Genomic DNA, 55,557 nt, shown 5'->3' on the forward strand with positions numbered 1-55,557 from the left:
CCGCGCGGTCGAGCCAGAACAGATTGAGCCCGGCTTCGGCCACGGTCAGGGTCGGGCTCTGAATGCCGAGGCGGACGTTTTCCAGATAACTGTCGACGTCCTTGTGCGCCAGTTGCAGGTTGGCGCTGAGCTGATGGCTCTGGTCGCGCCACAACACGCGGTCGGCGCGCAGGCTGAGCTGATCGGTGATGCCAGTGCTGTGGAAAGTCAGCGTGCTGAGCTTGAACGGCGCGCGATATTCGGCGTGGCTGGCGAAGGTGCTGAACGTCCAGTAGCCGTAGGGGATCGCGTAATAGAGGCTGGCGTTGCGGCTGTAGCGCTCGCCCTGATTGAGGGTGTCGCTGGCACTAAGACTCAACAGGTCGTTGAGTTCGAGCGGACTGTCGAGGGTCAGGCTCAGCGTGTCGCGATCACGGCCGGTGCTGGCGCTGCCGAGGTTGTCGAAACCGGCACCAAGGGCCCAGCGTGACTGCCCGGAAGTACGTGAACGCAGGATGATTTTTGACGCACCGGGCTGGCTGCCGGGGGCGATGTCGGCGGTCAGATCGAGCGAGCGCAGACGGTTCAATTGATCCAGCCCCTGTTCGAGATCCCGCAGGTTCAGCGGCTTGCCGAGCATGCCGGGGAATGCACCGCCGAGGGACACCGGAAGGCTCTGGTCGGCCAGCTCGATGGACTCGATGTAGCCTTCGTCGACCAGAATATCCAGCGACTGCCCCGCCGCCGGCGCGCTGCTCAGGTACGGCCGGCTGGCGATATAGCTCTTCTCCACGTACAGCGCGGTAATGGTCGCCAGCAAATGGTTGATCTGGCCGACGCCCATGCACGGCGCCAGCAGCGGTTTGATGCGGGCGTTGAGCTTGTCTTTATCGATCAGCGTGACGCCGCCGATGCGCGTACCGCTCAAGGGCCAGCAGCGTTCGTCGGGGTTGATCGATTCAGGAATGGCCGGGGTGGCAGGCGTAGGACCGAACGCGCCGCGCTCCAGTTGTCGCTTGCGCTGTTCGAGTTGCAGTTGTTGCAAGTCGCGCTGTTGCTGTTGCTGCTGGCGCAGCACCTCCTGGCCAGGGACTGGAGCTTCGGCGGCGAGAACGCTGGGCGCGCACACGCTCAACAACAAGGCCGAAAACAGCGGGCGAGGCATGGAACGACTACGAGAAACAGCGTAAAGCGAATACGGCACTCAACATCCTTGCAATCAACTGGCTTAATGCCACCCCATCAATAGCGGTGATAGTCAGAGCCTTCCTACGCAAATGCAAGACGCTTCCTACAGCGCTTACATTTCTTAAACAAATGATCAGCTTTTTTAAACGCCCTCCATCTGACGACCGGCGATAAAAATCAATTGCCACAAAATATTACTCGCGTCATATTACGGACGTAATAACCACTCCGCTTTCCCAGGTATTACGTCATGACCAGCATGCCCACCGTAGAACCCGACCTCGCCGTTCCGGTCAGCACTCCCAAACCGCCCCTGCTCAAACGCTTGCTGCTGCCTACTGCCGGCATGGCCGCACTGGTATTCGCCGGGTTGTACGCCGTGCATTGGTGGGGCGCCGGGCGATTTCTCGAAGAGACCGATGATGCCTACATTGGCGGCGACGTCACGGTGATCGGGCCGAAAGTCGCCGGTTACATCGAGGAAGTGCTGGTCAGCGACAACCAGAAAGTAAAGGCCGGCGACGTGCTGATCCGCCTCGACGACCGCGACTACCGCGCCAATCTGGCCAAGGCCGAAGGCGCCGTTGCCGCCGAGGAAGCGCTGCTGGCCAACCTCGACGCCACCGAACAATTGCAACAAGCGGTGATCGGTCAGGCCCGTGCCGGCATTGATGCCGCCAGCGCCGAAACCGCCCGTTCGCGGGATGACAACGCACGCTACAAACGCCTGGTGACCACCAATGCAGTGTCGGTGGAAAGCGCACAACGGGCCGACGCCACCTTCAAGACCGCGCAAGCCTTGAGCGCCAAAGCCCAGGCCGAACTGCTGGCCGCGCAACGCCAGCTCACCGTGATCGAAACCCGGAAACAACAGGCCCGCGCCGCCCTTCAGCAAGCCCGGGCCGAGCGTGATCTGGCGCAACTCAACCTCGGCTACACCGAACTGCGCGCCCCGGTCGACGGCGTGATCGGCAACCGTCGCGCACGGGTCGGCGCTTATGCCCAGGCCGGTTCGCAACAGTTGTCGGTGGTACCGGCCAGCGGCCTTTGGGTCGATGCCAATTTCAAGGAAGATCAATTGGCGCGGATGAAACCCGGCCAGCGCGTGAGCATCCGCGCCGACGTGTTGTCCGGCCAGCAATTCCACGGCCGCCTCGACAGCCTCGCCCCGGCCACCGGTTCGCAGTTCAGCGTGTTGCCGCCGGAAAACGCCACCGGCAACTTCACCAAAATCGTCCAGCGAGTACCGGTGCGGATCCTGCTCGACCCGGCGGACGGCGTGCTCGGCCACCTGCGTCCGGGCCTGTCGGTGACGGCTGAAGTCGACACCCGCCCCCAACCTGAAAACACCGCCGTGGCCAGCGCGCCATGAGCACCGCCCTCACCGCCTCCGCGCAGCCATTCAATGCCGCCGAAATGGCGACGGCGACCAAGGTGTTCGCCTTCGCCACGATGTGCATCGGCATGTTCATCGCGCTGCTGGATATCCAGATCGTCTCGGCCTCGTTGCGCGACATCGGCGGCGGGCTATCCGCCGGCACCGATGAAACGGCGTGGGTGCAGACCAGTTACCTGATCGCCGAAATCATCGTGATTCCGCTGTCGGGCTGGCTGTCGCGTGTGTTCTCCACACGTTGGCTGTTCTGCGCATCAGCGGTCGGTTTCACCCTGGCCAGCCTGCTCTGCGGCATCGCCTGGAACATCCAGAGCATGATCGCCTTCCGCGCGTTGCAAGGGTTTCTCGGCGGATCGATGATTCCGCTCGTGTTCACAACGGCGTTCTTTTTCTTTACCGGCAAACAGCGAGTGATTGCCGCCGCAACCATCGGCGCCGTGGCTTCGCTGGCACCGACGCTGGGCCCGGTGATCGGTGGCTGGATCACCGACGTTTCGTCCTGGCACTGGCTGTTCTACATCAATCTGGTGCCGGGTATTTTCGTCGCCGTGGCCGTGCCGATGCTGGTGAAGATCGACCGGCCGGAACTCTCGTTGCTCAAGGGCGCGGACTATTTGAGCATGGCGTTTCTGGCGCTGTTTCTCGGCTGCCTGGAATACACCCTCGAAGAAGGCCCGCGCTGGAACTGGTTCAGTGACCAGACGATTCTGACCACCGCGTGGATCAGTGGCCTGGCCGGGCTGGCCTTCATCGGCCGCACGTTGCATGTGGCCAATCCGATCGTCGATCTGCGCGCGCTCAAGGATCGCAATTTCGCCCTCGGCTGCTTCTTTTCCTTCGTCACCGGGATTGGCCTGTTCGCGACGATTTACCTGACGCCGCTGTTTCTCGGCCGGGTGCGCGGCTACGGCGCGCTGGACATTGGTCTGGCGGTTTTCTCCACCGGGGTGTTCCAGATCATGGCGATTCCGCTGTACGCCTTTCTGGCCAATCGCGTCGATCTGCGCTGGATCATGATGGCGGGCCTGGCGTTGTTCGCGTTGTCGATGTGGGAATTCAGTCCGATCACCCACGACTGGGGCGCCGCAGAATTGATGCTGCCGCAAGCCCTGCGCGGGATTGCCCAGCAACTGGCGGTGCCGCCGGCAGTGACGTTGACGTTGGGTGGTCTGGCACCGGCGCGGCTGAAGCATGCGTCGGGCCTGTTCAACCTGATGCGCAACCTGGGCGGTGCAATCGGGATTGCCGCGTGCGCGACCATTCTCAACGACCGCACCAACCTGCACTTCACCCGGTTGGCGGAGCATCTGAACAGCAGCAACGAAGCGGTGAATCAATGGCTGGCCCAGGTCGGCGGCAACTTTGCCGCGCTGGGTCAGAGCGGCGACGTCGGCCTCACTGCCAGCCTGCGTCAGCTATGGCTGCTGACTTACCGTGAAGCGCAGACGCAAACCTACGGCGACACGTTCCTGATGATCATGGTGTGCTTCGGCATCGCCACGGCGATGGTGCCCTTGATGCGCAAGGTGCAACCACCGGCCGCGCCGAGTGCCGATGCACATTGATCGATCAGGCTTGCGGGGTCTTACGGAAGCCCACGGCCAGACGGTTCCAGCTGTTGATGGTGCTGATCGCGACGCTCAGATCGACCATTTCTTTGGGCGAGAACTGGGCGGCGACCACTTCGTAGTCTTCGTCCGGGGCGTGGGTCAGGCTCAACTGGGTCAGGGTTTCGGTCCACAGCAGCGCGGCGCGTTCACGTTCGCTGAAGAACGGCGCTTCACGCCATGCGGTCACGGCGAACAACCGGCGCGGGGTTTCGCCACCCTTGATCGCGTCGGCGGTGTGCATGTCGATGCAGAACGCGCAGCCGTTGATCTGCGAAGCACGCAGCTTGACCAGTTCGATCAGGGTCTTTTCCAACGGTAGTTTGGAGACAGCGGTTTCCAGGGCGATCATCGCTTTCAGGGCATCTGGGGACGCGGTGTAGAAATCGATACGAGGTTTCATGGCGACTCTCCGGGGCAAGTGAATGTGTGGCTACGGTAGTCCCGGGGTTGGGCCAGGCAAATAGCCAATCTCCCGGAAGTCGGGTAGGCCACTCGTTTGGCGTCGGAAAAGAAAGTGTGAAAGGGCAATTGCCAGCACTCGTTCTGCGCCACTAGAATGCGATCAATTCTTAATTGCACCCCAATCGCACTCTCGATTGCATCTCTGGCAACGGACGCCCGAAACGAGTATCTGCCCTTCATGTCGTCACTCGATCAGCCGTTGAATCAGCAAGTCCAGACACTCTACAGCGAACACCACGGGTGGCTGCAGGGCTGGCTGCAGCGCAAGTTGGGCAGTCGCTGCGATGCGGCCGACCTGGCGCACGACACGTTTTTGCGCCTGCTCACTCGCCAGGTGATCAAGCCGCTGGGCGGCGAGCCACGGGCGCTGCTGACGCACATCGCCAAAGGGCTGGTGATCGATCGCTGGCGGCGTCAGGACCTGGAGCGCGCGTACCTGGAAACCATTGCGCACCTGCCCGCCGCCGAAGTGCCGTCGCCGGAAACCCGCTACCTGATTCTCGAAACCCTGTGGCGCATCGAAGCACTGCTGCGCGAACTGCCCGAGCAGACTCGCGAGACCTTCCTGCTGTCGCAGATCGAAGGCCTGACCTACGCGCAGATCGCCACGCGCCTGAGTGTTTCGCTGATCACCGTCAAACGCCACATGCGTGCCGCGTTCATTGCCTGCCTGAGTGTCGCCTGATGAATTCGTCGATGATCAATCCGCAGATTCTCGGCGAAGCCGCCGACTGGCTGGTGCAACTGCATTCCGGCACCGCGACCCCGTCCGACCATCAGGCCATCGCCCAATGGCGCACCCGCAGCGCCGAGCACGCCATTGCCTGGCAGCGGGCCGAAGCGTTGTTGGGGGATTTGCGCAGCGTGCCGGCCAACGTCGCGATCCAGACCTTGAAACGCGCGTCCCGCAAGGAGGGTCTGAGCCGTCGCCAGACCCTCACCCGCCTCGGCTTGCTGTTGATGGCCGGGCCGCTGGGCATTGCCTCGCAGCATGTGCCGTGGGAGCAATGGACCGCCGACCAGCGCACCGCCGTCGGCGAGCAGAAGAACCTGCAATTGCCGGACGGCACGCAATTGCTGCTCAACACCGACAGCGCCGTGAACATCGCTTACAGCCCGGCCGAGCGCCGGGTGCTGCTGCTCAATGGCGAAGTGCTGATCAACACCGCCAGCGATGCTGCCGCCCGCCCGTTCATCGTCGAAACCCCACAAGGCCTCGCCCGTGCGCTCGGCACGCGGTTCTGCGTGCGTACCGAAGGTTCGCGCAGCCAGGTGTCGGTGCTCGAAGGCCAGGTTCAGATCACCCCGCAATTGCTCAAGCAGAATGCGATTCTCAAGGCCGGCGAGCGCCAGCGCTTCAAGCTCAACAGCTTCGACAGCGCCGAAACCTTCGACACCGCCAGCCTGGCCTGGGACAAGGGCATGCTGCTGGCCAGCAACATGCGGCTGGACGAATTGCTCGGCGAACTGAGCCGCTATCGTCGAGGCGTGCTGCGCTGCCATCCGGACGTCGCGGCGATGCGCGTGTCCGGGGCGTTTTCCCTGCGCGACACCGACGCCAGCCTGCGCCTGCTCAGCGACACGTTGCCGCTGAACATCAACAGCCTGACCCGCTATTGGCTGTCGGTGGAACCCCGTGTCTGAGCCCTCGGAAAATATTTTCAATATTCGCTGATACCTTTTCGCGTCTCGTCCGGTGAGTGGATAGACCTTTCAATTCCACGCCCCCGACAGGAACACCGAATGACCGCAATGCCATTGCCCCGCCCCGCCACGTTTGCGCTCAAAGCCCTGCACCTGAGCCTGGCTCTGGCCTTCAGCGCACTGCTGCCGACTGCCGCCCACGCCGCCGACAGCATCAGCGAAAGCACCAGCCGTACCGTCAACATCGGCCCCGGCCCGCTCAGCCATGTGCTGGCGCAGTTTGCGGTCAGCGTCGGCGTGCCGCTGTCGTTCGATCCGGCACAACTGGGCAATCGCCAGAGCCCCGGCCTGCAAGGCAGCTACACCGCGCAGAGCGGTTTTGCCCGGTTGCTGGAAGGCAGCGGTTTCGAGCTGATCAGCACCGGCCACAACGGCTACACCGTGGCCCCGAAAGTCGCGGCGGACGGCGCGCTGGAACTGGGCGCCACCAATGTCAGCGCCCTGCGCGACGACAGCGGCGCCACCTACGGCGGCGAACAGGTCGCCCGCCGCGCGCAGATCGGCATGCTCGGCAACCAGGAGGTCAACGACCTGCCCTTCAGCGTCACCAGTTACACCGCCAAGACCATGGCCGATCAGCAGGCGCAAACCGTCGGCGACGTGTTGCTCAACGATGCCTCGGTGCGCCAGTCCAACGGCTTCGGCAACTTCTCGCAGATGTTCATGATCCGCGGCCTGCCGCTGGCCTCCGATGACATTTCCTATAACGGTCTCTATGGCGTGCTGCCCCGGCAGATCATCGCCGTCGAAGCGCTGGATCGAGTGGAGCTTTTCAAGGGCCCGAACGCCTTCGTCAACGGCGTGACCCCGAGCGGCAGCGGCATCGGTGGCGGGATCAACCTGCAACCCAAACGCGCGATGGACACGCCAACGCGCAGCGTCACCCTCGACTACAGCGCCGACGGCCGGGTCGGCGGGCATCTGGATCTGGGCCAGCGCTTCGGCGAAGACAACCGCTTTGGCGCGCGGGTCAACCTGATGCAGCGCGAAGGCGACACCGCCGTCGATGAAGAAGACCAGCGCTCGTCGCTGTTCAGCGTCGGCCTGGACTATCGCGGCGATCGCCTGCGGGTCTCGACCGATTTCGGTTATCAGAAGCAGGTGATCAATCAGGGTCGCTCGGTGATCTATGTCGATTCGAGCCTGACCAAAGCCCCCAAGGTGCCGCACGCCAACGCCAGCTACGCCCAGAGTTGGAGCTACTCGCAACTCGAAGACACCTTCGGCATGGCCCGCGCCGAATACGACCTCAACGACAATTGGACCGCCTACGTGTCCGGCGGCGCCAAGCACACCCGCGAAAACGGCGTGTACTCGTCGCTGACCGTCACCGACCTCAACGGCAACGCCCGTGGCGGCATGCTCTATTCGCCACACGATGAAGACAGTAAAAGCGCAATGGCCGGGCTCAACGGCCGCTTCGACACCGGCCCCGTCACGCACCAGTTGAACCTCGGCTGGGCGGGCATCTGGGGCGAGCAACGCTCGGCGTTCGAAACCATCGGCGCGGCCGGGCGCTACAGCACCAACCTGTACAACGTCACCGACAAACCGCGCCCGACGCCGACCTCGTTTGCCAGCGACATCAACGACCCGCGCATCACCGGCAAGAACATCCTGCGCAGCGAGGCGATTTCCGACACCCTCGGTTTCGTCGATGACCGTATCCTGCTGACCCTCGGCGTGCGCCGCCAGGCACTGAAAGTCGACGGCTGGAGCACCGCCACCGGCGCCCGCACTTCCAGCTATGAAGAATCGATCACCACCCCGGTCTACGGCCTGGTGATCAAGCCGTGGGAACACGTGTCGTTCTACGCCAACCGCATCGAAGGCCTGGCCAAGGGCCCGACGCCGCCGACCACGGCAATCAACCGCGACGAAACCTTCGCCCCGGTGCGCAGCAAACAGATCGAAGCCGGCGTGCGCGTGGACATGGGCAGCTACGGCGCCAACCTCGGCGTCTATCGCATCGAGCAACCGTCGAGCTACACCCAGGACGGGATCTTCCGGGTCGACGGCCAGCAGACCAACAAAGGCGTGGAACTCAACATCTACGGCGAACCGCTCGACGGCCTGCGCCTGCTCAGCGGCGCGACCGTGATGAAGACTGAACTGGAAGGCAGCAGCAACGGCGTGAATGACGGCAACCGCGCCGTCGGGGTGCCGCGCTTCCAGTTCAACCTCGGTGCCGACTGGGACATTCCGGGGCTCGAAGGCGCGGCCCTCAGCGCGCGGATGTTGCGCACCGGCGGCCAGTACCTGAACGCGGCCAACACCCAGAGCATTCCGGCGTGGAACCGCTTCGACCTTGGCTCGCGCTACGCCTTCAAACTGGATGAAAAGCAGATCACCCTGCGGGCCAATCTGGAGAACGTCGCCAATGAAGCCTATTGGGCTTCGGCCAACGGCGGTTACCTGACCCAGGGCACGCCGCGGACGCTGAAGGTTTCGGCGACCGTGGACTTCTGACCGCTCGTCATCCGGCCGGCACCAAGCCTTGTGCGCGTCAGACCAATATCAGGTAGATCCCCTGACTGGAGACACACCATGATGACGCGCACATTGACCTCAATCCTGCTGGCCGCCACGCTGGCCGCCTCCACCGCAAGCTTTGCTGCAAACGACGGCGCCGATGCCACCGGCACCAAATCCGGCGCCACCAGCGGCTCGACCCAGCCACCGAACAGCACCCCGGGCGCGCCTTCGGGCGGCAGCAATTCCGATGGCATGGGCCAAGGCACCGGCACCAACGGCGGCGCCAGCGGTTCAGGCTCAGGGGCTGGCGGCGGGACCGGTTCGGCCGGCGGCGGTACGGGTGGAGCTGGCGGTGGCACCGGCAGCTGAACGAACAAGAGCAGGCCGTGGTAAGTGCCATGGCCTGTGGCTGAACCCGATTGTTTTTTTGTCAGCGATCCGAGCGCAGTAACTCGCCGACGCCGACGTCCATCGACAACACGGCCGCGCGATTGCGGCCGGCGTTCTTGGCCTGATACAGCGCCGCATCCGCGCGCTGGATGAACAGTTCCGGGCTGTCGTTGCCCAGCGGAATGAAGGAATAGCAGCCCAGGCTCACCGTGAGATAACCGGTCGGCGAACCGCTGTGGGTGATGTGCTTGTCCATGACACTGCGGCGGATCTGCCCGGCGATCGCCAGTGCGCCGTTGATGTCGGTGTCCGGCAGCAACACCGCGAACTCCTCGCCGCCATAGCGTACCGCCAGATCGGATTTGCGCTGGCAGCAGTTTTTCACCACCTGCGCGACCTGCGTCAGGCAATGGTCGCCGGCCACATGGCCGTAGGCGTCGTTGTAGCTTTTGAAAAAATCGATATCGAGCATGATCAGGCTGACCGGGCTCGACTGCCGCGCGCCCCGGGCAAACTCCACGTCCAGCGAACGCTCGAACAGGCGCCGGTTGGCCAGCCCGGTCAAACTGTCGTGGGTGGCGATCTGCTCCAGCGCCCGCTGGGCCTTGCGCAGATTTTTCTCGATCCGCTCGCCATCGCGCACCTGATGAATGAACACCCAGCCGAACAGCCCCACGCCGAGCATCACCAGCGCCACGATCACGCTGGACTGGAACGCCCGGTCATGCCAGCCCTGAAGAATCGTGTCCCGCGACGAAGAGGCGGCCACCACCAGCGGATAACTTTCCAGCTGCCGGTAACCGTAAAGGCGCGTCACGCCGTCGACCACCGAGTCGATCATCGCGGTGCCGGCGGAGGCATTGGGCAGCAGCGTCTGATAGATCTCGCCCTTGGCCAGCGAGGTGCCGATCAGGGACTCGTCGAACGGCCGGCGGGCGAGCAAGGTGCCGTCGGTCAGGCCGAGGAACATGGTGCCGTTGTCGTCCAGGCTGAAGCTTTTGAAGAACTTGTCGAAGTACGACATCTTGATCCCGGCCAGCAGCACGCCCTGGAAATTGCCGGCGCGGTCGTTGATCCGTTTCGAGATCGGGATGATCCACTCGCCGTTCTCGCGGCTGCGGATCGCCGGGCCGATATGCGCAACGGACGACACGTTCTGCTGGTGAAACCTGAAGTACTCGCGATCGGCCACGCCATTGCCACGCGGCAGATTCGGGAACGAGGTAATCACCCACTGCCCTTCGCGGTCGAACAGGAACATGCCGTGCAACTGCTCGAGTTGCTGCACCCGTCGCGCGAGGGTTTTCTGCAGGCGAGTCTTTTGCGCCGCGCCATAACCGTCTTCCTGAATCCAGTCGACCAGACTGGTCATCACCAGATCCGCCGCCAGAAAGGTGTCCTCGGCCTGCTGCGCCATGGCCCGGGTCAGGTTGGCCGAAGACATCTGCGCGTTCGCCAGATCCTGGCGCCGCGACTGTTCGATCTGCAAGTACAGCAAACCGAACAGGCACAGACACACGGCAACGATGAACAACACCGCCGCCTTGCGCAGGGGCAAACGCTTGAGGGTGCCGCCGGGGGCCTGATGCGGATCGTGAATGGGGATAGGCAAAAGCGTGTCCTGGGCAGGTACGACAGGGGCAAAGGCCCGAAACCCTTGTTCTTGTGAGCGTAGCCCACCGGGTTGTGTGGGGCAACCAAGTGCCCCCGCTACGATCCCGACCCTGTTGCTATCGGCGCGCAAGGCAATTGGATGACCTGCGACGCGAATTATTTTTGCCTGCCCGTTTTCCTCGCCTTCACTCCCGGCTCGACAACCGCCGCATCGCACTGTGCAGATGCGCCCGCGCACTTTCCGGATCGCCCTCGCGCATCTGCTCGTACGCCCGTTGCGCAACCGCGTGCGGCACCGGTTTGAGCTCCCGTTGCGTGGCCATCGCCAGCAGTTGCACCTGCGCGGCACGCTCCAGGTAATACAGATCGTCCCAGGCTTCGGCGATGGTCGGCGCCGCGACAATCACCCCGTGGTTCTTGAGAAACAGAATGTCGGCCTCGCCCATGACCCCGGCAATCCGGTCGCCCTCACGCGCGTCCAGCGCCAGCCCGTTGTAATGCTCGTCCACCGCCGTGCGCCCGTAAAATTTCAGCGCGGTTTGACTCAGCCACAACAGCGGCGGCCCCTCCAGCAGGCACAACGCCGTCGCGTTCGGCATGTGGGTGTGGAACGCGACCTTCACCCGAGGCAGCCGCTGGTGCAGCCGCGCATGAATATAGAAAGCAGTGGCCTCCGGTTGGCCCGCACCGTCCACCACGTTGCCATCGAAGTCGCAGACCAGCAGGTTGTGCGCCGTGACTTCGGAAAATGCATAGCCGTAGGGATTGACCAGAAACAGGTCAGCGTGCCCAGGCAACATCGCCGAAAAGTGATTGCAGATCCCCTCTTCCAATCCATGCAACGCCGCCAGTTGAAAGCACGCCGCAAGCTCTAGGCGAGCGGTGATGATGGCTTCGCTGTCGAGGTTCAACGGGGCGCAACGCGCAGCTCGGGCGCTGCCGGTCAGGGTATGGGCCATGGCGAAACTCCTTTATGACCAGCCAAGGGATGAGAACAACGGAAGGACTTCGTCCAGCGTGTTGAGAATCGCGTCGGGCCGATAGTCCGGCAGCAACTGACGACCGGTGCCACGGTCGATCCAGACGCAGCGAAAATGCATGTCGCGAGCCGCCGTGTGATCGAGCATCGGGCTGGCGCAGATGTGCACCACCTGATCGCGGCTGACGCCCAGTTGCTCATGAGCGTAGTCGAACAGCCGGGGCGCCGGTTTGTAGGCGCCGGCCTGTTGCGCGGTGATCACCCGGTCGATGTGGCCACCCAGTTGAGCGACGTTGCCGGCGATGATGTCGTCATCGGTATTGGAGACGATGCACAGCTTGAAACCCTTGGCCTTGAGCTGCGCGAGGGTGTCGACGACTTCGAGAAACGGCGGCATCTGCGGGATCGCGGCGGCCAGGCGTTGGCTGTCTTCGCTGGCACTCGCCAGGCCCAGTTCCTCCAGGGCCAATTGCAGGCCGAGGGTGCTCAGCTCACGAAACGAGCGGTGCGGCGGCGTCTGTTCCAGGCGATGTTCGTGGCGGTCGTAGACCTCGATCAGGCGCCCGGCGTCGACCCCGTGTTCACCTTTTTCGCTCAGGATCCGCTCGGCCACGGCGCGCAGGCCTTCGTCCCATTGAATCAAGGTGCCGTAGCAATCGAAGGTCAGCCATTGCGGGCGCGGTGTGTGGATCAACGTCATGGGGGCATTCCTCTGCAAGTGAGGGCTTCAGGTTATGAACTCGGGGTGATAGTGTGAAATTAAATAAATAGCCAACCGTCAGTTGCCAAACAAATATCGAGAGCGCCGCCATGCTGGATCTGGAACTGCTGAAAACCTTCGTCTGCGTGGTCGATGAAGGCAGCTTCACCCGCGCCGCCGAACGCGTCCATCGCACCCAATCCACGGTCAGCCAACAGGTGCGCAAACTCGAAGAACTGGTCGGCCACGCCCTGCTGTTGCGTGATCGCACCGGGCTGAACGTCAGCGTCACCGAGCACGGCGAACTGCTGATCCACTATGCCCGTCGCCTGCTGGCCTTGTCCGCCGAGGCCAGCGAAGCCCTGGCCAGCGATCTGGACCTGGAAATCCTGCGCATCGGCATGCCGGAAGACTTCGACGCCCGGCGCATGGCGCTGATCCTCGCCGGCTTCACCCGCAGCCACCCGCAAGCGCGGCTGGAAACCGTCAGCGGCATGAGCCTCGACCTGCGCCAACGCCTCGACAGCGGCGAAATCGACATCGCCCTGATCAAACGCGAACCCGACAGCGGCCCCGCCTGGGCGACCTGGCCGGAGCGACTGGTGTGGGTCAAGGGCGCGGAGTTCGACTCATCCAGCGGCGTGTTGCCTCTGGCGCTGTTTCCTCAAGGCTGCCTTTACCGACAACGGGCGATTCGCCTGCTCGACGTGGCGCAACGCCCCTGGCGTGTGGCCTTCGGCAGCCACAGCCTGACCGGCATTCAGGCGGCGGTGGCCTCAGGGCTTGGGGTTTCGGTGCTGCCGGCTTCGGCAGTGTTGCCGGAGCATCGGGTGTGCACGGACTTGCCGCCATTGCCGCCGACGGAGCTGGCACTGGTCAGTCGCGAGGGGGTGTTGAGTGGATTGCAGCGGGGGCTGGTGGAGTTTTTGCGGGGGGAATTGGGGGTGGATGCGGGGGGATTTGCTTGAGGTTGATCGCAAAAAAACAGGCGCCTTTTCAGGCGCCTGTTTTTATGATCGGTCAACGCGATGGCGGCACTCGAATATCCCCCGCCCGGCACTGGGTTTTCACGCCCTTGCCGCACGCGCCGAATTGCAGGTCCTTGCCCATGCACACGCGCACTTCCGACAGTTCCGGGCCGTTGCAGATCACGGCGATACCGTCTGACGGGATGCCCGGATTGCTCTTGCGGAACAGGTCGGCAATTTCCTGCGCTTCGAAGTAATAAGAGCTACTGAACGGTTGCAACTCTTCCGGGATGTTCACCGCGGCCACGGCTTTGTCCGCTTCGTCCAGATAACCCATAGCGCCGAGGCCGCTGCAGGTGCCGTGCTTGCTCCATTCGTGATCGAGCAGTTTTTTGGTCGGGAACAGCGTCAGACCTTTGGCCGTTTCGGCGGCCGACAGGTTGGTCAGCGGCGGGCAGGATTCCGGCCAGCCGCCCCTGGCGTATTGCGGCCACAGGCCATGCAGGACAAAACCGTAACCCTTGCCGGTGCATTGCGGATCGTCCTTATGGGTCAGGCAAAAGGTCGGCGACCAGGACAACGTCAGCAGGTAGTAATCGAACACCCCCGCCACCGACTCCGTCGGTGCCTTGTTGGCGTGTGACTGGCGCGCCGAACTCAGGCCGATGCTACCGACCGTCAGCGCAATCAGCGCCATAATTGTAAAAAGCTTTTTCATGTTCCCGTTCCTTGGGACGCGTGCGTCCGTGGTTTCTGTGGTCTGACCGTCATTTGGCCAGACGCTGATTGAGTCATGCCCGTGTTGCAAGCGCATGACGCAGGGCAAAACCTGCATTACTTTGAAAGGACTACCATGCTGTTGCATTCACCACAGGGAACCGACATGAGTAAAGCAGACGAACTCGCCGCGAAACTCAAACAAACCCGGCACACCCATGCTGACGAAATCACCTGCGCTGAACTTGAGATCGATTGCTGGCCGGCTCAGGTCTACGCCTTGTATCACCGCATCGAGGGCTGGTTGCAACCGGTCACCGAAGTCGGACTGAAGATTCGGCGAAATCCTACCCATGTTTGCGAAAGTTCACCGGATGGCGAGACCCACGACTACGCCATCGACCAATTGGTCATCGAAGCCAACCATCACAGCCTGACATTCGATCCCATCGCCCGTTTCACCGAGGACGGCTCGGGGCGCGTGCAGATCAACTTGCCGGGCAAAGAAACATCGCTTCTGCGCACCGTCGACGAACACGGCGAAAGCCACTGGTGGTTGCAGACCATCGAGACCGGGCAACAACTGGATGCGATTGCGTTGACGGAAAACAACCTGCTGTTGGTAGTCCAGGAAGGGCTCGGTCTGTAGGCCGAACCTGACAAAACTGTAATCCGCCCCTCAGCCAGCTGAAAGCTGCCACTGGTTAGCCTCCTCGTCATTGGTCAAACGGGGACTTCCAGCGCATGCCTTCCACCACGTCAAGACGTACCTTCGTCAAAGGCCTTGCCGCCAGCGGTCTGCTCGGCGGCCTCGGCCTGTGGCGCACGCCGGTCTGGGCCTTGAACAGCCCCGGCCAAGTGAACGAATTGAGCGGCACCGACTTCGAACTGTTCATCGGCGAAACCCCGGTCAACTTCACTGGCCAGCCCCGCACAGCACTGACCATTAATGGCAGTCTGCCCGGCCCGCTATTGCGCTGGCGCGAAGGCGACACCGTGACGTTGCGAGTGCGCAACCGACTCAAGGTCGACACCTCGATCCACTGGCACGGCATTCTGCTGCCGGCCAACATGGACGGCGTGCCGGGCCTGAGTTTCAAGGGCATCGAGCCGGGCGGCGTGTACGTCTACCAATTCAAGGTCCGCCAGCACGGCACCTACTGGTATCACAGCCACTCCGGGTTGCAGGAACAGGCCGGCGTCTACGGCCCGCTGGTGATCGATGCCCGGGAGCCGGAGCCGTTCCAGTACGACCGCGACTACGTGGTGATGCTCAGCGACTGGACCGACGAAGACCCGGCCAGCCTGATGAAGACCCTGAAAAAGCAGTCCGATTACTACAACTTCCACAAGCGCACAGTCGGCGATTTCATCCATGACGTCAGCGAAAAAGGCTGGGGCGCCACCGTCGCCGATCGCACGATGTGGGCCCAGATGAAGATGAATCCCACCGACATCGCCGATGTCAGCGGCGCCACGTACACCTTTCTGATGAATGGCCACGCACCCGATGACAACTGGACGGGACTGTTCCGGCCCGGTGAAAAGCTGCGTCTGCGGCTGATCAACGGCTCGGCCATGAGCTACTTCGACGTGCGCATCCCCGGCTTGAAAATGACCGTGGTCGCCGCCGACGGCCTGCACGTCAAGCCGATCAGCGTCGATGAGCTGCGCATCGCCGTGGCGGAAACCTATGACGTGATCGTCGAGCCCACCGCCGAGGCCTACACCCTGTTCGCCCAGGCCATGGACCGCACCGGCTACGCCCGAGGCACCCTCGCCGCCCGCGCCGGTTTGTCGGCCCCGGTGCCGGCACCGGACCCACGCCCGCTGGTGACCATGGACGACATGGGCATGGGCGGCATGGACCATGGCTCGATGGACATGAGCGATATGAGTGGCATGGACCACGCCGGCATGAACATGGGCCCGATGCAGTCGCACCCCGACAGCGAAAAGGACAACCCGCTGGTGGACATGCAAGCCATGACCACCGCCCCGAAACTCGACGACCCCGGCCTCGGCCTGCGCAACAACGGCCGCCGTGTGCTGACCTACGCCGACCTGCGCAGCACGTTCGAAGACCCGGACGGCCGCGACCCGGGCCGCACCATCGAGTTGCACCTCACCGGCCACATGGAGAAATTCGCCTGGTCGTTCAACGGCATCAAATTCTCCGACGCCGAGCCGCTGCGTCTGAAATACGGCGAGCGCATCCGCCTGATTTTGGTCAACGACACCATGATGACCCACCCCATTCACCTGCACGGTATGTGGAGCGATCTGGAGGACGAAAACGGCGACTTCAAGGTGCGCAAACACACCATCGACATGCCGCCCGGCACCCGCCGCACTTACCGCGTCACCGCCGATGCGCTCGGCCGTTGGGCCTATCACTGCCATCTCCTGTACCACATGGAAATGGGCATGTTCCGCGAAGTGCGGGTGGAAGAATGAGGACGCCGACCATGACTCGATTTGCCGCGTTTTCCTTGTCACTCCTGTCGATGTCCCAGACCTTCGCCGCCAGCGACATGCAGGGCATGGATCACAGCCAGATGGCTGACATGCAAGGCATGGATCACAGTCAAATGGGTGATATGCAAAGCATGGACGACGGCATGATGCAGCCCGCCGCGCCGACCGAAAGCCGCACGCCGATCCCGGCGCTGACCGACGCCGACCGCGCCGCCGTGTTCACCAGCCACGCCGGACACCAGGTTCACGACAGCGCCATCAACACTTACTTCCTCGCCGACAAACTCGAATGGCAGGATGCCGACGACGCCAGCACCCTGGCCTGGGATTTGTCCGGCTGGATCGGCGGCGACATCGATCGGCTGTGGCTGCGCTCCGAGGGCGAACGCAGCAACGGCAAAACCGAAGACGCGGAGATCCAGGCGCTGTGGGGCCACGCGATTTCGCCGTGGTGGGACGTGGTCAGCGGCGTGCGCCAGGATTTCAAGCCCGGCGCACCGCAAACCTGGGCCGCGTTCGGTCTGCAGGGCATGGCGCTGTACAACTTCGAAGCCGAAGCCACGGCGTTTCTCGGCGAAAACGGCCAGAGCGCGATGCGGCTCGAAGGCGACTACGACATCCTGTTGACCAACCGCCTGATCCTGCAGCCCACCGCCGAACTCAACGTCTACGGCAAAAACGACCCGCAACGCGGGATCGGCTCGGGCCTGTCGAACACTGAAGTCGGGTTGCGGTTGCGCTACGAAATCCGCCGCGAATTCGCGCCCTACATCGGCGTGACCTGGAATCGCTCTTACGGCAACACCGCCGATTACGCCCGGGAAGAAGGCGAGGATCGCAGCGAAGCGCGACTCGTCCTCGGCGTGCGGCTGTGGTTCTGAATCCCATCAAAAAACAATACCGAGGTCTTGCATGCGCACATTGAAAATCTCCCTCGTCCTCGCCAGCGGTTTGCTCCTGAGCACCCTGGCCCAGGCCCATCCGAAACTGCTGTCGTCGACCCCGGCCGAAGGTGCCGACGGCGCGGCACCCGGCAAGATCGAACTGCGTTTTTCGGAGGATCTGCTGACTCAGTTCTCCGGCGCCAAACTGGTGATGACCGAAATGCCCGGCATGGCCCACTCGCCCATGCCGATGAAGGCCAAAGTCAGCGCCGGCAGCGACCCGAAAACCATGCTCGTCACCCCGCTCTCGCCCTTGCCGGCCGGCACCTACAAGGTCGAATGGCGCGCGGTGTCGTCGGACACGCACCCGATCACCGGCAACGTCACGTTCAAAGTGAAGTGAGCGATGGCTGAACTGATCAACATCCTCCTGCGTCTGGCGTTGTATGTGGATTTGCTGATGTTGTTCGGGCTGGCGTTGTTCGGGCTGTACAGCGTTGACGCGGTGCTGCGGTTTCGACCGATGCTGCGCGGGATGGCGTTGATCGGGGCACTGCTCTCAGTAGCGGGACTGGTGCTGATGACCCGCGCCATGAGTGGCGAAACGGAATTCGCGGCGCTGTGGCCGCACCTGCAAATGATGGTGCTGGAAACCGACGTCGGGCTGGCGTGGACGCTGCGGATGATTGCGCTGATCGCCGTGATGATCTGGCCCGGATTGTGGCTGGCGTCGATGGCCGGCGCCATCGCCCTCGCCTCCCTGGCCTGGAGCGGACACGGCGCGATGGATAACGCGTGGCATCTGCTCAGCGACATCCTGCACCTGCTCGCGGCGGGGGCGTGGCTGGGCGCCATGCTCGCGTTGATCTTGATGGCGCGGCTCAATGCATTGCTCAGCGAGGCGCGCATTCGTTCGCTGGCGGATTCCGTCAAACGCTTCGAAAGCGTCGGCGCGGCGATTGTGCTGATCCTGTCGGTGACCGGCGTCGCGAATTACCTGTTCATCGTCGGCCCGGCACTGGGCGAAATCCTGCTTGGCACCTATGGGATTCTGCTGGCGATCAAGGTTGTGTTGTTCTGCGGCATGCTGGTGCTGGCCGCGTTGAACCGCTTCCACCTCGGGCCGTTGCTCGAGCAATCGTTGCGCGCCGGGCAGCATCAAGTGGCAGCAAACGCCCTGCGCCGCAGCTTGGCATTGGAGCTGGTGATTGCGCTGTTGATCGTGGGACTGGTGGCGTGGCTGGGCACGTTGAGCCCGGAACCGGGATGACACCCGGCAAACGCATTCACTACACTGGCCCGCACCTCCACTGCACAAGCCCGATCTCCATGACAATTCCAAAAAGCACGATGATCTTCTGCGGCCTGCTGGCCATGGCCGGCGCCGCTCAGGCACAAGAGTCGGCCTCGCACCTCGACACCGTTCAGCAACAAGGCCAGTTGCGCGTCTGTACCACCGGCGACTACAAGCCCTACACCTTCAAACGCCCGGACGGCGGATTCGAAGGCATCGACATCGCCATGGCGCAATCCCTGGCCGACAGCCTCGGCGTCAAGGTCGAATGGGTACAGACCACCTGGAAAACCCTGATGCCGGACATGCAGGCCGGCAAATGCGACATCGGTGTGGGCGGCATCTCGGTGACCCTCGAGCGCCAGAAAAAAGCCTTCTTCAGCAACACCCTCGACGTCGACGGCAAGATCCCGCTGGTGCGCTGCGCCGACCAGTCCAAATACCAGACCATCGACCAGATCAACCAGCCGAACGTGCGCCTGGTCGAACCGGCCGGCGGCACCAACGAAGCCTTCGTCCACGCCTTCCTGCCCAAGGCGCAACTGGCGTTGCATGACAACGTGACCATCTTCGAACAACTGCTCGACAACAAGGCCGACGTGATGATCACCGACGCCTCCGAAGCCCTCTACCAACAGAAACTCAAACCCGGCCTGTGCGCCGTCAACCCGAGCCAGTTCATGCAATACGGCGAAAAAGCCTACCTGCTGCCGCGCGACGACATCAGCTGGAAACTCTACGTCGACCAGTGGCTGCACCTGAGCAAAGTCACCGGCAAATACCAGAAAGTCCTGAGCGAATGGATCGCCGTACCCGCGGCCCAGTAAACCTCAGTCGTCATGCATCAGGCCGGAGCTGTACTGGTTGAAACTGTTACCGATATTGCTCCCGCCGAACTTCAACGTATTCATGTTCCGCGCCTGCGGCGACTGACAGTCGCTGGAGAAACAACTGGTGGTGGTCAAGCCACCGGAACCGGAGCAGGCGCTTAAAAGTGCGACAGTGGCGACGATCAACAGCGCTTTGAGTGGATTGTTCATGGTGTGTGGCGCTCGCGTGGGATCGGGATCTTGTGGATGGATCGTAGGCCGGTGCGGGTGGTGGGAAGATGAAATTTCAGGGTTCGACAGCGCCGGTTCAGCTTCACAAACGCTTCAGAAAATCGCCGATACTCGCGAGCACCGCATCGGGGTATTCACGATGCGGAACATGGCCGCAATCCGGGAGAATCTGCACACTGACTTCAGTACTGATCTGCGCCGCAATGCGTTGCGGTTGACCGATTGATCCGTACTCGTCCCGCTCGCCGTGCAACGTCAGCACCGGGCAGCGAACCTGACGCAACTGAGCGTCCAGATTCCAGTCGCCGAAAGCCTCCGAACACCAGTTATCGACCCACGCACGCAGTACCCAATCGGCCTTGTCGCCGTGATATTTCTGTAACCGCTGCATTTGATCGGGCAAGGCAAACTGACGCTCGGCCTCACGAATCCCGTCCCGCGTCGCCGTCTCGACGAACGCTTGCGCCGCTATGGTGACAACGCCTTGGCAGCGCTGCGCAAACGCCGCCGCGCATCCAATTGCCATGCCCCCACCGACGCTGTGGCCCAGCACGACAAACCGGTTCACATCAAAATATTCGCAGACAGTTTGAAAGCTGCCCTTCGCCTCGTCCTCGACAAAACTCGGCGGTAACAACCCCGGATAAGCGGCCGAACGCCCGAATCCCAAACGATCATAGGCAATCACCTGTCGCCCGGTTGCCTGCGCCAGACGCTCGGGAAAATCGCGCCATAACGTCACACAACCAAGCGAGTCGTGGAGCAGGATGATCGGCACAGCGTGCGTTGCTTCGGCGTCCCAGCTCTGGGCAAACAGCCGCCCTTGGGGTGTATCGATCCAGTGTTGCCGGGTGGAAACGTGCTGCATGGACAAGCTCCTCACAAGACTGCGCGATGTGCCGGTGATCGTATCCTTGCAGTGGCTCCCTTTCGATGTTCTAAAGGGCTATTCAATAGCCTGATCGGGCCACGGAGGATGAATGATCAACGTTGTGATTCTGGCGTATGACGGTTGCTGGGGCATGGGCGTGTTTTCGGCGACCGACTTTTTCCGGATCGTCGCCCTGCTCGAACAACACCTTGGCGTGGGCCAAAGCTACAGCATTCAAGTGTTGAGCGTGGATGGCGCCGATGTCAGCGCAGCGAGTGGGCATCTGATCCGACCGGACGGCGTACTGGCCGATGCGAAAAACTGCGACCTGATCGTGATTCCACCGATTGAAGGCATCCGCCTCGCGCAAGGCTTTGAGCCTGCCCCTGAGACCCTGAAATGGCTGACAGAACGCAAACGACAAGGCGCACGCGTCCTGGCGATGACCACCGGCGTTTGCTACGTCGCCGCAGCCGGGCTGCTTGAACACAGGCTCATCGCCGCGCACTGGGCGTTCACCCGCCAGTTGAAGCAACGCTATCCCGACCACGATTTCATCGCCCATCAATCCTTCCTGCATTCAGAGGGCATCTGGAGCACCGGCACCCTCGGCGGCGGCTTCGATGCCTTGCTGGAAATGCTCGCCCAGGATCGCGGCGACCACTTCGCCCAACTCTGCGCCACTCACCTGCTGGTCGCAGCCCCCGAACGCCTGAGCCCGATCCTGCCGGGGCACCGCAATCATCAGGACGCCGCGATATTCAAGGTTCAGGACTGGATCGAAACGCACCACGCAGAAGCAATCACCATAGCCGCCATGGGCCGCGAAGCCGGGTTGACCGAACGCACGCTCAAGCGCCGGTTCCAACTGGCGACCGGTCTTTCACCCAACGTTTATCTACAAAGAGTGCGGATCGACAAAGCGAAGAAACTGCTGCTGACCAGCGGCCTGTCGGTCAAGGCGATTGCCTATGAGGTGGGGTATGAGAACGTGAGTTTCTTTGTGCGGCTGTTTAAAAGTCATGTGGGTCAAACGCCTGCGCAGTGGCGCAAGGTTGCAGACTAAAAACCCCCTGCGCCCGAGCCGCAGAGGGTTGTAACCGACTACTTCGGCTCGATGTTATCCAACGCCTGATTCACCGCCAAAGATCCCAACATCACCAACTGCGCAATGCCGATGGCGGTTTTGCGGTGGGCGGGTTCCAGGGTGCCGGCGAAGTTGTTGAGCATTTCGGAGGCTGATCCCAAGGATTCGCTGGCGTTGGCGAGCAGGGATTCGGTGTCGTAGGCCGGGTTGGCGAAGTACATCGGATCGTGTTTGGTGTGACTGCCCATGATCCGCTGCTGCGGGGTGAGGTAGTGATCGAGGGCGCGCTCGGCGGCTTCGTTCAGGGTTCGTGAATCGGGGAATTTGTAGGGGGAGACTGGATCGGTTTCTGGTGGGTTGGGTGTTGGTTTGAACATGGAGTAACTCCCGACGGATAAGAGGTTAGGAGCCGCCACCTTCGCTACCAAACTAGGGTGGAGGCCATACGCAGGTTGGTAGACCGGCCGTCAGGAACCCCGGCGCATCCGAAGATGCCCTGCGCATGACCACCATAAAACGAAGGCTCTGAAAGCCTCCGCAAGACAGTAGTCTTGTGCTTCTGACGGAATCCGGGCTACCAAACCCGATCACTGTTTTTCAGTGACCCAGGAACGATAGAACCCCCGTGCTAGAGGCACAAGCCGGCGGATTCTGTCTTAGGTGTAGGGGGTGGCGCAAGGTTGTGTAGGGCCGAAGTAGTGTCAGAGAGCTTCGTTTAAACACACTCAAATTTTGCTGTTTAGATGAACGACCAACACCGGGCACGTCGCTGTCAGGCAACCACCCAAGCAACTCTGATACAGTCGGTGCTAATCCGTTGACAGGGAGTCAAACATGGCAAAGCCCGCTGCACGCATCACCGATCCCACCAGTTGCCCCATTCCCGGACACGGCCCCAAAGCCATTGCCTCCGGATCCCCCGACGTATTCTTCGACGGACTCGCCGCCGCCCGAAAAGACGACATCTGCACCTGCGGCAGCGCACTGGCCTCCGCCGTATCCAGCACTGTATTCATCAACGGCAAGAATGCCGCGCTGGTTGGCACAGTCGGTTCACATGGAGACGTCGTGATCGGAGGATCGGGAACGGTGATTATTGGTGACTCACATACGCCTGCGCCGTTTACGCCGCCGACGCCGATGATCATTCATCCTGGATGGATCAGCTTCACCATCCCCGGTTCTGAGTCTTACCTAGGCATGAGCTGCGTTGCTCACTTCGAAGATGGTTCTACCCAATCCGGAAATTTTGATATCACCAACACTGTGAAATTTCTCAACATCCGTGGAAAAGTCTGCCAAAAGCTAGAGTTCGGCTCTCAAGAAGAACCACCAACTGGCTCAATTTTCGACACGCTATTCAATGCATCATTGAAATAAGGATTGTTCATGACTGAGCCACTGCTCGTAACGGGAAGCTACGTTGTCCAGAAAGCTCACGAGCTTGAAAATTCGCCTTTGGATATGGCGATTGCGGGTATGGAGGGAGCCGCCACAAGATTTTCTTTAGATGCCATATCAGATGCAAAAGTACGCAGTAACTACATGAGCAACATCAAGCGCATGTCAGTGGAAACAAAAGCCGAAGTCGCTGCAGGAAGGCTGAGTGCCCAAGAAGGAGCAGCATTTTGCCAAGAGATGCGAAATAGAATCCTGGTCGAGCATCGAAAATTCACCTCGGCACAGGGTGTGGCTTTCGCTGAGCGGAAGAAAAGACTTCCTCCGACATTGCAAGATACGCTGGACAAATACGCATTAAAAACGGCAAACGTCGAATACAACAAACTGACGCCAGAACAAAAGAGCAAAGTCTATTACGAGATTCTGGACTCAGCGGGCCGTGATAACGCACCAGTAAGCAAGGGAACTCAAAAATTAAGAATAATGGGAAAGGTCGGCCTATTGGTCACTGCGACTTTCGCCGTATATGAAATCATGAACGCAGACAACAAAGTCAAGGAAACGGCCCGACAAGGCATCATCATCGGCGGCGGCGCCGCTGGCGGTGGACTCGCAGGCTTGGGTGTTTCCGCATTTTGCGGCCCAGGCGCACTTGCTTGCGCGGTGGCAATCGTTCTGGCGGGAAGTATTGTGGGAGGAATTGCTGGTAGCGCAGTAGCCGACACCTTTGATGAAGAACTGGAGGAATTTTCCAAATGGGAAGTTCTATGACAAAGCAGCAAAGAGCGGATGTGCGCTGGGCATTGTCCGATGCTTTTGTTGATAACGAGGTCGACTATGCTGCGATTGCGCGAAGGACAAGAGAATTCGATCGAGATGAAGTGAAGCGCATACTCTTTGAGGAGGTGGCACCTGTTTGCCACTCAAACCTTGGAAGCACACTTCCGACTATATGGCTTTGTTTCAACAGGCAGGAATTGGAAGATGACATTGAAAAAATGCTGGGAGCGAAAGAGAACAGCTGGCTCAAAAGAAAAGCTAACGCCTTATTGGTGACATGGCTGAAGAGCAGATACAAATACATCTGGACAGAAATAGAAAAGCAGTATCAAAACATAAGCTAATAACAAAGCGTCGCGACTGGAGCGATTGCATCACCCTTTTTTTCTTGAGCTATACTCGTAAGCGAACACACAACCAAGTAAAAGCATAATTACCTTAAGGACTGATACATGAAGGGAAAAACCATCGCAACTTTTCTTGCATGCTTGCTACTCGCCGGTTGTTCTGACCCAAAGCAAACCAAACTGCCTGCCGATATCAGTAAATGGTCAGAGGACAAAGGGCTAATGGAAGCTGTCGGCAAACTCGATGAAAATGATAGAAAACTGTTTGGTGGCTATGCTGCCCGGCAAGTGGTGACCAGCACATTTGGCGGTAGCAAAGTTGTTGCAGACTCAACACTGGGTGATGCTCTGAAAACACAACAGGCCTGGATCGAAGCCAAAGCTGCCGAAGCGGAAAAACAAAAAGCCTTGGCCGAGCAAGTAAAACAGCAACAGCTTGTGGCACTCAAAGAAATGAACGGAACGCTTACAGCGTCCCTTCTCAAACTTAAACTGAATCCCGCCGACTATAAAAACAAGCAATACAGTGAATATTTTTCAATTGAAATTGCTCTACACAACAATACAACTGAGGCCCTATCTGGCGTAAAGGGAACAGTCGTACTCAGCGACATGTTCGGCGACCCTATAAAAAGAATTGGCCTCACCAACGACATCCAAATCGACCCAGGTCAAACGTACATCTATAGCGGGACAATGGATTACAACCAGTTTCAGGCCGCCGACAAGAAGTTGGCTGCTTCCGACACTGAAAAAATGAAATTTGAATGGGTGCCGGATACTTACATCTTTACAAACGGCAAAAAGCAAACCATATCAAATTGAAATGGAAAGTAGGGTAGACAAATTTACAAAAAAACGAACAACCCGCTTCGTTACCAGCACAAATTAATCAACAGTACAAACCCATCCATTCCCACGCGACAGTACTACAACTTCGACCGCAAGCGAACGAGGAAACACTCATGAGCTCAGAGCTAATAGTAAAACCCGGTACTGGAATACTCTCAACGGACACAACAAAATTCGAGGCTTATCTTGCCCATCTCGGACTTCCAACCGACAACATAATTGCCGCTTTACCTCAACGACAAATAATCGAAAACAATCTTCCAAGCTTTATCGAATCGCTTCCATCCGAAGTGAAACGGGACGCACGATATTTATCAAAATTCGTGGCCGGAGCGGCAATTGGACTATTCGACGCCTCATTAAACTATGTCTGGAACGAAGTTGTTCTAAACCTAAGGGAAAAAGTAGTTCTATATGGACTCGATATGTTCTTCGACGCCGCCGTTGGTGGCGGACGACGGGAATTTTACTCAACAGAAGAAGATCTTTCTGGATTAAAAGACAACACCCTTATCAATACGTGTCGAAAACTTGAACTCATATCCGATATTGTTTACACAAAACTAAACCATATTCTAACCATGAGAAATGACATTGGAGCTTCACATCCAAATTCTTACTCGATAAATGCATTTGAACTGCTTGGATGGTTACAAACGTGCGTACAAGATATCCTTAACGACAAACCATCCGCTTCCGCAATACAGATCAAATCCTTCATCGAGAATCTTAAAAAGTCCACAACCGTACTCGACGACACAACTATTAAAAGCATGGAGAGACCTCTAAGCGAGCTTTCCCTTCAAAATACCGACAATCTTCTTAACAGTATATTTGGAATATACACCGCAGATACCACCGGCAATATCATAAGAAAAAATATCTCTCTCTTCGCCCCTCACATTTGGAACAAGAGCAGCGACAATGTCAAATACAAACTAGGCGTAACAATCGACGGATACAAAAACAATCTTCACAACGAAAAGCATATTTTAGGTATAGAATTTTTCAACATTTGCGATGGAAATAGATTCCAATCGTTAGACTCTAGAATAATTTCTTTGGATGGTTACGCCGACGAACTTCTCGAAGCAAGATATTCTTGGGATAACTTTTACAATGAGCCTCCACTCATGCGTAAAATTTTATCTTTTCTAAAAACAGAGGCAGACATCCCTATAGAAAGATCCCAGAAATTAATAAAAACAGTACTAATTTGCCGAATCGGGAAAGGCATTCCTTATAACTCGGGCGTTTCTCCAGCAGGAAAACCTCTTTACGATCAGTTTTTTGGGATGCTCGGAGATCAAAACATAATAAACGTACTAGTCGCTATGCACTCAAACGAAGTGCGCGTTAATCTTGACAACAAATTTTGTCAGACACATATGGTCAACGTACTGAAGCTCTTGAAAGCTAATGCGCGAAGCGAGCGCATTCAAGAAATTCTTGACTTTCTCATCGCCAACGAAAACATTCTTCATAAAATCCATTTAGACAAGCGCTACAAAGAACTAGCAAAAAACCACATGACATTTAGCTAAACCACATATGAAAGGATGGTTTTTACTATAAGCCATCCCTTCTCACCCAAAACAACCAACTTTTTCCTGAGCAAAAAAAATTTAAACCCCAACTAATATATATAGCGTTCGCCCCCCTGGAACCCAGAGCATTTACTCCCACCCCAAACACACATGCACACCAATAAACTTCTAAAAAATCCACTACTAGATAACTACTCGACGAAAAATAAATTCTCATTAAACTCCAAAAGCCTCGAAATCTTCTTCAGCCCTTTTATATTTCTCTATTACGGAAATTTTCGATTTATTTTTAGCTTTATTCAATCGCCTTTTAAACTCCAAGCCAGCAACTTGCTTACAGGCTATCATTCGCCCAACTCTCCCCATTGCACTATGATAAAGATGAGCCACCTCTTCGAATACCTTACCACTCTCCACTTGAACTTCAAACTCTCGCACTGCAGCTTTAATTCTGTTCCTCTCGGCTTTAACAACACCAGCAGAGCAACCAGATATACCTAATCCGGTAACAACTAGAGGCTCCTGCTTTTCACCGTATGTAATAGCCTGCCCTTTTTTAGAATATGCATTTTTGCTCTTTTCTGCTTAAATCCTTTTTGAGCAAGCATCCCCGTAACCTTCGATACAACTTCTGACCACTGCGCACTTAGCAACTGTTTTTTCGAAGAGATGGTTATATCATCTGCAAAGCGACTATAAGCTAACCCCTTGGTATGCATCCAATCAACAAGCCGCGGTTCGACATCCCAAAATACCAAATTAGCAATATAACTACTGGTACTTGCACCCTGAGGAACGTACCCATCCTTCGTAACGATTAGTGCAAGAACTTCTGATACCCCGCGCCCAAAACCAAAAAAACCTTCAAAAATCCATCTCACTTTATCAATGGTAATTGATGGAAAAAATTAGTTATATCTTGCAACGCGATGGACTTAGCAGACGCATGTTCCCGCGCATTTGAGAAAGGACTTCTTGGACTTTTATTATCCTTTATTCCGCCATGAAGATAGATAGGGTAATCAACAAACACAAACAACCTATCGACAAGTTTTCTTTGGATTTTTTTCAACGGCTCAAAAGCATCATAAGTAACCCTAACACTCTTGTCCTTTTTCTCTTGCAAAACTTCTCGATATAAAAAATTACACGAGACGGATAATTTTAACAGCGACTCCGGACTTTCACCGAGCATTAAACCAAGTGACTTAAGGCTATAAACAGGCTTCCTTTTATACTTTGCGACGATCATAAAAACCACCCATGAAAAAACCCGCATTATAAAAATGCGGGCTTCTATAAATTCGATGATGCGATTTGGTGCGTCATTATTTCAAGAACTCCATTACAACATCAATATAAACTGATGCTTTTTCATGGATAAGAGACCAATTTTCGTAACACCACTTAACCGAAATCTGAACTGCTGCACCCTTAATACTCTCAAGGATAAAGCCCTTTTTCTCAGGTTTCGTTGGTGCGCCTCCTTTTGGATTCTCTTTGCTATCTTTAGTGACGCGAACACCTTCATTATTTTGCACATTCTTCAACGGAGACCGCTGAAGGCTCTTCATTTTTTCATCGATATATCCTCACGGGCTGGATTGCCCCGCCGCGAAGCTTTCAGGCCGAAAGGAACATGAAGGTGTCCATACAAATCGCAGTTCTGGCTTATCAAACGAAGTTTTATAAGCCCGTCCGCCGCAATATTCGCCGTGTGATCTGAGTAATCGTTGATTCGGCCAACGGCCGGCTGCTTTTTCGTTAACGGATACAAACCTTCGCTAACGCTCAAAGTCGACAACGAGAAACCTCGTTACCGGGGCGTGCTCAACGCTCTGCACAGACAGTGAGATAAACCTATGGGTTTCATAGATGTAGCTCTGCAGAACTCGATCAGGGCGGACACACGGGTGGCGGAAAAAGCCTTGTAGAACCCAAAGCTGATTGGCTAACCAATCACAACTGCAAGCCTGATTTTTCTATCGATGTTTTTTAAAGAGCGCATTCGGATGGTACATCCGACCTGAAAAACGTTATAGCTCATTGCCAGTACGAAAGCAAACTTGACGCAATCGTTACCCTCAACCTCCACCTGATCGAAACAAAGCCAGACACTTCTAAGCAGCCTTGCCCAATCTGATAAACTCCCCCACCTCCCAGCCACACCGATTCCGTACCCCCAATGCCCCCAATCACCGCCACACCTGCCCCACTCTCCCGCCGTTTCTCTGTCGCGCCGATGATGGATTGGTCGTAGCCCCTCGTCTGCACCCCGGCCAGCTTGGTCACGCCCTTAAAAAGACAATGCTTTGTAGCAATTTCTAAGCATTGAGCAACTACCGCCCACAAAGGGCACTACCGGTACTATGCTTTTCCTTTTGCGAAAGGAGTCGATGCTGTGGCTGACGAATATTCGTTATCGGATGTGCTGGAAAGGATCTACCAGAATCAGCTCGGCCTAGAAGCAGCGCTGATGGAGCTGACGCTCCATGTTGAACAGCAAGGTTTCACTGAAGTCGGAGACAACGTCCGCGGGGCTTTGTGGGCGATTGGCGAAAACACCGGATACATCAAGCAAGGACTGGCCAGGCTGAAGGGAAAGACTGGGAGCTAACCCTCACCCACCGAGGTCTGCTTTCGGCCAAAAGCGGACATCGGCACGCGACTGCTGACGACCATTTGCGGATCTTCACAAGCAACCGCTACCGGCCAGAAGCGGACATTGGGAGGCCGACCGCATCCGGCCACAAGCGGACGCTCATGGACGAGCGTCCTAGGCGTCCGTTGTCACGGGACACTTCCACGCCATGTTCCGATTATTACTGCCTGTGGTGCACCACTTGGTTGACACGAGGTGTAGTACGTCCTCGCTCGTAAATCTCGAAATTCACAGTGGACCGGTGATTATTAACCATATCGTGCGTTCCTTGACGGAAAGCCAGGCAGATGCCAATTTAATATCAAAGCGAGAGGTCAAGGAGTGACGCGTGAAAATCACAATCAACGTGTTCCTACTCAAAGAAGGGCGTACAGCCCAGGACGCACTTTCCGATGAAGTTAACTTGCGACCTATCGCTTTTTCATTGAGCGATGTTGAGTGCCTCTTTTACTATCAAAAAAACCCTTCTCATCCAAAATGGACTCAACTGTTCGACGCCATCCCAGAAGTGGCTGGTCTGGACCTTACAGGTAGATCGCTCAAGGCTCTCCTCGTCCTGGCAGTCAACAACAGAGTCTTTTGCTTCACTTTTGGTCACGCTAGACACTTAATCGATCAACTGTCGGTTGAGCGTTATTTCGGGCTACGCACGGCGCTTAGCTTGACTGATCCGCTGCTGATTAAGTCCGTGGAAAAGTCCAATATTGATCGCACGCCGTTACGCTCAAAGGCGCAGTCATCTAGGCTGCTATCGATATCGGAGTTCGATTTTAAGTTCGACTCAGAAATTCTGAAATCGCTAACTGGCATCGTGGAGAACGATCAGGATGAGGGCGAATACGTTAGCGGTTCGGACTCATTGGCGCTGCATTCCGATGTAAAGCTAGAAGACTTCCCTGAGATTGCGCTTCGACTATTGACAGCGTACGAAGACGAGCACTGCAAGGAGAAATACCCTTGGATGGACTTCATCGTCCCAGTACGCGACTCCACACTGATGGGCCAGCTGGATGGTCTTTTAGTGGATGCGATAAATATTGAACAGTTCGACCGTGTCCGCGCGGCGCCACCCGAGCTACTGGGCAATGACATTAGCGGCTTCGGATATGTGAAACACAGCTCCCGATCTCGCAACGGCCCGACGATCACATTCGACCTCGATTTGCGGCAGGCGCTGCTCGCCAAGCATCTTCTACGAGGTATCACCCGCCAAGCACTGGCATCCGAACGTATCTACCTTTACGGTGCAGATGAGCAACGACTTGCTGCGTGGCCTCTATATACCTGCCTTGAGGCGGAGATCGAACTTGAAGGGAAAATCTATTTGCTTAGCGAGGGTGATTGGTACCAGATTGACCGCGATTATACCGAACAAGTGAACCGCTTCTTTGACGCTGCAGTTCCATCTGCCTTGGTATTTCCTCCGTATGGCACCGACCACGAGGGCGCTTACCTTAGACGCATCGCAGACAACATAAACTTCTATCTGCTGGATCAGAAATTAATGAGGTTGCCGGGTGCTGGTGGCCCATTCGAATTTTGTGACCTGCTCACGCCAGATCATCACATAATTCACGTCAAGAAGTACTCATCATCGAGCGTTCTGAGCCATCTCTTTTCTCAGGCCTATGTGTCTGCTGAGGCTCTGATCAATACTCCAGAAGTCGTCAATCAGGTGAATGGCTATCTGACGAGTTTGGGTGATTTTCGGTTCACCTTCAACACTTTGACACAACCGCGCAACAGAATCGTGTTCGCTATTATGCAACCAAACGACACATTGCACATGCCGTTTTTTTCGAAGGTTAATTTCCGGCAGTTTGCCCAGCGGCTCAGTGCAATGGGATACCAAGTTGAGGTTTGTAGAATTAGTAAGTGAAGTTGATTGCAATACCGCCAACGTAGCTGATTTTGGGTCAGTCGACGGGGATGTTGTCTTCCTCTTTACGCCAGTCCACAGTGTAAAGCAGCTTCTCAGCGTTCAGATAAAGTACGGCGCATGATTCGACAAGAGACTTTGCCGAAGTGGACTCTACGATTTCTCCATCGAGCGAAATGAAGCTTTGTTGGTTCAGAGACTGGTACACACGAAGTATGTTTTCAATGGCTTTGTTTTCGACGTTTTTAAACAAGATTGAATCGTGAATCAAGAATGGAATGGTCGCATGCCTTAGCAATGAGATGTCTAAAAGGATTAGGTTGGAGTAAGCCTTGCCTGTACCGGTATCCTTAGGTATTTCATAGCTGTATTTTTCTGGCTTAAGTTCAAGTTTTGGCGAAGCTCTCACCTCCCCATAGATAAAGTTAACCAACTTTTCAATGTCGGCGTTTAGGCTGCCTTCAATGTCCAATAATATGGCTGCTTTTTGCTGCTTAAGGTTCTCCTTAAGGTCTTTAATTGTTTTCTTTAGATCGGAAAACTTATCGTACAGCTCGTTTTCTTTGATGAGCTTAGAAAGATCAAGAGAGATATCGATTACCGAGTCAACGATAAAGGCAGGGTTGCCAGTGTTTTTAAACGCCTTCGCGATGGCTGCGTTGCAGATGGAAATCTGAGTGTCAATAACTTCTAATTGCTCAGATAGCTCTTGCTCTTTTTCTTTAATTTCTTTGCGAAGTATGCGAGTCAAGCCATTATGGAAAGACTCAATATTTTCTAGCTTTTCTAAATTGAGCGATGGAATAATTTGAAGCAGTGGCTGAAAACTTCGTCTCGAGATATTTTTATTGTCCTCAAGGTTGGCTCTAACTCGCTCAAGCTCACTTGAAATAGACATTTTTATTTCGAGCAATTGGTTTTTTTGAGCTTTTTGCTCTAGTACGGCCTCGTCAACCAATTCGTTGATGGAAATCGCCAAGCTGGAGATCTCATTCCTGATTTTATCTAAGCGAATTTCATGATCCGCAATATCTTCAGTATTTTTCGCGTATTTGGTCTTCGTGATTTTGGGAATGATGCTTTGCTTCGCTGCCGCGTTGAGAGACTTCTGCTCAGCTAACAGATTAGCCTGTCGGATCGACATGTCTTCCAGTGGGCCGAACCGCTTGAACACCTTAATCAACCATTCGATGCACTGAGATCCGCTTTCCTGGTTGAAATTATGGAGCGGTCTCCTTACGTCTAAGTTGTCACGCCCCCAAACTCGCGTCACCAAAGAAACGACGGTTCGAAAACTCAGATATTCAATACTGCTAGTGTAGTTGAGACGCAAAAAGTCCAGATAATCTGAAGTGCTAAGTTCGAGCTTGGTACCGTCAGGCTCATGGAGATGTAGAAATGCCGGAGTGCCAGTATTTCTTTCAAAGACATAGTCTTTATCCAAGTGAAGCTTAAAGATGTAGCTGTGGTGGCCCAGTACTTCGGAAACATCTTTGCTGTGGGTTATTAGTGTTTCACCGCCGTAAACGAAATCGATGATTTTAAGAAGTGTTGATTTGCCAATTGAGTTAGAGTTGGCCCTATCGCCCACGACAATGTTTAATTTCTCCTTGAAAACGATGCGCTTTTCAGTGAACCACTCGCACTCGATGTAAATTAGCATCTTGAAACTATCCCTGTCGTGAGGTTTACCTGAAGAACATTGCTAAGGTATAGAACTTCTATGGCGTAGAGAAATAGCTCGATGGAGTCTAAATTTGAAGCCGTTTTTTTGTACAATTCCCCGAGCGATATTGAGTGCTCGACGGCGGCGTGCACTTTTTCTGCATAGCCCAGAGAAGATTCTGCGAACGGTATGAATTTATTTGGCGTAATCATTCAAAAATCTCGCAGTTTTGAATAAAAAATGATGCAATGATTTCCGAGGCCTCATTCGAATCAGAGCCAGAACGATGACGAATCCAGTCTACGATATTCTTGAATATTACTTGTTGGTTCTGTGTTTGCTTCCTTTGCAAGAGGTAGTAAGTTTTTACTTGAAGAGAAATCATGATCGATGAGTCCGGGGACTCAGCCTCCACGAGCTGCAGTTTCTTACGCACGAAGGAAAAATAATTACTGACATTTTCCTTGATGCGGTTCTTCGTCAGCCGGGTCATGGTGCCATTTATCTTCGAGCTTAGTGCTTTTGGCTCAAGACTCAGCTCGACATCCTCATCAGAGACGTGTTCAAGCGCATCAATGATTTTCGCAATTTCGTTTTCAATGGCGTATTCATCCATGAGCTTGGATTGGCGATTACGCTCCATGATGGATTGCTTTAAAGCGACCATCTCCCTGTAGCCATCAACAGTCCTTGGGTTGTCGAACTCAGTATGACAAAGAATACAAAGTGCGATGAGATTGTCTGGGTGGTCCACGTTTTGGTGGAGCCTGAACTCATCTTTTAGAAGTTCTAACTCTACAGGCTTTGGATTTAGTGGATAAATATGTGCAAGTTCATATTTTTTATTCGATGTCTTGGCTTTCTCGTACATCAAGGGCTTTCGACATTTAGGACATTTGGCCGAAACCTCGCCCACCAACATAATGTTGATGTTCTCGGAGAAACTCTTGCGTTTGTTCGTGGGCATGCCCTGATCCTTGAGAGCGAAGCGAGCAAAAGAAGCTAGAGCTAATGATAGCGGAATGAGATCGCTGCACAAAGCTTCTGACTCGGGACAAAACCGTTATCTGCTGCCCTAAATGCTTCAGGAATGGCACTGGCCTGGCGCGCGTGGTTTGAGGCCAGCTTCGAGCGAAGGTAAAGCTGGCTCATTGGGCATGGTAGCTGGACGACATTTATAGCGCACACAGATTCGCGAATGTCTGCTTCTGGCCGAAAGATGCTGCTTTCAAACGTCCGCTTTTGGCCGGTAGCGGTCGTATGCGAACGTTCGTTAGCGGACGTTCGGACCTCGACGCTCATGCCTCAACCGTGTGCCATCAGAAAAAGAATTTGGCTCCGACCGTGAAAAGCATCGCCGTGTACAACCCTAAGGAGTAGGGTGATAGAACTGCGTTCGTCGCAATTTGCGGCGTACCAATCCCTGGAGCCTGGTTGATGAACGCGAATTGGGAGTTGGCTCGCCCCATCTTCGGGACTGTAATCGTCGTCGAAGACGATCCAGTTATACGGATATTGGTAAAGGATATTCTCGACGAAATTGGGGCCAAATCCGTGCTTTTCACCAGCGCTGACGAGGCGTTCAACTATCTGCTTGGCACATACGCCCATTGTTCGCTGGTGATTGTCGACCAAGGATTGCCAGGAAAGATTCAAGGCTGTGAGTTCATTGAAATGGTTAGGGCAAAATGGCCGGCGGTGCGCTCTATTCTCACCTCCGGACACCTTTTGGAACCCGCCACTATTCCCGCTCACATCACCTATCTGCACAAACCGTGGTCGACGGATTTGTTAATTACTACCATTTTCACCTTGTTAAATTCAAAAGGCAGAGCCTCTGCCTGATCGTCGTGTATCGTACCTGCCCTCGCTTTGTACTCGGCTGTTATCAATGCTTATGCACGATGTAAACGTGACTGTCAGCGCATCTGTTGAGTCATTTGCAATTCACAGTCCATAACTGATCCAGCCGTGTAGTGTAGCTCTGGCTCATCATTTCTCGCCGCATGGCCCACTCCGGGTTGCTAGGGACGCTAGCTGGTCGCAAGGTCCCCCTTCCCCACCGTTCGTTGATCTGATCAAGTACGGCCATGACCTTGGTAGATTCGGTCGGTTGAGAAGCCGCAAACAGATCATCAGTGTATTCACCTGGCTGACACAGGTTCATCAGCAATACCTCCGCTTTGCTGTACTTGAACCCTGGGCGATATACCCGATCCAGCGCATCGACTGCGGACTTGGTCAGTAGCCGGACGTCATCCGTGGGGTAAGGCATATCGATCACCACACCATTGGCGTACTTCGCCTCCTCCGGATTGAACATGCCGGTGCGAATGCTCACGCGCACTTTCTTGCACAGCGAGTTTTGCGCCCTGAGCTTTTCGGAAGCGCGCATCATGTACGTGGCTACCGCTTCCTTGATCGGTGCCAGTTCCGTCAGGCGGGTGCCGAACATTCGACTACAGCAGATCTCCTGTTTCGGGGGATCGGGCTCATCTAGCTCCAGACAAGGAGTGCCGGCCAGTTCGCGTGCCGTCTTTTCGATCACCACACTGAAGTTTTTACGCAGTGTCCAAGGATCGGCTCTGGCCAGATCCATCGCACTTTTGATCCCCATGGTATCCAAGTGCGCTTTCATGCGACGCCCTACACCCCACACCTCTGATACGTCGGTGTTACGCAGCACCCATTCACGCTTAGTTGGGTCGCAAATATTGACGACCCCACCTGTCTGCGCCTGCAGGCGTTTGGCCGTATGGTTGGCAAGCTTGGCCAGGGTCTTGGTCTGAGCGATTCCAACGCCGACTGGAATGCCAGCGCACCTCAGCACCTGACTCCGAATCTCTCGGCCCAGCCTATCCAGTTCGTGGATGCCAGTGAGGTCGACGAACGCTTCGTCAATGCTATACACCTCGACTGCGGGCACCATCGACTCAATCAACGCCATGACCCGCTCACTCATGTCGCCGTACAGCGCATAGTTCGAGGAGAAAGCGACGATGCCGTGCTGCTTTAGCTTGTGCTTGATCTGAAAATACGGCTCGCCCATCTTCACGAACGGCTTGGCATCGTAGCTTCGAGCGATCACACAACCGTCATTGTTCGACAGCACGACGATGGGCACCCTTGCCAGATCCGGACGAAACACTCGCTCGCAACTGGCGTAGAAACTGTTGCAATCGATCAGGCCGAAAACCGGCAGGGCGTTAGACATGGCTGCGCACGCTGCCGATGATCACACCCCAGATTGACAGCTCATCTCCCTCCAGCACGTATCGGGGTGGGTACTTCGGATTTTCTGATAGAAGGATGACGTCCTTTCCCCGGATGCACAGGCGCTTACACAGTGGGTCGTTGTTCAGCAAAGCAACGACTATGTGCCCGTGTACGGGTTCAAGTGAGCGATCCACCACTGCCAGATCGCCATCAAAGATTCCCGCGCCCTGCATGCTCTCACCGGAAATTTTCACCAGGTAGACATGAGGCGCTCGGATGTTGAGCACCTCGTCCAACGAGATATGCGCCTCGATGTGATCCGCCGCAGGCGAGGGAAATCCGGCGGGCACGCGAAAAAGGCAGAGGGGTAATTTCCGACCGGCCACACCAATTGGGCCTACGACTGAAAAGCTCATGACGCACGACTTCCAGAACTGTACGAATATACAGTTAACTTTCAGATCGTCTTGCGGTCAATTTCTGTAGGAAATATCTGATAGGCGGGCGAGTGATGTGCGGACGACTTTCACAGTACGATGGCATTCACGACTTCGTGGCCGCCCTCAGCATGCCGAATGCTCTGATCAACTCGACCGGCGAGCAGCCGTTTCGACGTTATAACGCCGCGCCAACCATGCAGCTCGCCCTCTTCCACCTGGAAGGGGATTACCTTCACGCCGATATGGTTAGGTGGGGATGGCGACCCCACTGGGCGAAGGATCGTGCCGCACCGATCAATGCTCGAGTGGAAAAGGTCGCCCACGGCCCATTCTTTCGCGCGATCTGGCCGCACCGAGCGATCATCGCGATCAATAACTGGTTCGAATGGGTCGACGAAGGAGAGTCAAAAAAGCAGCCCTATCTGATCAGGCATCGGGATCGATCCCCCATTCTCTGCGCGGCCATTGGCCAATACCCGCATGAACAGCAACGTGCCGGTGAGCACGACGGCTTTGTAATCATCACCGCTGACAGTGAAGGCGGCATGGTCGACATCCATGACCGCAGGCCGGTAGTTCTCTCACCTGAGTTGGCAAGGGAGTGGTTGGACCCAGCCACGCCTAAAGAGCGCGCCGAGCAAATGGCGCTTCTCCAGGGAGAACCAGCGCGGAAGTTCGAATGGTTCAGGATTGATCGGGCCATCGGCAACGTACGCAATCAAGGCCCACATTTACTGGCTCCAATCGACGCGAATCAGGCTGATGACTTATTCAGCGCGCCAAGGCCTTGAGCCGCTCAACAAGAGCCGCTTCAAAGATGACATACAACCGTTCTGCATCACCGTCCCTCAACGCCCTGGCAGTTTCCAAACCGAGAACAAACCCATCTGCTCTGGCGCCCGCTTTTACAGCAACAATCATAGAGTCAGCGCCCACGATTTGAGCGAGCAGGCGGTCAGCCTCTCGCTTCATTTTGTCATTAAGCACTACGCCTTCCATCGTCCCTTACCTTCACTGCGACATCAAATACATCACCAACAGCACAACAGTGACCCAGCTCAGCGTCATTAGAAAAGAAAGCGCAGCCAGGGTCTTGTTCATGTTGATCTATCACTTAGATGAATGAGGATGATGGGTCACAAATCCGGCACCAGCAATAATGGCCAAACGCCACAATAAGAAGCTCCAGTGCATGTCCACTTGCGTGGTTAAAAAAGGCCTCCAAGCGCAGCCGGCTCCCAGTTGAAGATCACCAGTTCGCCACTGACCTCGGCCTTCCCCTGCCGTTGATTGGCTGTGGTATAGCGGATGTCCAGAGTCTCGAAGTGGAAGCCGTCGAACACGCGGCGAATGTCCGGATGGTCGTTGATGCTGACCATCACCTTGCCTTTGCAACGGCGCATGAAGTCAGCCATCCGCTCGTAGTTCTCGAACGGAAAGTCCACACCATACCCGGCGGTCTGCCAGTAGGGCGGATCCATGTAGTGGAACGTGTGGGCACGGTCGTAGCGTTCAGCGCATTCAAGCCAGGGGAGATTTTCGACGTAGGTGCCGGACAGGCGCTGCCACGCGGCCGAGAGATTTTCCTCGATGCGCAGCAGGTTGATGGCCGGAGCGGTAGTCGCCGTGCCGAACGTCTGACCGGAGACCTTGCCGGCGAAGGCATGGTGCTGCAGGTAGAAGAATCGTGCGGCGCGCTGGATGTCGGTGAGGGTTTCGGGGCGGGTCATTTTCTGCCATTCGAACACCTGCCGCGAACTCAGCGCCCATTTGAACTGGCGCACGAACTCTTCGAGGTGGTTCTGCACGACGCGGTAAAGCGTGACCAGGTCGCCGTTGATGTCGTTGAGGACTTCGGTCGGCGATGGCTGGGGCTTCATGAAGTACAGCGCGGCACCGCCGGCAAAGACTTCAACGTAGCATTCGTGAGGCGGAAAAAGCGGAATCAGGCGGTCGGCCAGGCGGCGTTTGCCGCCCATCCAAGGGATGATGGGTGTAGACATTGAAAGCAAGACCTTTACTGTATGGATAAACAGGTGCTAGGCTCGCCGCGCTTTGTGCACGGAGCAAGAGCCTTGGCTGGACTTGCAGGGACTATCTGCAGGGACGGCGGTCGATCTGGATGTTGACGCATCCAGACCGGCCGCTCTTTTCACTTTGGTGTTGAGACTTCTTTGGCGTACGCCTGACAGGCCGCGAGGGCAATCAGCCCCCGGTCGCCGTCATCGGTGACGCCGATAATTCGTTGAGCATGCGCAGGGTCAAGTTCGGCTCTTGTGGAACCATGAACCATGCCGCCGGTGGCGGTGGAGGCTGACACCGATCCGTTGCCGGCGCCGCTGGTAGCGTCGAGTAGGACTGACAGGCGCAGATCAGCAGTGGCAAGGCGGTCGCGCAGGCGACCTTGATCACGTTGGACATCGCTCAAGGCTCGGTAATGGGTTTGTTCACTGGTTGCCAGGCGCTGCTCGAGCGCGAGGCGCTTGTCTTGTTCGTCACGCTGCTGCGCGGCCGAGGCTAGGGCCAGTTGATTGAGGGTTTCGGTATGGAGGCGCGCCTGCTCGGCGAGCTCTTTGCCATAGCGCCAATCCTGGACTTGCCAAGTAATGGCCGCGGAACCACCGGCCAAGACGACCAACAACACGCCTTTTGCCAGTAGCCGGTACGGCGCCGGGATCAGTTCGCCGAGACGCATAACACCGCCCTCGCCCGCCCCCAAAGTTCCAGCCGATCCTGCAGGCCATTGAGACCACCGTTGATCTTGCGGGTGATCGCATTGAATTCGTTTTGATCGGCCAGCGCGTTCAGCCCATTCACGGACCAGAACCATGCGGCCGACTCGGCGGCCCACTGCGGGAGTTCCAGCAGCTCAGGCGTGCGCAGCAATCGCTCGTCACCGAACAGCGCCAAGCTGCAGCGCAGATAATTGTCGTGGCCAGTGATCTGGATCAGGCCGCGACCGCGATAGCGCTGGCCATCGCCGTCCGCCGCCGGGGTGTTGCCCAGTTTTGCAGCCAGGCTGCCGGTGTCGTATTTGCTCAGGTATTGATCTCCTCCCAGCTCCCGCACGTACTGCAGCTGACCTGTCTCGTGTCCGATTTGAGCCAGAAACGCCGCTTGGCGTTTTGGAGTGTTGATCTGCCGATGCGCCATGGCTGCATTGAGCGCAGATACAAAAACGCCCGCTTGGCGGCGGGCGTTGGGCATGATGGATTGCAGTTGCTGTTCGGTCAGTGACATCGATGTCTCCTTGAGTTGTGAGAATGCGACGCTATTGCTTGAGCTGAACGACCTTCAGATCCTTCGCCGCTTTTTTCTTCTTGCCCCTGGCTTTGGCTTTACCCTTTTTGCCGCCGTTGCACTCAACTGTTGTGCTCCAGCCCGCCTGGGTGAATACCTGCTCCACCGAGTCGACCAAGTACTCACCATCGAGACCGACCTTGAAACCCTGGGCATTGATCGAGCGTTCGGCGAATAGGTCGGTGCGTCCGGCCATTTCCAACCGGACACCTGCGGTGGACCGATTGAAGGCGGTTAAACGTGCCTTAGCGGCGGCTTCGGCCGCGGATTTGTTCGGGTAGATGTGGCGGTCGCTGTGCACCGGCGGCAACCCGTCCGGCGATTCGTCGTTATCCAAGGTGACCACCGCGAGCTTTCCGGTTTTCTTGTCCTGGTGCTTGGTCGATACCGCCTTGTGAGTGTTGCGATCACCAAGACGAAATTGAAAGCGACTGACGTCGCGCCGTTGGATCAGGACCACACCGAAAGACTTGCCCGAGGCGCTCTGCCCGCCCTGACGTGACATCACCAGCAGCTTTCCGTCGGCGACCTTGGCAGTGCAGTCGTACTGCTTGGCCAGACGTGTGATGAAGTTGAAGTCCGATTCATTCAGCTGATCGGCACGCGGCACCTTGGTTTGCACTGGGCACACCGGCTGCCAGCCATTACGTGCAGCGATATCAGACACGATCCGAGACAGCGGCACATTCTCCCAACTGCCGCTGCGCACGGTCTTGCCACTGCCGCGCATGTCGCTGGCCTTGCCGGTAATCACAAGCGTGTCTGGTGGACCGGATAACTCGATCTCGTCGACGACATAGCGGCCAATACGTGTCAGCGACGTTTCAACATAGCCTAAGAAGATCTCGATGCTGGCACCGCGGGGAGGCAGCACCACTGCTCCGTCACGGTCGTCGATGCGCAGCTCGAACTCATCGGATTCCATGCCGGGTTTGTCAGTCGTTTTGAGTTGCAGCAGTCGGTCGTTGATCCGCTGCGTGATGTCGGCGCCGTCGGCGACGATACGAAAGGCAGGAGTCATTTATTTTTTCCATAAAAAAACCCGCACGAGGCGGGTTTTGAAGGTTTGTAGCTGCAGGTACAACAAGGGCTACGCTATGACTGTAGACCATCAATTCCACAGTGCCAGGCCTTCTTCAGTGGGACCAGGCAGATCCGGCAGTTCGATCACGATGCCGGCGCGATACGGCTGCGGCTCATCGGCCAGCCCCTGATTGGCATCAAGCACCGCCTCGACCGTGCCCTCAAGATGCCCATAAGCGTGGTAGCACAGGGTGTCCAGCAGGTCCCCATCAGACGTTCTGCAGGTCGTCGCCATAACGCACAAACTCCAAAGTAAACGCCTGCTTGCGCGGGATCCCGCCCTGCAGCAGCGCGCTCTGTTCTTCTTCAACGTTTTTCAGGCACCAGGTGCCGAGCACGTCGCCATAGCCGGTAGTCAAGGTCAGCGGCTTGAGTTGGGCACCGAGGCTGCGCAGAGTGTCCAGTTGTTTGATCCCGCCTTTGAAGCCGGGAAAGATCGCGCCCTTGAGCGTGATCTTTTCCTCACCGATACCGACCGCTTGCTGTGCCGGCCGACGGGTGAGTCGCTCCTGCGAAGCCCATCTAAACTCAGTCGAGCGCCGCAGTTCATCAAAGGCTGCGGTGTCCAGATTGAAGTAGTAGGGCTGCGCCTGCGGATCCTGTGGTTGCACGATCAGCAGATGCGGGAACGGCTTCACCGCTTCCGGCAATGGGGTGGCATCACCACCCAGCGAACCGGTCGGCACGATGTTGGCCAGCGACGGGCTGACCTTGCCGGCGACTTTGTTGATTGCGGTGGACGCCCGGGCGGCCTGTTCCTTCAGCTCACCCATGCGTTCATCGATCTGCGATACAGCACGCGTGGCTTTGTTGTACGTGGCCACCACCTGGCCGACCTTGGCCTGAGCGGCATTGACGCCACGCATGACACGCTGCAGCTTTGCCCCCATCGCCGGACCAACAAAGGGAATGCCTTCCAGCTCCGAGGCCGCGCCGCTGATCTCGCTGATGGCACCGTTGACTGGCCCCATCATGCCGTCGAGGCTACGCCGACCACTCTCTCCCGCTGCTGCAAGATTCTTCAATCCCGATTGCAGCTGTTCCATGTAGGCCATTGGCTCTCCTCGTTACACATGCGGTTCGTCGAACAGCGAGCGGTTTTGCAACTGCTGGGTGGACTGACGCCACTGCTGATCGATGTAGGGTTGAAGCTCTCGCGCCAGTTGCGCCGGATCCTTTACGTCGCCCTGTACGGTGACATGCAGGGGCGCCTGAATATCGAACCGCTGCTCAACTTTGGTCGACTGGGGTTTCGCAGCAACAGGCGGTGCGAGCATCGCCGGTACCGCCGGGGATGCCGCATGATTCAATGCACGCGTGACATCTCCCAATGCTGTTGCAGTCGGCTCCCGTTCAGGCAACAGAGGCTTGGAAACAGGTGACTTTGGAACCTGTGCCGGCAGCGCTTGCATCGGAGCCGGTAACGGCTTGGGACTGTCGGGAGTCGCTTGAGGTACGGGCGCAGCACCGGTCAGCAGCGGCAACATTTTCGGTTGCGGCTGAACCATGTCTTTGACGACCGGTACCGGCGCGAATGAACGGGCGACATCGCCCATTACCGGCGGAATGTTCTGCCCGGCATTGACCATCATCATCGGCCCGGCATCCGGCACCTTCTTGAGTGAGTCAGGGGTTCCGAACAGCTCTTTGCCCGCAAAGCCGCCGAGTGCGTCCCCGCCCATGTAACCGAGATAACCACCAATCAATCCACCGACCATGGTGCCAATGATGGGAATGGCCGATCCGATAGCGGCCCCCGCTGCAGCGCCGGCCAGTGTGCCGGCCAATCCACCCGCCGCTTGCCCGTAACCCTCAGCTTTTTCATCTTGAGTTTCGGCGTTCTGATAGGTATCCCATGCCTTGTATCCCGCATCAGCGATGGCGACCACGGCGGTTCCTTTCACCACAGAGCCAACGCTAGGACCACCCCCGCCTCCACGGGTGATACTCTCTTTGCCGCCGCCCTTACCGCCTTTTCCGCCCTTTCCTTTTTTCCCATCACGACCGGTATCGAAGTCGCCGGCATCCAGTCCGCCGCCCATGGCCGAAAGGTTGGTGACAATGACCTTTTGCGGAATGTTCGGGTTGCCCATCAAGGTGCCGCGCCCGATATTCATCAGGCCCTTGCCCATCTTGAATGCGCTGACAGCCCCCTTGAGCGCGACCAGGCCTGCCACAGCGGTGCCAATGGCCGTCACCAAACGTGGCGACTCATCGGACAGGCCTGCGAGCTGACGACTGACATTGGTAATGCCCTCCGCCACCGCATCAGTGACCGGGCGAATCGCATCACCGATGCTGCGCATGGCATCGTCCATGCTCTGGGCCATTTCGGACCATTTTTGCGCGGACGTTTGCCGGCGCTCAGCCAGGTTCTTGTCGAGGATCCCGGTGGCATTGGCCGAGTCCTTCTTCAACTGCTCATACAGATCCTTGTTCTGCATGTACGCGGTCAGAGCAGCCTTGACCTGCATGTCGGCGAACAGGTCGCCGGTACGCAAGGCTTCTTCCAGGGACTTCATCATGCCCTTGGCCTTTTCTGGATCACTCTCCTTGCTGATGCCGGCCACAGCTTTGGCCATCTCGGCAGCGCGCTTCGGATCCGTCGCTTCGATGTATTTCTGGGCCAGCGCGAAACTGGATTCCAGCGTGGATTTGCCGTTCTGCAGACCGGTCTGCATCGACCCCTTGTAGTCGATGCCCGCCTTTTCATACGCCTTGACCGTTTCACCAGAGCCGATCTTCTCCATCCAGTTTTTCAGGTTGTTGGCCGCCTCGTCCGAGCCGCCGGCAGTCTTCATCTGCACCTGCAACATCGCGCCCAATTGCGACACCGAGTCCATGCCGGTGATGCCCAGCTTGCCCATGCCGGCCAACAGCTCAGGAAACCACTTGGCCATGTCAACCGCTTCAAAACTGCCTGCCTGTCCCTGATAGGCGATGGCCTCGAGCGCCTTTTGCATCACGGCCGGGTCGGTGATCTTGGCGTTCTGCCCCAGGGCGTTGATCATCTTGGCGGTTTCCGTACCGTCCGATCCCTGCCCCACAGCGAACTTGGCCGCCGTCGGCGCATAGGCCAGTGCCTTGTCCAGCTCCATGCCGGCACCGACCAGAGCGTTGACCAACTCGGCCACCTGGTTACGCGCCATGCCCGTATCCCGCGACGTGTCGATCACGGTTTTGGAGAGCTGAGTTTCTTCTGGTGTGTTGGCAATGTTGGCCTTGATCGCGATGTCACGAATGATCGCGCCGTAGTCCGCGCTGACCTTGGTCGGGATGGCCACGGCGGCCGTCAGGGCGCCGGCCTGGCCGAGGGTGCTTTTCATGCCCTGCCGACCTTCATCCAGTTGCCGGTGGCCGAGCGCTTTGAGTTCGGCACCGGCCGCAACGCGACCCATCGTGGCGTAGGCCTTGCTCAAACGTCCGACCTCGACGCCCTGTTTCTTCAGGAGGTCAAGATTCTTTTCGTATTTGGACAACAGCTTGTCGGCACCGGCGGCGCCGGTTGCGTGCGCCTTGCGCCACTCCTCGCGCAAACGCATGGTGTCGCCGATGGTGTTCTGCAGCACCCGGGCTTTGCTGCCGACCGTGTCCAGGTGCTTGATCTTGCTTTCGACGTCCTTGAACGCTTTGCCCACTGTCGGATCGACGGCGCCGCCGATGACAAAGCCGAGTGCGAGATTCTTCGCCATGTGCGTGTCCTTGGGTCGAGGATGATTGGAAATGGCTCAGTCCGTGAGCCACCACACGATGTCGTTGAAGGGCATGGCCATGATCTCGGCAGCCGAGAAACCGGTCTCCTTGGCGAGTCGCTTGGCCAGCCCCTTCAACGTCGGCCCGTCAAATCTCGTCGTCTTGGACCAGACGAAAATAGCCTTTCTGCAGGCGCATGTAGTCGACCAGTTTGAGGGCCATCAGATCCTGTTCCGGGGTCTGAGTCAGCGAGGAAAACAGCGACATTTCGCGCTTTTCTTCATCGCCGTTGCAGGTAGCTTGCGCGGCTCGAATATCTCGCACGCACGGCGCACGAATGGTCAGCGTGTCGACCAGCACACCCGACAGTTCGGTGGGGTGTCGCAGTGAGATGCGAAAGCCTTCCTCGGTCAGTTGCAGCCAGCTTGGCAGTGGTTTTTCTTGAGTGGCTTGATTCGTTTGCGTCATTTCATCGTGTCCTTAAAGGCCGAGGGCCGAACGTTCGTCAGCGAGCTGGTCGACGCCGTCGACGACCAGGACCATCCCCAGCATGTCGATCTCGTAAACCACGCGGCCGGCGACTTCGAGCTTGTAGTAGGTCAGTGCCATGTTGTGTTTGGTCTCGGCCTTGTCGCCGGGCTTCCAGTCGCCCATGTCGACTTCCTTGATACCGCCACGCATGGTGACGATCACTGGGGTGACCTTGCCTTTGAGGCCTTTGAACGAGCCGCGGAACACCGCACTACAGGCGGTGCGGTCAGACAGGCCGAAAAACTTCAGCGCTTCGCGGCGCACACCGTTGGTGGTGAAACCGGCTTCGAGCTTTTCCACGCCAGTCGGAATTTCAACCTCGCCGGCCATACCGCCGCCTCGGTAGGCTTCGGTTTTCAGGACCACCTTGGGCAAGGTGAGGCTCGGCATTTCACCGGCAAAACTGACGCCGTCGATAAACCCGGCGCAGTTGGAGAGAACTTCAGGAATCATCTGGGTGCCTCCTTAGGCAGCTTCAAGCACTTCGGTCATCCACTCGTTGGTGACCTCGAAAAGGAAGTTCGGGTTTTCCGCCGGCGGCACGTCGGTGAAGCGGATCCGCCAGTACACCTTGCCCTGCTCGATCTGGCTGGCCGTGTTCAATTCGTGATCCGGGAACACCTCGAAGTTGATCACCGCGCCTTGGTTCTTCAGGTCGCGCATGAACGCTTCCAGGCCGTCGGTGACGTCCTTGACGTAGGTCTTGGTGATCGAGCGGTCGACCGCCCATTTGTGGCCGGCCTGAACTGCATCCATGAGGATGAACAGCGTGCGCACGCGGGTGACGAACGCCCATTTAGGATCGCTCGACAGCGTGCGGTTACCCCAGAGACGGAAACCGTCGTCACGAATGATCGTGGTGATGTTCGCGTTGTTGAGCAGGTTGGCTCGGCAGGTCTCATCGCCATCCAGGTACTCGACCGCACGGGTGGTACCGGTGATGCCGGTGAACTCCTTGTTCGACGGCGAGGCCCAGAAGCCGTAGGTAGCATCGGTCCAGGCAAACAGGCCGGCAGTCCAGGCAGAACCAGGCGCGTCCAACGTCTTGCTTTCGCCGGTGTCCCAGAACTGCACACCTGGGTCGACCATGAACAGATTGCGACTGCCGAAGTTTTTCGCGTAGGCCATGGCGGCCTCGTCGGTGGTACATGGCCCGTCGATGATCCCGATAGCCCGCAGCTTTTGCGCCAGGCTATCCATGGCCGTGGCCACTGCTTGCGTAGCCGAATGGCCGGGGGCGATCAGCAATCGCGGCTGGGCGTTGAACAGGCTCTTGCCATCGAGCAGCGCCTGCAGACCGGTACGCTGACCGGACGCCAACTCACCCCCGATGATGGCCGAGGTCTGCAGCGCCGGGTCGTCCATCTTCGGCACACCGATGGCGACGATTACTGCCTTGGCCTTGGCGTAAATCGCCTTGCAGGCCTTGGTGATCGCTGAATCGGCGCCGAACGCTGCAATGGCTTCACGTTCGGTGGTGATCAGCTTGAGTTCGCCGGCCTTGGCCGTACCGCCACCCACCAAGCCAGGGCTGAAGGTGTCGCACAGGCCGATGATCGACGAGGACGGGAGCGAGATAGTGCGTGCGCCGGTATCGACCGAGGTGGTCGTGACGCCGTGAAAGAAACTCATAAGGCTCGTTCTCCAGAAACGAAAAAGCCCCGCGTGTCTGCGAGGCTTGAGGAGTTGGTGTTGGTGTTGGTGTTACGCGTAACGGAAAAGAAAACGCCCCGTCAGTGCGGGGCGTTTACTGAGGCGGTTCGGTCAACCACATAGGCGCAATCGGTCGATGTTCGGCGAATGGGAATTGCGAACCTTGCGGCCAGTCGCGCAACTGGCGGCGGTAAGCCTGCAGCTCCGCGTACTGCTCAGCGGTGATCGAGGTCGCGCCGCCCTCCTCGATCTCGTCACGATGCCGAGAAACGAGCGGATCGGTCAGCGCCAACTGCGCATCCCGCCAAGCGCGCTCTGTATCGGCCAGCGCCTCTACATCAAGCGGCGGCGGATCAATCAGAACCGGCTGACCATTGGGCCTCGACGACATTTTTTTGGGACTGCGCGACAGCTCGTCAAGCAGCGATAACCAAACACTCTCCGCCACTTCGACCACGTCGGCCGGCATGTTTTCGCCATTGATCTCAAGGGTATAAGCCCCGCATGTGGACGGGCTGAAATACACAACTCTTGTCATTTTTAGTTCCCTATTGCTCGCCACCACACCGTCCAATTCGATGTGGACGCAGCTGACTGATTCTGAACGCGCAACGTGCAACCGGTCAGGGTCACCGATCCCCCCATAAGCGCGTGCATCAAACACAATGACCCCACGTGCGTCAGCGATACGTTTCGAACACCATTAAGGAACGGAACAGGGAATGTGACGTAAACGTATCCGTTAGCATCCGTAACACCCGACCCCCACTGCTCGATCACCCCCGACGAGCGCCGCTCATAGCCATTCCCCAGAATCGACGACACACCCGACCCGCCTACAGCAAGCCAGCCACCAGACGCCGCGATGAATTCCGACGCGACGCCGTTACCCAGCACGACATTGGGCGAACCAATCGTGTTGCCATTAGGCCCGGCAATGTTGCCGTTTATCGACCTTACAGTGCAGGTGGCCGTGGCTGATGCCTGAATGTAGAAGCGGCTCCCAACAGGCAACTGCGACGAATCAGGCAGCGTAAGAGTGATTGCCGGAGCGTTGGCATAGACATACTTGCCGACATCGGCAGCCGTCAAAACCGTATTTGCTGAGTAGGTCACATAACCGGCCAAACTACCCGCTGCACGCTGCACAAACTCGGTAGTCGCCAATGACTTGCTGCTGTCGAATTGCGGCTGCGTCTCCCAATGCGCCCCCCGCAAAATCGGCGAATACTTCAGCGCGCCATCGCCCCCTTCCAGCGCCCAGCCCTGACCGTTATTCAAGCGCCGGAAGGCCGAGATTGTTGATTGAGGCTGAGTGAACGGCCCCAACGCGCCGTTGATCGCAATCAGAGACTGCCCGGCCTTCGCCTTGAAGGTCGCACCATTCAACCCCGCGAGAACAGTAACGACTGCCCCTTGAGGAACAGTGCTCGAATCCGGCAGGGTGACGGTCGACCCCGACCCGCCAGGCGCCACCAAGCGCCCAACATCAGCTGGCGATAAATCTACGCTCCCGGGATAGGTCACCAGATCCGCATAACTACCCTGCGCTCGTTGGGCGAACTCGGTCGTCGCGAGCGATTTGCTACTGTCGAACTGCGCCGGCGTCGGGGCTGTCGGGTTGCCGGCGAAACTCGGCGAAAACAACCGGGCTAACCCGTCTGTAATGTCCTTGAACGTCAGCGCGGTAGTGCCCACGACAATCGGGCCATCTGTCACCAGTTGCCAAATCGTATCGGCCTGCGTCGCCCCGATCTCGACCGCCACCGTCAGGTTGGGCGTTACCTTGGCGCTGTTGTCCGCATCCTTGGCCCGCACCCAGGCACCCACCGCCACCACATACGGCCCGTTATCCTTGGCGGCCGCCTGATTTTTTACCAGCACCCGATCACCGGCCGCGAGCGCAACACCGTCAATCGTCTGCAGACCGACCAGACTGATATTGGCGGTGGTAGCGGCGCGCACCGACTGCTTTATGTCGAGCTTGCTCAGCTCGTCCAGAATGCGCGAATCGACATACTCACGCGTCGCCAGCACCACCGCCGGGTCGATCTTGAGGGTGATGTTCCCGGTACTGGATACCACAAAGTTCATCCGCACCACTTGCGTGCGGCCGGAGCCTTGCGACAGCAGCGGCTTGAAGCTCGGCGCACAGTTGGCCACCGCCACCAGATCCCCGTCCGCGTCGTAAAGGCCGATTTCGCGAATCCATTTACCGCCCTCATCGGCCGGAATGATTTGCTCGGCGATGATCACCGCCGGGTTGATCGGGTCAACGCGAAGCTGATTCAACGGCTTGCGGCGCCACTCGCTGAGCAACTTGGTCTGAGTGGCCGCCGGCACCGGATTCGGCGGGTCGGCCAGACCGCCCGGGTTGGCATCGCCAACCCCCATTTCGGTGATTCTCCAGGCAACGCCGAGCGCGTCGGCGTTCGCCTGTTTGGCCATCCCCACGTTCGTGAGGATCGCGAAAAACTGCGAATTCGCATCAATCATGATAAACGTCCAGAGTGTCTATGGTGTGTTCGCGGCCGACCACGCCAATGCTGCCGGTGACCTCAATGTCACGCATGACGGGCGGGTAAACGTCGATTTCGTCGCCGTCGTAGAGGGACACGGCAATGTCTAAATTGCCTTGGGTTTCCAGGCTGATGGCCAAGCCGGTAAGTTGTCGGCTGACGGGCTTGGCGTCGTCGATTAAGCGTTCAAGTTCGAGATACATTTCCTCGGTGATGCCGGTGTCCAGCACCCCCACCTTCAGCGCGAAGGTGCCCGGCACGCCCTGCGGCACGGTGTTGAACCATTCGACGATCTCGATCAGGTAGCCCAGCGGCTCAACCACTCGACGCAAAGCGCCGATGGTGCCCTTGTGCTTGTGGATGAAGAACGACGCCTTGATGGCGGCACGCTTGACCGACTCCGACCACGCCGGATCCCAGCGGTCGACCGACCAAGCCCAGGCCAGATGCGGCAGCAGGTGCACCGGACAGGTGTCGGGGTTGTACAAGGTGCGCAGCGGAATCAACGTGTTTTCGGCAAAAGTCGCCTCGATACCCCGCTCCAGGGGAGTGCTGTTGAGCGGCAAAAGACTGCGCATATCAACCTCCCAGCACGACGGAATAACCGGTGCAGTACGCCGCCTGCGCCTTGGTCGGTTTGAGATCCAGCCAGTCCGCCAGCTCCACGCGGGCCACGCCGGCAACATGCAGCTGCGCATCGACGCCAGAACGCGCCACTTCGACGCCCAACCGGCGGCGTGGATTGATCCAGGCCTCAAGCCGCTTGATCGCCTCGGTAAGCGCGGCGTCGTTCTCCGGGCCAGCACCTTTCATGTGCAGCACGGCGTCGACGCGGTAGCGCAGGATCTGCGCGCCGCGCACCGTGACGCGATCACCCACCGGGCGCACGTCGTCGTCATTCACCGCAGTGGCGACCAGCTTCAACAGTTCAGGACTGGCCGTGCCGTCACCTTCAAGGCCCAACACCGTGACATCCACACAGGCCGGTGACGGGCTTTCAGCCGTTGCATCTGCCACCAGCGCTGAAGCATTGCGCGCATGCAGTATGTAACTGTTACGCGGCCCTGCCGTGGTCAGTCCCTCATAGGCCAATTGCACGCGCTCGCGCAGAGCGTCGTGTGATTCCATCACCGCCTCGACCGGTGGTACCGCCAGCGGATCGGCAGGTTGAATCACCAGGCGCTTGAGATTGACGTTAGCCGCAAGGTGCTCCAGATCGGCGCCCGTCGCATAGGCCAGGAGTTGCGATTTGGCCGCGTCGTTGACCCGTGCCCGGTTGCCGAGCTTGATGTAGCTGGCGACCTCCAACAGCTTGGTCACCGGATCACTTTCCAGAGAGGCCGTCCAGTTCCCACCCATGTGGCCGCGAAACACGTCGAGTGCCTCGCCAAACACTTCTTCAAAATCCAGCGGTTCCAGCACGTCCGGTGCCGGTAGCTCCGACAGATCCACCAGGGTACTCATACCCACACCTCCAACGTGCCGCGCACACCGAGGTATTCGCCGCTGACTTGTATGTTGATTTTGCCGCCCAGCATGGACAGCACGCGCACCCGTTCCAGCTTCAAACGTGGCTCCCACCGGCCCAGCGCCCTGGCCGCTTCAGCCTGCACGGCGCTTTTCCAGCCCTCATTGACAGGCAGGTCAACCATGCGCCGGAGCTTGCTGCCGTACTCCGGACGTTCACGGCGGCTCACCAATGGCGTGCCGAGGATGTCCCCGATGGACTGGCGTAAATGCTCGATGCCGGAGATGGGTTGCCCGGTGTGGCGATCCATTCCGATCATCGGGTTTACTCCTTGAGCGGCTCGAACTCGGCATGGGCTTTGAGCGTTTTCAGCGCCACATCGTCGGCGCTATCGACCGTGACCTTGTTCTTCGCCACGGCGAGCGTGCGGCCGTCCGGCAGGACAACCGTGCGCGAGGTGTAGAGCGTGTCGCGAAAGGTCACGCCCATGGGCATCAGCACTGGGCTGATGGGAGTGGACTCAGGCGCAGTTGTTTCATCTTGATGTTTGGCCATGGGAACTCCAGGCATGAAAAAGCCCGCACGCGGCGGGCTGAGTAAATGTTGAGTTAGTGCTTGTGATGGTTGTCGCTTTGGCCGGCAGCCAGGATGTCGGCATCGCTGGTGATGCTTTGGGTAGCGTGCAGCGGGCCATCGATGTTGACCTGCCCTTTGATATTCACAATGCCCTTCAGATCGATCGTTCCGGACTTCACGAAGACGGCATTGTCAGTGACTTCGGCCAGGGTTGATCCGACCTTTATCGTGACCGTACCGCTTGGCACGCTGATGGTGTAGCTGCTCGTCTGCCAGTCGTAGACCAGAGATCCGCCATCGTCGAAACGCCAGACTTCAACGTGATCGCGATTGTCCGGCGGCGCGCCGCCATTCCCATAAAGGCCGGGAATGAATGTCCCCTGTGCTACCTCGCCGCTGGCACTGATCAGCGTGCCCTGCTCGTTGAGGCTCGGCGCTCGCCAGTGCCGCGCCTTGCCGGCGGCGACGCTGTGCCAGCGTACCCAGCCACTGACCCATTCACCGTCCGACACCCGGCACACCGGTGGTGAAGCGGCGAGATCCACCGCCACCACATAGCAGTCCTTCACCAGGCCGGCGAGCATGCGATCATGCTGGGCGCTGACATAGCCGCCGCTCACGCCAGATTCTCCGGTGCAAAATATTTGTCCCGGTTGGCCGGCCCAGCATCCGGATCAACGCCAAACAGCAGGGTGCCCGGTGGCTGATCTGGCCACGGCCATTGTGCTTCGCCAAGGTAGATCTGCTGCGTCCATTCCACGACCCAGACTGTGTAGCCGTCCAGCTCGGGCTTGGTCCAGTCCGGCATAGCCTGAACAAACTCGGCCGGTTCGACCTCGATACCCCAAGACTGCATCCGAAGTAACACAGCCAATTGCCCGACGATAAACACTGCTTGCTGTTGGTGATCGGGCTGGATCGGGTCGGTAATCACCCGCGCTTCGAACTTGCACGACAGGCCCGTCTCACCGGTTCCCGGGTCGATGCCTGGCTCCATCTCTGCGAGTTCGACCAGCACCGCTGGCAGTGGAATACTGCTTTCGATGATGGGCCAAGTCGCGACGATCTGAAGGTCCGGCAAATGATCCTGAATGCGCCGCTCAATGGCTTGATACAACTGCTCAAGACTGAACGGCTCGTCGACTTCATCCGTCACGTCATTTCCCCTTCAAGTGCTTCTGCACTTCAAAATTGAGTTCCTGTTGCAGGACATGCACCAACTGTTCGTCAGCCTTGCGAATCCAGCTTTCGAAGTGTGGTCGTGCCTGCTCCAGCGATACCTTGGCTTTCGCCAGAGGAAAACGGCTGTCATGTTCGGCGATCCAACCTGAACTGGCACCGCCCGCCCCACTGACCTCACTGTCGGGGTAGTCATTGGCGTCGAAATGCTTACTGGCCGTTCGGATCCAGACGTCTGCGCTGTTGCCGTAAACCTTCTTGAAGAACGCCCCCTGAAATCGGCGCCCCGCCACTGACACACCGGACCGACTCTGCCGGGGCAGGCCGATGCGGCTCGCCTCCATGGCGTTGAGGCCGAACCAGAGTTTGCCGCTGTTCGCTCCACCGCTGACCGGGTAAGCTCGCAGCCGCTGCCGCACAGCAGCAACCGCAATGCGCTCTTGTCGGCCAACGGCTCGGGCAATTTGCGTGGCGAGCCATCGCAACGTTTTGTTGATGGCTCGCCGCTGTGCAGCAGCTGCTGCCTTCGGCAGCACAGCAGCAAAGTCCTGAAAGGCTTTCAGGTCGGCTGCCGAGGTTTGCAGCGAGATCATCCCGCCAGCGGCCGAGGGTTTGAAGTAGCTGCCGACACTCATGGACGTTTCCTCAAGATCAGAGCGACCAGACCGTCACCGGTGGGCTCCAGTTGCAGCAGGTCATAATCGCCACCACCGTCGAGCTCCGGTACGTCAACACTTACCAGCAGTCCCTTGCTCAGACCATCGGCGTCAGCGACGCGGACCTCGAAGCGCGGCTCACGAATGGCGGTGTTCATCCGACCTACCCGAGGTTGCAACCAGGGCGCCGAGAACATGCCGAGTACCGGTTCGTTCCGCCCTTCGATCCGTGCGCTGTCCCCCAAAGTCCCGAAAACAATGTCGTCGACATCGGCCATCAGCTCGCGAATGCCCATGACTACATCTCCAACAGGATCTGCGCCAGCGGCCGAGTGCACATGTGTAGTGGGTTGGACTGCGCTTCACCGGCCATGCCCTTGTTGAATGGCAAGGGTTCGATCTTGCTGTAGTACGGCACGCCTTCGGTGTTGACCGTTTCCATGTAGTCGGCCGGTGCAAACACCGAGATGTACAGGTCCGGGACGCCCTCGGGAATCAGCAGCGCTTTGTCGTCGTGCACGAAAGTTACACCGGCGATCTTGCCGCGGTACCGCTCCCAGGTGATGCCGCCGTAATCGAAACTTTCACGCGCGTCTCCGCGTAACGAAGCCGCTTGCTGCGTGTTGAGGTAGGTGTCTTTCACCTCCTTGAGTTTCAACATGGCGTTCCAGAAGTTTTTGCCACAGAACGCGCGCGAACCACTACGGGTAACGCTCCCCAGTGCGTCTTCCTGCAAATCCAAGGCATCACCACACTTGATACGAAAGTCTTCGTCAGAGCCACCAAATCCCATCGACAAACTTTTTCGTTTCACGCCGAAACGGTCATAAAGATCGAGCAATACGGTTTTGCCGTCAGCGTCGTAGATCTTGCCGTTGAGTGCGCCCAGCCGCTGGAACTCGTGAGTAACGTCCAACTGACGGCGCGCCTTGGCCAGACGTTTGTTCACGACGTCCTGCACCGACTGCAGCTCGGAGCGCGTACCGAATGCGCGAATACCCTGGATCTCGTCAGCCTTGATGGTGAAGCGCTCAGGCAAATGCACGGTGTTGAACGGGATCAGGTTGCGCTTGCTGCCCGACACCACCAGACCGGAGGTGCCGCGCTCACCGGCCGGTACCAGGGCGAGGGTGTCGCCGTCTTTCTCGATCTGCACCGTCAGGGTGGTGATGCCTTCCTCCTGAAACAGACCCAGGCTGCCAATGCGCCCGGGAACGTATTCCTGTTCGTTGATGGCAGCGGTCAACGAGGACACCGAGAATGCCTCGTCGTTGAAGATTTGAATGTCAGCCATGAAGCAGTCTCCAGAAAACAAAAAACCCGCACAGGGCGGGCTGAAAATTTGAAGGCGATCGCCTTAACGGACGATCACGTTATGGGCAGCCAGCGCTTTTTCGGCCGCCAGATCCAGGCCGGTCAGATGCGCTTCGCTGACCTCGGCGAGCCGCACCACGGCGCGCCCGCGACGGACGATGTCGGACGTGCTCAGCGGGCCGAAAAGAATCGCCTGCGCGTTCTCACTGCCGTCTTCAGCGGTCGGGTTATACGGTGCGAATTCGCCGGTGGCGGTGACCAGGCCAAGGATCTGTCCAGGCTCCAGCGCCGGGCCGGCGGCGACGTTGATTGCTTCACGGGAAATGGTGCCTGCGCCCTCGGACAGTAGGAATTCCCCGGCGTGCATCGGTTCGCGTTGAATGTTCATGCAGTAGCTCCAGTAAGTGAGGTTCGTTTGCCGGTCTGCGCTGCTTGGCGTGCGGACCAGATCGAGGGCTGGTCGATCAGCTTGGCCTGCACTTTCGGCGGAGGGTCATCGGCCAGCGGCAGGCTGTTGTCGATCTCGAAGCCTTTGCCGCTGCCGACTAGTTTGTCGAAGAGCCGGGCACGCACCGCCGAGGTATCCAGGCCGGCCGAAACGTACTCGGCACTGAACTCCGGTAACCGTGCGGCGACGCACAAGTCGTCGATGGCTTTGGCCTGGATCAGCGCCGCCTGCACAACCGCTTCGCTTTCCAGCTTGGTGACAGCGAGCAGCGGCTCGATCAAATTGCTGATGCCCGCCGCCGTGCAACGTTGGCTGATCAGCACCGCCAGTTGCGCGGCATTGGACGCCGGCGCCGGTGGATCATCCGGGATCAGCGGTGCAGGCTCCGGTGAGGGTTCGGGTGCCGGATCGGCCGGTTCATCGAGTTGGGCCAGCAGCTCAGCCGGGGCATGCTGAAAACGCTGCAACACGGCGCCCTGGCCCAAACACG

General features: G+C 57.8%; 64 protein-coding genes (2 of these 64 running past the window's edge). 23 read left to right on the forward strand and 41 right to left on the reverse strand.

What is annotated here, in order from left to right; translation table 11 throughout:
* A protein-coding gene (locus I5961_RS18460) for a ShlB/FhaC/HecB family hemolysin secretion/activation protein (RefSeq protein WP_413541581.1) crosses the window boundary here: on the reverse strand, positions 1–1,183 show its 5' portion. 545 nt of this gene lie to the left of the window's left edge; 1,183 of the gene's 1,728 nt are visible here — the first part of the coding sequence; the start codon lies at positions 1,181–1,183; the stop codon falls past the left edge of the window.
* A gap of 234 nt (positions 1,184–1,417) precedes the next feature.
* Here I5961_RS18460 and I5961_RS18465 point away from each other — a divergent pair, with 234 nt between their 5' ends.
* Together I5961_RS18465 and I5961_RS18470 are read left to right on the forward strand one after the other, a co-directional pair.
* Entirely contained in the window at positions 1,418–2,539 is a 1,122-nt protein-coding gene (locus I5961_RS18465; protein ID WP_227232989.1) for an HlyD family secretion protein, read from the forward strand.
* The gene (locus I5961_RS18470) at positions 2,536–4,128 is read left to right on the forward strand and encodes a DHA2 family efflux MFS transporter permease subunit (protein WP_085700449.1); all 1,593 of its coding nucleotides are present in this window, start codon (positions 2,536–2,538) and stop codon (positions 4,126–4,128) included. Before I5961_RS18465 ends, I5961_RS18470 begins: the two co-directional genes overlap by 4 nt.
* A 4-nt stretch (positions 4,129–4,132) precedes the next feature.
* On the opposite strand, the gene I5961_RS18475 is transcribed toward I5961_RS18470, so the two are convergent.
* The gene (locus I5961_RS18475; RefSeq protein WP_085705179.1) at positions 4,133–4,573 is read right to left on the reverse strand and encodes a carboxymuconolactone decarboxylase family protein; all 441 of its coding nucleotides are present in this window, start codon (positions 4,571–4,573) and stop codon (positions 4,133–4,135) included.
* Between the two features lie 240 nt (positions 4,574–4,813).
* Here I5961_RS18475 and I5961_RS18480 point away from each other — a divergent pair, with 240 nt between their 5' ends.
* The 4 genes from I5961_RS18480 (at position 4,814) to I5961_RS18495 (ending at position 9,183) form a co-directional block, all read left to right on the forward strand.
* Positions 4,814–5,320, forward strand: a complete 507-nt coding sequence (locus I5961_RS18480; RefSeq protein ID WP_085700451.1) for a sigma-70 family RNA polymerase sigma factor — start codon at positions 4,814–4,816, stop codon at positions 5,318–5,320.
* Positions 5,320–6,279, forward strand: coding sequence for a FecR domain-containing protein (locus I5961_RS18485; RefSeq protein WP_085705176.1), 960 nt, complete (start codon positions 5,320–5,322; stop codon positions 6,277–6,279). Before I5961_RS18480 ends, I5961_RS18485 begins: the two co-directional genes overlap by 1 nt.
* A gap of 99 nt (positions 6,280–6,378) precedes the next feature.
* Positions 6,379–8,808 carry a TonB-dependent receptor gene (locus I5961_RS18490; protein WP_227232990.1) on the forward strand — a complete coding sequence of 810 codons (2,430 nt, stop codon included), beginning with the start codon at positions 6,379–6,381 and terminating at the stop codon, positions 8,806–8,808.
* A gap of 78 nt (positions 8,809–8,886) precedes the next feature.
* A complete protein-coding gene (locus tag I5961_RS18495; RefSeq protein ID WP_227232991.1) occupies positions 8,887–9,183 on the forward strand; it encodes a hypothetical protein in 297 nt (98 codons plus the stop codon).
* A gap of 61 nt (positions 9,184–9,244) precedes the next feature.
* On the opposite strand, the gene I5961_RS18500 is transcribed toward I5961_RS18495, so the two are convergent.
* From I5961_RS18500 to I5961_RS18510, 3 genes are all read right to left on the reverse strand, one after another.
* Positions 9,245–10,816, reverse strand: a complete 1,572-nt coding sequence (locus I5961_RS18500) for a GGDEF domain-containing protein (protein WP_227232992.1) — start codon at positions 10,814–10,816, stop codon at positions 9,245–9,247.
* A 187-nt stretch (positions 10,817–11,003) separates the two neighbouring features.
* Positions 11,004–11,777, reverse strand: a complete 774-nt coding sequence (locus tag I5961_RS18505; RefSeq protein WP_227232993.1) for an aldolase — start codon at positions 11,775–11,777, stop codon at positions 11,004–11,006.
* 12 nt (positions 11,778–11,789) lie between these two features.
* Complete coding sequence (locus I5961_RS18510; protein WP_227232994.1) at positions 11,790–12,497, reverse strand: haloacid dehalogenase type II; 708 nt, start codon at positions 12,495–12,497, stop codon at positions 11,790–11,792.
* A 110-nt stretch (positions 12,498–12,607) separates the two neighbouring features.
* Between I5961_RS18510 and I5961_RS18515 the strand changes: the two genes are divergently transcribed.
* Positions 12,608–13,465, forward strand: a complete 858-nt coding sequence (locus I5961_RS18515; RefSeq protein ID WP_227232995.1) for a LysR substrate-binding domain-containing protein — start codon at positions 12,608–12,610, stop codon at positions 13,463–13,465.
* Between the two features lie 52 nt (positions 13,466–13,517).
* On the opposite strand, the gene I5961_RS18520 is transcribed toward I5961_RS18515, so the two are convergent.
* A complete protein-coding gene (locus I5961_RS18520) occupies positions 13,518–14,183 on the reverse strand; it encodes a ribonuclease T2 (RefSeq protein WP_227232996.1) in 666 nt (221 codons plus the stop codon).
* Between the two features lie 165 nt (positions 14,184–14,348).
* Between I5961_RS18520 and I5961_RS18525 the strand changes: the two genes are divergently transcribed.
* The 6 genes from I5961_RS18525 (at position 14,349) to I5961_RS18550 (ending at position 19,665) form a co-directional block, all read left to right on the forward strand.
* Positions 14,349–14,831 carry a hypothetical protein gene (locus tag I5961_RS18525; protein WP_085700459.1) on the forward strand — a complete coding sequence of 161 codons (483 nt, stop codon included), beginning with the start codon at positions 14,349–14,351 and terminating at the stop codon, positions 14,829–14,831.
* Positions 14,832–14,926: 95 nt separating this feature from the next.
* On the forward strand, positions 14,927–16,639 hold the full coding sequence (locus tag I5961_RS18530) for a copper resistance system multicopper oxidase (protein ID WP_227232997.1): 1,713 nt from the start codon (positions 14,927–14,929) through the stop codon (positions 16,637–16,639).
* Between the two features lie 11 nt (positions 16,640–16,650).
* On the forward strand, positions 16,651–17,541 hold the full coding sequence (locus I5961_RS18535) for a copper resistance protein B (RefSeq protein ID WP_227232998.1): 891 nt from the start codon (positions 16,651–16,653) through the stop codon (positions 17,539–17,541).
* Between the two features lie 31 nt (positions 17,542–17,572).
* Positions 17,573–17,947 (forward strand): copper homeostasis periplasmic binding protein CopC, encoded by a 375-nt coding sequence (copC, locus tag I5961_RS18540; RefSeq protein ID WP_064380958.1) that lies wholly within the window; start codon positions 17,573–17,575, stop codon positions 17,945–17,947.
* Positions 17,948–17,950: 3 nt separating this feature from the next.
* The gene (gene copD, locus I5961_RS18545; RefSeq protein ID WP_227232999.1) at positions 17,951–18,814 is read left to right on the forward strand and encodes a copper homeostasis membrane protein CopD; all 864 of its coding nucleotides are present in this window, start codon (positions 17,951–17,953) and stop codon (positions 18,812–18,814) included.
* Between the two features lie 59 nt (positions 18,815–18,873).
* Positions 18,874–19,665: a transporter substrate-binding domain-containing protein gene (locus I5961_RS18550; protein WP_227233000.1), complete on the forward strand. Its 792-nt coding sequence runs from the start codon at positions 18,874–18,876 to the stop codon at positions 19,663–19,665.
* Positions 19,666–19,668: 3 nt separating this feature from the next.
* Here I5961_RS18550 and I5961_RS18555 read toward each other — a convergent pair whose 3' ends face one another.
* On the reverse strand, positions 19,669–19,878 hold the full coding sequence (locus I5961_RS18555; protein WP_227233001.1) for a hypothetical protein: 210 nt from the start codon (positions 19,876–19,878) through the stop codon (positions 19,669–19,671).
* 103 nt (positions 19,879–19,981) lie between these two features.
* Positions 19,982–20,767 carry an alpha/beta fold hydrolase gene (locus tag I5961_RS18560; RefSeq protein WP_085705153.1) on the reverse strand — a complete coding sequence of 262 codons (786 nt, stop codon included), beginning with the start codon at positions 20,765–20,767 and terminating at the stop codon, positions 19,982–19,984.
* Between the two features lie 112 nt (positions 20,768–20,879).
* Here I5961_RS18560 and I5961_RS18565 point away from each other — a divergent pair, with 112 nt between their 5' ends.
* Entirely contained in the window at positions 20,880–21,836 is a 957-nt protein-coding gene (locus tag I5961_RS18565; protein ID WP_227233002.1) for a GlxA family transcriptional regulator, read from the forward strand.
* Positions 21,837–21,874: 38 nt separating this feature from the next.
* On the opposite strand, the gene I5961_RS18570 is transcribed toward I5961_RS18565, so the two are convergent.
* Positions 21,875–22,234, reverse strand: coding sequence for a DUF6124 family protein (locus I5961_RS18570; protein WP_085705149.1), 360 nt, complete (start codon positions 22,232–22,234; stop codon positions 21,875–21,877).
* 457 nt (positions 22,235–22,691) lie between these two features.
* Here I5961_RS18570 and I5961_RS18575 point away from each other — a divergent pair, with 457 nt between their 5' ends.
* The 5 genes from I5961_RS18575 to I5961_RS18595 all read left to right on the forward strand — a co-directional run bounded on the left by I5961_RS18575 (position 22,692) and on the right by I5961_RS18595 (position 26,781).
* Positions 22,692–23,237, forward strand: a complete 546-nt coding sequence (locus I5961_RS18575; RefSeq protein ID WP_085705147.1) for a PAAR domain-containing protein — start codon at positions 22,692–22,694, stop codon at positions 23,235–23,237.
* Positions 23,238–23,246: 9 nt separating this feature from the next.
* A complete protein-coding gene (locus tag I5961_RS18580; RefSeq protein WP_085705145.1) occupies positions 23,247–24,029 on the forward strand; it encodes a hypothetical protein in 783 nt (260 codons plus the stop codon).
* Positions 24,026–24,382, forward strand: coding sequence for a hypothetical protein (locus I5961_RS18585; RefSeq protein ID WP_227233003.1), 357 nt, complete (start codon positions 24,026–24,028; stop codon positions 24,380–24,382). The genes I5961_RS18580 and I5961_RS18585 overlap by 4 nt, the downstream gene beginning before the upstream one ends.
* 108 nt (positions 24,383–24,490) lie before the next feature.
* Positions 24,491–25,210: a hypothetical protein gene (locus I5961_RS18590; RefSeq protein WP_227233004.1), complete on the forward strand. Its 720-nt coding sequence runs from the start codon at positions 24,491–24,493 to the stop codon at positions 25,208–25,210.
* Between the two features lie 140 nt (positions 25,211–25,350).
* Entirely contained in the window at positions 25,351–26,781 is a 1,431-nt protein-coding gene (locus I5961_RS18595; protein WP_227233005.1) for a hypothetical protein, read from the forward strand.
* Between the two features lie 515 nt (positions 26,782–27,296).
* Here the strand turns inward: I5961_RS18595 and I5961_RS18600 are convergent.
* The 3 genes from I5961_RS18600 to I5961_RS18610 all read right to left on the reverse strand — a co-directional run bounded on the left by I5961_RS18600 (position 27,297) and on the right by I5961_RS18610 (position 28,358).
* A complete protein-coding gene (locus I5961_RS18600; RefSeq protein ID WP_227233006.1) occupies positions 27,297–27,665 on the reverse strand; it encodes a reverse transcriptase domain-containing protein in 369 nt (122 codons plus the stop codon).
* On the reverse strand, positions 27,662–28,036 hold the full coding sequence (locus tag I5961_RS18605) for a hypothetical protein (protein ID WP_227233007.1): 375 nt from the start codon (positions 28,034–28,036) through the stop codon (positions 27,662–27,664). Before I5961_RS18605 ends, I5961_RS18600 begins: the two co-directional genes overlap by 4 nt.
* A 76-nt stretch (positions 28,037–28,112) precedes the next feature.
* The gene (locus I5961_RS18610) at positions 28,113–28,358 is read right to left on the reverse strand and encodes a hypothetical protein (protein ID WP_227233008.1); all 246 of its coding nucleotides are present in this window, start codon (positions 28,356–28,358) and stop codon (positions 28,113–28,115) included.
* 827 nt (positions 28,359–29,185) lie between these two features.
* Here I5961_RS18610 and I5961_RS18615 point away from each other — a divergent pair.
* Positions 29,186–29,401 (forward strand): hypothetical protein, encoded by a 216-nt coding sequence (locus I5961_RS18615; protein ID WP_227233009.1) that lies wholly within the window; start codon positions 29,186–29,188, stop codon positions 29,399–29,401.
* Between the two features lie 373 nt (positions 29,402–29,774).
* Complete coding sequence (locus I5961_RS18620) at positions 29,775–31,325, forward strand: TIGR04141 family sporadically distributed protein (protein ID WP_227233010.1); 1,551 nt, start codon at positions 29,775–29,777, stop codon at positions 31,323–31,325.
* 37 nt (positions 31,326–31,362) lie between these two features.
* Here the strand turns inward: I5961_RS18620 and I5961_RS18625 are convergent, their stop codons facing one another.
* Genes I5961_RS18625 through I5961_RS18630 form a run of 3 tightly spaced genes read right to left on the reverse strand, consistent with a single transcriptional unit; the run spans position 31,363 to position 33,958 of the window.
* Positions 31,363–32,988 (reverse strand): DUF2326 domain-containing protein, encoded by a 1,626-nt coding sequence (locus I5961_RS18625; RefSeq protein ID WP_227233011.1) that lies wholly within the window; start codon positions 32,986–32,988, stop codon positions 31,363–31,365.
* Positions 32,982–33,203: an ABC-three component system middle component 7 gene (locus I5961_RS28860; protein WP_413541582.1), complete on the reverse strand. Its 222-nt coding sequence runs from the start codon at positions 33,201–33,203 to the stop codon at positions 32,982–32,984. The genes I5961_RS18625 and I5961_RS28860 overlap by 7 nt, the downstream gene beginning before the upstream one ends.
* Positions 33,200–33,958 carry an ABC-three component system protein gene (locus tag I5961_RS18630; protein ID WP_227233012.1) on the reverse strand — a complete coding sequence of 253 codons (759 nt, stop codon included), beginning with the start codon at positions 33,956–33,958 and terminating at the stop codon, positions 33,200–33,202. Before I5961_RS18630 ends, I5961_RS28860 begins: the two co-directional genes overlap by 4 nt.
* A gap of 470 nt (positions 33,959–34,428) precedes the next feature.
* Here I5961_RS18630 and I5961_RS18635 point away from each other — a divergent pair, with 470 nt between their 5' ends.
* On the forward strand, positions 34,429–34,836 hold the full coding sequence (locus I5961_RS18635; protein ID WP_227233013.1) for a response regulator: 408 nt from the start codon (positions 34,429–34,431) through the stop codon (positions 34,834–34,836).
* Between the two features lie 91 nt (positions 34,837–34,927).
* On the opposite strand, the gene umuC is transcribed toward I5961_RS18635, so the two are convergent.
* Positions 34,928–36,205 (reverse strand): translesion error-prone DNA polymerase V subunit UmuC, encoded by a 1,278-nt coding sequence (umuC, locus tag I5961_RS18640; RefSeq protein WP_227233014.1) that lies wholly within the window; start codon positions 36,203–36,205, stop codon positions 34,928–34,930.
* The gene (locus I5961_RS18645; RefSeq protein WP_227233015.1) at positions 36,198–36,623 is read right to left on the reverse strand and encodes a LexA family protein; all 426 of its coding nucleotides are present in this window, start codon (positions 36,621–36,623) and stop codon (positions 36,198–36,200) included. Before I5961_RS18645 ends, umuC begins: the two co-directional genes overlap by 8 nt.
* A gap of 95 nt (positions 36,624–36,718) precedes the next feature.
* Here I5961_RS18645 and I5961_RS18650 point away from each other — a divergent pair, with 95 nt between their 5' ends.
* Positions 36,719–37,438 carry an SOS response-associated peptidase family protein gene (locus I5961_RS18650; protein ID WP_227233016.1) on the forward strand — a complete coding sequence of 240 codons (720 nt, stop codon included), beginning with the start codon at positions 36,719–36,721 and terminating at the stop codon, positions 37,436–37,438.
* Here I5961_RS18650 and I5961_RS18655 read toward each other — a convergent pair.
* The 24 genes from I5961_RS18655 to I5961_RS18770 form a co-directional block, all read right to left on the reverse strand.
* Positions 37,419–37,646, reverse strand: coding sequence for a hypothetical protein (locus I5961_RS18655; protein WP_227233017.1), 228 nt, complete (start codon positions 37,644–37,646; stop codon positions 37,419–37,421). The genes I5961_RS18650 and I5961_RS18655 overlap by 20 nt on opposite strands.
* Before the next feature lie 209 nt (positions 37,647–37,855).
* Entirely contained in the window at positions 37,856–38,650 is a 795-nt protein-coding gene (locus I5961_RS18660) for a DNA adenine methylase (protein ID WP_227233018.1), read from the reverse strand.
* A gap of 149 nt (positions 38,651–38,799) precedes the next feature.
* A complete protein-coding gene (locus I5961_RS18665) occupies positions 38,800–39,342 on the reverse strand; it encodes a lysis system i-spanin subunit Rz (RefSeq protein ID WP_227233019.1) in 543 nt (180 codons plus the stop codon).
* Entirely contained in the window at positions 39,324–39,887 is a 564-nt protein-coding gene (locus I5961_RS18670; protein WP_227233020.1) for a glycoside hydrolase family 19 protein, read from the reverse strand. Before I5961_RS18670 ends, I5961_RS18665 begins: the two co-directional genes overlap by 19 nt.
* A 31-nt stretch (positions 39,888–39,918) precedes the next feature.
* Positions 39,919–40,968: a phage late control D family protein gene (locus I5961_RS18675; protein WP_227233021.1), complete on the reverse strand. Its 1,050-nt coding sequence runs from the start codon at positions 40,966–40,968 to the stop codon at positions 39,919–39,921.
* A gap of 90 nt (positions 40,969–41,058) precedes the next feature.
* A complete protein-coding gene (locus tag I5961_RS18680) occupies positions 41,059–41,265 on the reverse strand; it encodes a tail protein X (protein WP_227233022.1) in 207 nt (68 codons plus the stop codon).
* Positions 41,240–42,085: a phage tail protein gene (locus I5961_RS18685; protein ID WP_098964704.1), complete on the reverse strand. Its 846-nt coding sequence runs from the start codon at positions 42,083–42,085 to the stop codon at positions 41,240–41,242. The genes I5961_RS18680 and I5961_RS18685 overlap by 26 nt, the downstream gene beginning before the upstream one ends.
* A 12-nt stretch (positions 42,086–42,097) precedes the next feature.
* Complete coding sequence (locus tag I5961_RS18690) at positions 42,098–44,722, reverse strand: phage tail tape measure protein (RefSeq protein ID WP_227233023.1); 2,625 nt, start codon at positions 44,720–44,722, stop codon at positions 42,098–42,100.
* 148 nt (positions 44,723–44,870) lie between these two features.
* Positions 44,871–45,191: a phage tail assembly protein gene (locus tag I5961_RS18695; RefSeq protein WP_083366713.1), complete on the reverse strand. Its 321-nt coding sequence runs from the start codon at positions 45,189–45,191 to the stop codon at positions 44,871–44,873.
* A 12-nt stretch (positions 45,192–45,203) separates the two neighbouring features.
* Complete coding sequence (locus I5961_RS18700) at positions 45,204–45,707, reverse strand: phage major tail tube protein (protein WP_047598893.1); 504 nt, start codon at positions 45,705–45,707, stop codon at positions 45,204–45,206.
* Between the two features lie 12 nt (positions 45,708–45,719).
* Positions 45,720–46,886, reverse strand: coding sequence for a phage tail sheath family protein (locus tag I5961_RS18705; protein ID WP_227233024.1), 1,167 nt, complete (start codon positions 46,884–46,886; stop codon positions 45,720–45,722).
* Between the two features lie 115 nt (positions 46,887–47,001).
* Complete coding sequence (locus I5961_RS18710; protein WP_227233025.1) at positions 47,002–47,445, reverse strand: phage tail assembly chaperone; 444 nt, start codon at positions 47,443–47,445, stop codon at positions 47,002–47,004.
* A gap of 2 nt (positions 47,446–47,447) precedes the next feature.
* Positions 47,448–49,403 (reverse strand): phage tail protein, encoded by a 1,956-nt coding sequence (locus I5961_RS18715; protein ID WP_227233026.1) that lies wholly within the window; start codon positions 49,401–49,403, stop codon positions 47,448–47,450.
* Complete coding sequence (locus I5961_RS18720; protein WP_145594964.1) at positions 49,396–50,004, reverse strand: phage tail protein I; 609 nt, start codon at positions 50,002–50,004, stop codon at positions 49,396–49,398. The genes I5961_RS18715 and I5961_RS18720 overlap by 8 nt, the downstream gene beginning before the upstream one ends.
* A gap of 1 nt (position 50,005) precedes the next feature.
* Positions 50,006–50,890 carry a baseplate J/gp47 family protein gene (locus tag I5961_RS18725; RefSeq protein ID WP_227233027.1) on the reverse strand — a complete coding sequence of 295 codons (885 nt, stop codon included), beginning with the start codon at positions 50,888–50,890 and terminating at the stop codon, positions 50,006–50,008.
* Positions 50,887–51,213: a GPW/gp25 family protein gene (locus I5961_RS18730; RefSeq protein WP_227233028.1), complete on the reverse strand. Its 327-nt coding sequence runs from the start codon at positions 51,211–51,213 to the stop codon at positions 50,887–50,889. Before I5961_RS18730 ends, I5961_RS18725 begins: the two co-directional genes overlap by 4 nt.
* Before the next feature lie 5 nt (positions 51,214–51,218).
* On the reverse strand, positions 51,219–51,449 hold the full coding sequence (locus I5961_RS18735) for a hypothetical protein (protein WP_227233029.1): 231 nt from the start codon (positions 51,447–51,449) through the stop codon (positions 51,219–51,221).
* Positions 51,450–51,502: 53 nt separating this feature from the next.
* Complete coding sequence (locus tag I5961_RS18740) at positions 51,503–52,054, reverse strand: phage baseplate assembly protein V (protein ID WP_227235621.1); 552 nt, start codon at positions 52,052–52,054, stop codon at positions 51,503–51,505.
* Between the two features lie 32 nt (positions 52,055–52,086).
* A complete protein-coding gene (locus I5961_RS18745) occupies positions 52,087–52,626 on the reverse strand; it encodes a hypothetical protein (protein WP_227233030.1) in 540 nt (179 codons plus the stop codon).
* A gap of 1 nt (position 52,627) precedes the next feature.
* Positions 52,628–53,284: a hypothetical protein gene (locus tag I5961_RS18750; RefSeq protein WP_227233031.1), complete on the reverse strand. Its 657-nt coding sequence runs from the start codon at positions 53,282–53,284 to the stop codon at positions 52,628–52,630.
* The gene (locus tag I5961_RS18755; RefSeq protein WP_227233032.1) at positions 53,281–53,601 is read right to left on the reverse strand and encodes a hypothetical protein; all 321 of its coding nucleotides are present in this window, start codon (positions 53,599–53,601) and stop codon (positions 53,281–53,283) included. Before I5961_RS18755 ends, I5961_RS18750 begins: the two co-directional genes overlap by 4 nt.
* 2 nt (positions 53,602–53,603) lie before the next feature.
* Positions 53,604–54,599 (reverse strand): major capsid protein, encoded by a 996-nt coding sequence (locus I5961_RS18760; RefSeq protein WP_119426945.1) that lies wholly within the window; start codon positions 54,597–54,599, stop codon positions 53,604–53,606.
* Positions 54,600–54,662: 63 nt separating this feature from the next.
* The gene (locus tag I5961_RS18765; RefSeq protein ID WP_095139914.1) at positions 54,663–55,007 is read right to left on the reverse strand and encodes a head decoration protein; all 345 of its coding nucleotides are present in this window, start codon (positions 55,005–55,007) and stop codon (positions 54,663–54,665) included.
* Positions 55,004–55,557 carry the final stretch of a head maturation protease, ClpP-related gene (locus tag I5961_RS18770; protein ID WP_227233033.1) on the reverse strand. The gene runs 616 nt beyond the window's last position, so only the last 554 of its 1,170 coding nucleotides appear in the window; the start codon falls outside the window, past its right edge; it ends in the stop codon at positions 55,004–55,006. Before I5961_RS18770 ends, I5961_RS18765 begins: the two co-directional genes overlap by 4 nt.

The sequence above is a fragment of the Pseudomonas sp. IAC-BECa141 genome (assembly GCF_020544405.1).
Taxonomy (GTDB): domain Bacteria; phylum Pseudomonadota; class Gammaproteobacteria; order Pseudomonadales; family Pseudomonadaceae; genus Aquipseudomonas.

Coding starts and splice junctions, on each gene's coding strand:
- I5961_RS18465 (WP_227232989.1), top strand. CDS start 1,418: ATGACCAGCATGCCCACCGTAGAACCCGACCTCGCCGTTCCGGTCAGC.
- I5961_RS18470 (WP_085700449.1), top strand. CDS start 2,536: ATGAGCACCGCCCTCACCGCCTCCGCGCAGCCATTCAATGCCGCCGAA.
- I5961_RS18475 (WP_085705179.1), bottom strand. CDS start 4,573: ATGAAACCTCGTATCGATTTCTACACCGCGTCCCCAGATGCCCTGAAA.
- I5961_RS18480 (WP_085700451.1), top strand. CDS start 4,814: ATGTCGTCACTCGATCAGCCGTTGAATCAGCAAGTCCAGACACTCTAC.
- I5961_RS18485 (WP_085705176.1), top strand. CDS start 5,320: ATGAATTCGTCGATGATCAATCCGCAGATTCTCGGCGAAGCCGCCGAC.
- I5961_RS18490 (WP_227232990.1), top strand. CDS start 6,379: ATGACCGCAATGCCATTGCCCCGCCCCGCCACGTTTGCGCTCAAAGCC.
- I5961_RS18495 (WP_227232991.1), top strand. CDS start 8,887: ATGATGACGCGCACATTGACCTCAATCCTGCTGGCCGCCACGCTGGCC.
- I5961_RS18505 (WP_227232993.1), bottom strand. CDS start 11,777: ATGGCCCATACCCTGACCGGCAGCGCCCGAGCTGCGCGTTGCGCCCCG.
- I5961_RS18510 (WP_227232994.1), bottom strand. CDS start 12,497: ATGACGTTGATCCACACACCGCGCCCGCAATGGCTGACCTTCGATTGC.
- I5961_RS18515 (WP_227232995.1), top strand. CDS start 12,608: ATGCTGGATCTGGAACTGCTGAAAACCTTCGTCTGCGTGGTCGATGAA.
- I5961_RS18520 (WP_227232996.1), bottom strand. CDS start 14,183: ATGAAAAAGCTTTTTACAATTATGGCGCTGATTGCGCTGACGGTCGGT.
- I5961_RS18525 (WP_085700459.1), top strand. CDS start 14,349: ATGAGTAAAGCAGACGAACTCGCCGCGAAACTCAAACAAACCCGGCAC.
- I5961_RS18530 (WP_227232997.1), top strand. CDS start 14,927: ATGCCTTCCACCACGTCAAGACGTACCTTCGTCAAAGGCCTTGCCGCC.
- I5961_RS18535 (WP_227232998.1), top strand. CDS start 16,651: ATGACTCGATTTGCCGCGTTTTCCTTGTCACTCCTGTCGATGTCCCAG.
- copC (WP_064380958.1), top strand. CDS start 17,573: ATGCGCACATTGAAAATCTCCCTCGTCCTCGCCAGCGGTTTGCTCCTG.
- copD (WP_227232999.1), top strand. CDS start 17,951: ATGGCTGAACTGATCAACATCCTCCTGCGTCTGGCGTTGTATGTGGAT.
- I5961_RS18550 (WP_227233000.1), top strand. CDS start 18,874: ATGACAATTCCAAAAAGCACGATGATCTTCTGCGGCCTGCTGGCCATG.
- I5961_RS18555 (WP_227233001.1), bottom strand. CDS start 19,878: ATGAACAATCCACTCAAAGCGCTGTTGATCGTCGCCACTGTCGCACTT.
- I5961_RS18560 (WP_085705153.1), bottom strand. CDS start 20,767: ATGCAGCACGTTTCCACCCGGCAACACTGGATCGATACACCCCAAGGG.
- I5961_RS18565 (WP_227233002.1), top strand. CDS start 20,880: ATGATCAACGTTGTGATTCTGGCGTATGACGGTTGCTGGGGCATGGGC.
- I5961_RS18570 (WP_085705149.1), bottom strand. CDS start 22,234: ATGTTCAAACCAACACCCAACCCACCAGAAACCGATCCAGTCTCCCCC.
- I5961_RS18575 (WP_085705147.1), top strand. CDS start 22,692: ATGGCAAAGCCCGCTGCACGCATCACCGATCCCACCAGTTGCCCCATT.
- I5961_RS18580 (WP_085705145.1), top strand. CDS start 23,247: ATGACTGAGCCACTGCTCGTAACGGGAAGCTACGTTGTCCAGAAAGCT.
- I5961_RS18585 (WP_227233003.1), top strand. CDS start 24,026: ATGACAAAGCAGCAAAGAGCGGATGTGCGCTGGGCATTGTCCGATGCT.
- I5961_RS18590 (WP_227233004.1), top strand. CDS start 24,491: ATGAAGGGAAAAACCATCGCAACTTTTCTTGCATGCTTGCTACTCGCC.
- I5961_RS18595 (WP_227233005.1), top strand. CDS start 25,351: ATGAGCTCAGAGCTAATAGTAAAACCCGGTACTGGAATACTCTCAACG.
- I5961_RS18605 (WP_227233007.1), bottom strand. CDS start 28,036: ATGATCGTCGCAAAGTATAAAAGGAAGCCTGTTTATAGCCTTAAGTCA.
- I5961_RS18610 (WP_227233008.1), bottom strand. CDS start 28,358: ATGAAGAGCCTTCAGCGGTCTCCGTTGAAGAATGTGCAAAATAATGAA.
- I5961_RS18625 (WP_227233011.1), bottom strand. CDS start 32,988: ATGCTAATTTACATCGAGTGCGAGTGGTTCACTGAAAAGCGCATCGTT.
- I5961_RS28860 (WP_413541582.1), bottom strand. CDS start 33,203: ATGATTACGCCAAATAAATTCATACCGTTCGCAGAATCTTCTCTGGGC.
- I5961_RS18630 (WP_227233012.1), bottom strand. CDS start 33,958: ATGCCCACGAACAAACGCAAGAGTTTCTCCGAGAACATCAACATTATG.
- I5961_RS18635 (WP_227233013.1), top strand. CDS start 34,429: ATGAACGCGAATTGGGAGTTGGCTCGCCCCATCTTCGGGACTGTAATC.
- umuC (WP_227233014.1), bottom strand. CDS start 36,205: ATGTCTAACGCCCTGCCGGTTTTCGGCCTGATCGATTGCAACAGTTTC.
- I5961_RS18645 (WP_227233015.1), bottom strand. CDS start 36,623: ATGAGCTTTTCAGTCGTAGGCCCAATTGGTGTGGCCGGTCGGAAATTA.
- I5961_RS18650 (WP_227233016.1), top strand. CDS start 36,719: ATGTGCGGACGACTTTCACAGTACGATGGCATTCACGACTTCGTGGCC.
- I5961_RS18655 (WP_227233017.1), bottom strand. CDS start 37,646: ATGGAAGGCGTAGTGCTTAATGACAAAATGAAGCGAGAGGCTGACCGC.
- I5961_RS18660 (WP_227233018.1), bottom strand. CDS start 38,650: ATGTCTACACCCATCATCCCTTGGATGGGCGGCAAACGCCGCCTGGCC.
- I5961_RS18665 (WP_227233019.1), bottom strand. CDS start 39,342: ATGCGTCTCGGCGAACTGATCCCGGCGCCGTACCGGCTACTGGCAAAA.
- I5961_RS18670 (WP_227233020.1), bottom strand. CDS start 39,887: ATGTCACTGACCGAACAGCAACTGCAATCCATCATGCCCAACGCCCGC.
- I5961_RS18675 (WP_227233021.1), bottom strand. CDS start 40,968: ATGACTCCTGCCTTTCGTATCGTCGCCGACGGCGCCGACATCACGCAG.
- I5961_RS18680 (WP_227233022.1), bottom strand. CDS start 41,265: ATGGCGACGACCTGCAGAACGTCTGATGGGGACCTGCTGGACACCCTG.
- I5961_RS18685 (WP_098964704.1), bottom strand. CDS start 42,085: ATGGCCTACATGGAACAGCTGCAATCGGGATTGAAGAATCTTGCAGCA.
- I5961_RS18690 (WP_227233023.1), bottom strand. CDS start 44,722: ATGGCGAAGAATCTCGCACTCGGCTTTGTCATCGGCGGCGCCGTCGAT.
- I5961_RS18695 (WP_083366713.1), bottom strand. CDS start 45,191: ATGACGCAAACGAATCAAGCCACTCAAGAAAAACCACTGCCAAGCTGG.
- I5961_RS18700 (WP_047598893.1), bottom strand. CDS start 45,707: ATGATTCCTGAAGTTCTCTCCAACTGCGCCGGGTTTATCGACGGCGTC.
- I5961_RS18705 (WP_227233024.1), bottom strand. CDS start 46,886: ATGAGTTTCTTTCACGGCGTCACGACCACCTCGGTCGATACCGGCGCA.
- I5961_RS18710 (WP_227233025.1), bottom strand. CDS start 47,445: ATGACAAGAGTTGTGTATTTCAGCCCGTCCACATGCGGGGCTTATACC.
- I5961_RS18715 (WP_227233026.1), bottom strand. CDS start 49,403: ATGATTGATGCGAATTCGCAGTTTTTCGCGATCCTCACGAACGTGGGG.
- I5961_RS18720 (WP_145594964.1), bottom strand. CDS start 50,004: ATGCGCAGTCTTTTGCCGCTCAACAGCACTCCCCTGGAGCGGGGTATC.
- I5961_RS18725 (WP_227233027.1), bottom strand. CDS start 50,890: ATGAGTACCCTGGTGGATCTGTCGGAGCTACCGGCACCGGACGTGCTG.
- I5961_RS18730 (WP_227233028.1), bottom strand. CDS start 51,213: ATGATCGGAATGGATCGCCACACCGGGCAACCCATCTCCGGCATCGAG.
- I5961_RS18735 (WP_227233029.1), bottom strand. CDS start 51,449: ATGGCCAAACATCAAGATGAAACAACTGCGCCTGAGTCCACTCCCATC.
- I5961_RS18740 (WP_227235621.1), bottom strand. CDS start 52,054: ATGCTCGCCGGCCTGGTGAAGGACTGCTATGTGGTGGCGGTGGATCTC.
- I5961_RS18750 (WP_227233031.1), bottom strand. CDS start 53,284: ATGAGTGTCGGCAGCTACTTCAAACCCTCGGCCGCTGGCGGGATGATC.
- I5961_RS18755 (WP_227233032.1), bottom strand. CDS start 53,601: ATGGGCATTCGCGAGCTGATGGCCGATGTCGACGACATTGTTTTCGGG.
- I5961_RS18760 (WP_119426945.1), bottom strand. CDS start 54,599: ATGGCTGACATTCAAATCTTCAACGACGAGGCATTCTCGGTGTCCTCG.
- I5961_RS18765 (WP_095139914.1), bottom strand. CDS start 55,007: ATGAACATTCAACGCGAACCGATGCACGCCGGGGAATTCCTACTGTCC.